At 44.4% G+C, this 57,671-nt stretch carries 52 protein-coding genes (2 of these 52 cut by a window edge); 15 read left to right on the forward strand and 37 right to left on the reverse strand.

Features of this window, described 5'->3' with window-relative positions:
- Positions 1-1,870, forward strand: partial view of an FAD-dependent 5-carboxymethylaminomethyl-2-thiouridine(34) oxidoreductase MnmC gene (gene mnmC, locus JC525_RS05990; protein ID WP_198815002.1) — the 3' portion only. It extends 350 nt beyond the left edge of the window; the window shows 1,870 of its 2,220 coding nt (coding positions 351-2,220); the start codon falls outside the window, past its left edge; the stop codon is at positions 1,868-1,870.
- 124 nt (positions 1,871-1,994) lie between these two features.
- On the opposite strand, the gene JC525_RS05995 is transcribed toward mnmC, so the two are convergent.
- From JC525_RS05995 to JC525_RS06010, 4 genes are all read right to left on the reverse strand, one after another.
- The gene (locus JC525_RS05995; protein ID WP_198815003.1) at positions 1,995-2,720 is read right to left on the reverse strand and encodes a FlgO family outer membrane protein; all 726 of its coding nucleotides are present in this window, start codon (positions 2,718-2,720) and stop codon (positions 1,995-1,997) included.
- Between the two features lie 9 nt (positions 2,721-2,729).
- Positions 2,730-3,494, reverse strand: a complete 765-nt coding sequence (locus JC525_RS06000; RefSeq protein ID WP_198815004.1) for a FlgO family outer membrane protein — start codon at positions 3,492-3,494, stop codon at positions 2,730-2,732.
- 4 nt (positions 3,495-3,498) lie between these two features.
- Entirely contained in the window at positions 3,499-4,155 is a 657-nt protein-coding gene (locus JC525_RS06005) for a FlgO family outer membrane protein (protein WP_442859525.1), read from the reverse strand.
- Positions 4,156-4,692: 537 nt separating this feature from the next.
- Positions 4,693-5,421 (reverse strand): hypothetical protein, encoded by a 729-nt coding sequence (locus JC525_RS06010; protein WP_332874077.1) that lies wholly within the window; start codon positions 5,419-5,421, stop codon positions 4,693-4,695.
- A gap of 136 nt (positions 5,422-5,557) precedes the next feature.
- On the opposite strand from JC525_RS06010, the gene JC525_RS06015 reads away from it, so the two are divergent.
- Positions 5,558-6,169 (forward strand): chalcone isomerase family protein, encoded by a 612-nt coding sequence (locus tag JC525_RS06015; RefSeq protein WP_198815006.1) that lies wholly within the window; start codon positions 5,558-5,560, stop codon positions 6,167-6,169.
- Between the two features lie 74 nt (positions 6,170-6,243).
- Here the strand turns inward: JC525_RS06015 and JC525_RS06020 are convergent, their stop codons facing one another.
- Positions 6,244-6,387 carry a hypothetical protein gene (locus tag JC525_RS06020; RefSeq protein WP_198815007.1) on the reverse strand — a complete coding sequence of 48 codons (144 nt, stop codon included), beginning with the start codon at positions 6,385-6,387 and terminating at the stop codon, positions 6,244-6,246.
- Between the two features lie 76 nt (positions 6,388-6,463).
- On the opposite strand from JC525_RS06020, the gene JC525_RS06025 reads away from it, so the two are divergent.
- A complete protein-coding gene (locus JC525_RS06025) occupies positions 6,464-7,957 on the forward strand; it encodes an ATP-binding cassette domain-containing protein (RefSeq protein WP_198815008.1) in 1,494 nt (497 codons plus the stop codon).
- Between the two features lie 308 nt (positions 7,958-8,265).
- On the opposite strand, the gene JC525_RS06030 is transcribed toward JC525_RS06025, so the two are convergent.
- The 3 genes from JC525_RS06030 to JC525_RS06040 form a co-directional block, all read right to left on the reverse strand.
- A complete protein-coding gene (locus JC525_RS06030; protein ID WP_198815009.1) occupies positions 8,266-8,949 on the reverse strand; it encodes a DUF1826 domain-containing protein in 684 nt (227 codons plus the stop codon).
- Position 8,950: 1 nt separating this feature from the next.
- Entirely contained in the window at positions 8,951-10,153 is a 1,203-nt protein-coding gene (gene zigA, locus JC525_RS06035) for a zinc metallochaperone GTPase ZigA (RefSeq protein WP_198815010.1), read from the reverse strand.
- An 81-nt stretch (positions 10,154-10,234) separates the two neighbouring features.
- Positions 10,235-11,191: a GlxA family transcriptional regulator gene (locus tag JC525_RS06040; protein WP_198815011.1), complete on the reverse strand. Its 957-nt coding sequence runs from the start codon at positions 11,189-11,191 to the stop codon at positions 10,235-10,237.
- A gap of 125 nt (positions 11,192-11,316) precedes the next feature.
- Here JC525_RS06040 and JC525_RS06045 point away from each other — a divergent pair, with 125 nt between their 5' ends.
- Entirely contained in the window at positions 11,317-11,841 is a 525-nt protein-coding gene (locus tag JC525_RS06045; RefSeq protein WP_198815012.1) for a cysteine hydrolase family protein, read from the forward strand.
- Positions 11,842-11,873: 32 nt separating this feature from the next.
- Here JC525_RS06045 and JC525_RS06050 read toward each other — a convergent pair whose 3' ends face one another.
- The 3 genes from JC525_RS06050 to JC525_RS06060 all read right to left on the reverse strand — a co-directional run bounded on the left by JC525_RS06050 (position 11,874) and on the right by JC525_RS06060 (position 18,025).
- Positions 11,874-12,431: an isochorismatase family protein gene (locus JC525_RS06050; RefSeq protein ID WP_198815013.1), complete on the reverse strand. Its 558-nt coding sequence runs from the start codon at positions 12,429-12,431 to the stop codon at positions 11,874-11,876.
- 108 nt (positions 12,432-12,539) lie between these two features.
- The gene (locus JC525_RS06055) at positions 12,540-13,847 is read right to left on the reverse strand and encodes a short-chain fatty acid transporter (protein WP_198815014.1); all 1,308 of its coding nucleotides are present in this window, start codon (positions 13,845-13,847) and stop codon (positions 12,540-12,542) included.
- Between the two features lie 71 nt (positions 13,848-13,918).
- Positions 13,919-18,025 carry a hybrid sensor histidine kinase/response regulator gene (locus tag JC525_RS06060; protein ID WP_198815094.1) on the reverse strand — a complete coding sequence of 1,369 codons (4,107 nt, stop codon included), beginning with the start codon at positions 18,023-18,025 and terminating at the stop codon, positions 13,919-13,921.
- 330 nt (positions 18,026-18,355) lie between these two features.
- On the opposite strand from JC525_RS06060, the gene JC525_RS06065 reads away from it, so the two are divergent.
- Complete coding sequence (locus tag JC525_RS06065) at positions 18,356-18,697, forward strand: carboxymuconolactone decarboxylase family protein (protein ID WP_120958912.1); 342 nt, start codon at positions 18,356-18,358, stop codon at positions 18,695-18,697.
- 211 nt (positions 18,698-18,908) lie between these two features.
- On the opposite strand, the gene JC525_RS06070 is transcribed toward JC525_RS06065, so the two are convergent.
- The 3 genes from JC525_RS06070 to JC525_RS06080 all read right to left on the reverse strand — a co-directional run bounded on the left by JC525_RS06070 (position 18,909) and on the right by JC525_RS06080 (position 21,079).
- The gene (locus JC525_RS06070; RefSeq protein WP_198815015.1) at positions 18,909-19,202 is read right to left on the reverse strand and encodes a YfcL family protein; all 294 of its coding nucleotides are present in this window, start codon (positions 19,200-19,202) and stop codon (positions 18,909-18,911) included.
- Between the two features lie 123 nt (positions 19,203-19,325).
- Positions 19,326-20,474: an ATP-NAD kinase family protein gene (locus JC525_RS06075; RefSeq protein ID WP_198815016.1), complete on the reverse strand. Its 1,149-nt coding sequence runs from the start codon at positions 20,472-20,474 to the stop codon at positions 19,326-19,328.
- On the reverse strand, positions 20,471-21,079 hold the full coding sequence (locus tag JC525_RS06080) for an elongation factor P hydroxylase (RefSeq protein ID WP_198815017.1): 609 nt from the start codon (positions 21,077-21,079) through the stop codon (positions 20,471-20,473). The genes JC525_RS06075 and JC525_RS06080 overlap by 4 nt, the downstream gene beginning before the upstream one ends.
- A gap of 151 nt (positions 21,080-21,230) precedes the next feature.
- Here JC525_RS06080 and JC525_RS06085 point away from each other — a divergent pair, with 151 nt between their 5' ends.
- From JC525_RS06085 to JC525_RS06095, 3 genes are read left to right on the forward strand one after another with little or no spacing between them, the layout of a single operon-like run.
- Complete coding sequence (locus JC525_RS06085) at positions 21,231-21,941, forward strand: FFLEELY motif protein (protein WP_198815018.1); 711 nt, start codon at positions 21,231-21,233, stop codon at positions 21,939-21,941.
- A gap of 47 nt (positions 21,942-21,988) precedes the next feature.
- Entirely contained in the window at positions 21,989-22,438 is a 450-nt protein-coding gene (locus tag JC525_RS06090; protein ID WP_198815019.1) for an acyl-CoA thioesterase, read from the forward strand.
- Positions 22,435-23,652: a retropepsin-like aspartic protease family protein gene (locus JC525_RS06095; RefSeq protein WP_198815020.1), complete on the forward strand. Its 1,218-nt coding sequence runs from the start codon at positions 22,435-22,437 to the stop codon at positions 23,650-23,652. Before JC525_RS06090 ends, JC525_RS06095 begins: the two co-directional genes overlap by 4 nt.
- A gap of 68 nt (positions 23,653-23,720) precedes the next feature.
- Here the strand turns inward: JC525_RS06095 and JC525_RS06100 are convergent, their stop codons facing one another.
- The 3 genes from JC525_RS06100 to JC525_RS06110 form a co-directional block, all read right to left on the reverse strand.
- Complete coding sequence (locus tag JC525_RS06100) at positions 23,721-24,074, reverse strand: HopJ type III effector protein (protein ID WP_198815021.1); 354 nt, start codon at positions 24,072-24,074, stop codon at positions 23,721-23,723.
- A 210-nt stretch (positions 24,075-24,284) separates the two neighbouring features.
- Positions 24,285-26,327 carry an NADPH-dependent 2,4-dienoyl-CoA reductase gene (locus JC525_RS06105; RefSeq protein WP_198815022.1) on the reverse strand — a complete coding sequence of 681 codons (2,043 nt, stop codon included), beginning with the start codon at positions 26,325-26,327 and terminating at the stop codon, positions 24,285-24,287.
- A 257-nt stretch (positions 26,328-26,584) separates the two neighbouring features.
- Positions 26,585-27,424 carry a crotonase/enoyl-CoA hydratase family protein gene (locus tag JC525_RS06110; RefSeq protein WP_198815023.1) on the reverse strand — a complete coding sequence of 280 codons (840 nt, stop codon included), beginning with the start codon at positions 27,422-27,424 and terminating at the stop codon, positions 26,585-26,587.
- A gap of 138 nt (positions 27,425-27,562) precedes the next feature.
- On the opposite strand from JC525_RS06110, the gene JC525_RS06115 reads away from it, so the two are divergent.
- The gene (locus JC525_RS06115) at positions 27,563-28,168 is read left to right on the forward strand and encodes a TetR/AcrR family transcriptional regulator (RefSeq protein WP_198815024.1); all 606 of its coding nucleotides are present in this window, start codon (positions 27,563-27,565) and stop codon (positions 28,166-28,168) included.
- Positions 28,169-28,301: 133 nt separating this feature from the next.
- Here the strand turns inward: JC525_RS06115 and JC525_RS06120 are convergent, their stop codons facing one another.
- Complete coding sequence (locus JC525_RS06120; protein ID WP_198815025.1) at positions 28,302-29,954, reverse strand: GMC family oxidoreductase; 1,653 nt, start codon at positions 29,952-29,954, stop codon at positions 28,302-28,304.
- 207 nt (positions 29,955-30,161) lie between these two features.
- On the opposite strand from JC525_RS06120, the gene JC525_RS06125 reads away from it, so the two are divergent.
- On the forward strand, positions 30,162-30,887 hold the full coding sequence (locus tag JC525_RS06125; protein WP_198815026.1) for a DUF1439 domain-containing protein: 726 nt from the start codon (positions 30,162-30,164) through the stop codon (positions 30,885-30,887).
- A 67-nt stretch (positions 30,888-30,954) separates the two neighbouring features.
- Here JC525_RS06125 and JC525_RS06130 read toward each other — a convergent pair whose 3' ends face one another.
- The 3 genes from JC525_RS06130 to JC525_RS06140 form a co-directional block, all read right to left on the reverse strand.
- Positions 30,955-32,394, reverse strand: coding sequence for a wax ester/triacylglycerol synthase domain-containing protein (locus tag JC525_RS06130; protein WP_198815027.1), 1,440 nt, complete (start codon positions 32,392-32,394; stop codon positions 30,955-30,957).
- 10 nt (positions 32,395-32,404) lie between these two features.
- The gene (locus JC525_RS06135; protein ID WP_198815028.1) at positions 32,405-33,070 is read right to left on the reverse strand and encodes a TetR/AcrR family transcriptional regulator; all 666 of its coding nucleotides are present in this window, start codon (positions 33,068-33,070) and stop codon (positions 32,405-32,407) included.
- A 73-nt stretch (positions 33,071-33,143) separates the two neighbouring features.
- Positions 33,144-34,352, reverse strand: a complete 1,209-nt coding sequence (locus JC525_RS06140; protein WP_198815029.1) for a DUF445 domain-containing protein — start codon at positions 34,350-34,352, stop codon at positions 33,144-33,146.
- Between the two features lie 440 nt (positions 34,353-34,792).
- Here JC525_RS06140 and JC525_RS06145 point away from each other — a divergent pair, with 440 nt between their 5' ends.
- Both JC525_RS06145 and JC525_RS06150 read left to right on the forward strand, forming a co-directional pair.
- Positions 34,793-36,253, forward strand: a complete 1,461-nt coding sequence (locus JC525_RS06145) for a DUF3336 domain-containing protein (protein WP_198815030.1) — start codon at positions 34,793-34,795, stop codon at positions 36,251-36,253.
- A gap of 73 nt (positions 36,254-36,326) precedes the next feature.
- A complete protein-coding gene (locus JC525_RS06150; RefSeq protein WP_198815031.1) occupies positions 36,327-37,763 on the forward strand; it encodes a hypothetical protein in 1,437 nt (478 codons plus the stop codon).
- Between the two features lie 74 nt (positions 37,764-37,837).
- On the opposite strand, the gene JC525_RS06155 is transcribed toward JC525_RS06150, so the two are convergent.
- From JC525_RS06155 to fadR, 4 genes are all read right to left on the reverse strand, one after another.
- A complete protein-coding gene (locus JC525_RS06155) occupies positions 37,838-38,614 on the reverse strand; it encodes a hypothetical protein (RefSeq protein ID WP_198815032.1) in 777 nt (258 codons plus the stop codon).
- A gap of 205 nt (positions 38,615-38,819) precedes the next feature.
- Positions 38,820-39,179 carry a phasin-related domain-containing protein gene (locus tag JC525_RS06160; RefSeq protein WP_198815033.1) on the reverse strand — a complete coding sequence of 120 codons (360 nt, stop codon included), beginning with the start codon at positions 39,177-39,179 and terminating at the stop codon, positions 38,820-38,822.
- Positions 39,180-39,348: 169 nt separating this feature from the next.
- Complete coding sequence (locus JC525_RS06165) at positions 39,349-41,526, reverse strand: S9 family peptidase (RefSeq protein ID WP_198815034.1); 2,178 nt, start codon at positions 41,524-41,526, stop codon at positions 39,349-39,351.
- A 470-nt stretch (positions 41,527-41,996) separates the two neighbouring features.
- Positions 41,997-42,707, reverse strand: a complete 711-nt coding sequence (gene fadR, locus JC525_RS06170; RefSeq protein ID WP_105929339.1) for a fatty acid metabolism transcriptional regulator FadR — start codon at positions 42,705-42,707, stop codon at positions 41,997-41,999.
- 430 nt (positions 42,708-43,137) lie between these two features.
- Between fadR and nhaB the strand changes: the two genes are divergently transcribed.
- The 3 genes from nhaB to JC525_RS06185 are packed head-to-tail and all read left to right on the forward strand — an operon-like array spanning position 43,138 to position 45,788.
- On the forward strand, positions 43,138-44,712 hold the full coding sequence (nhaB, locus tag JC525_RS06175; protein ID WP_198815035.1) for a sodium/proton antiporter NhaB: 1,575 nt from the start codon (positions 43,138-43,140) through the stop codon (positions 44,710-44,712).
- Between the two features lie 3 nt (positions 44,713-44,715).
- Positions 44,716-45,243: a disulfide bond formation protein DsbB gene (dsbB, locus tag JC525_RS06180; protein ID WP_105929337.1), complete on the forward strand. Its 528-nt coding sequence runs from the start codon at positions 44,716-44,718 to the stop codon at positions 45,241-45,243.
- Positions 45,240-45,788 (forward strand): GNAT family N-acetyltransferase, encoded by a 549-nt coding sequence (locus tag JC525_RS06185; RefSeq protein WP_198815036.1) that lies wholly within the window; start codon positions 45,240-45,242, stop codon positions 45,786-45,788. Before dsbB ends, JC525_RS06185 begins: the two co-directional genes overlap by 4 nt.
- Before the next feature lie 123 nt (positions 45,789-45,911).
- On the opposite strand, the gene JC525_RS06190 is transcribed toward JC525_RS06185, so the two are convergent.
- The 12 genes from JC525_RS06190 to JC525_RS06245 form a co-directional block, all read right to left on the reverse strand.
- Entirely contained in the window at positions 45,912-47,195 is a 1,284-nt protein-coding gene (locus tag JC525_RS06190; protein ID WP_198815037.1) for an alginate export family protein, read from the reverse strand.
- Positions 47,196-47,339: 144 nt separating this feature from the next.
- A complete protein-coding gene (locus tag JC525_RS06195; protein WP_198815038.1) occupies positions 47,340-47,834 on the reverse strand; it encodes a YcgN family cysteine cluster protein in 495 nt (164 codons plus the stop codon).
- A complete protein-coding gene (locus JC525_RS06200) occupies positions 47,831-48,499 on the reverse strand; it encodes a fumarylacetoacetate hydrolase family protein (protein WP_198815039.1) in 669 nt (222 codons plus the stop codon). The genes JC525_RS06195 and JC525_RS06200 overlap by 4 nt, the downstream gene beginning before the upstream one ends.
- Positions 48,499-49,581 (reverse strand): lytic murein transglycosylase, encoded by a 1,083-nt coding sequence (locus tag JC525_RS06205; RefSeq protein ID WP_198815040.1) that lies wholly within the window; start codon positions 49,579-49,581, stop codon positions 48,499-48,501. Before JC525_RS06205 ends, JC525_RS06200 begins: the two co-directional genes overlap by 1 nt.
- A 6-nt stretch (positions 49,582-49,587) precedes the next feature.
- Entirely contained in the window at positions 49,588-49,884 is a 297-nt protein-coding gene (locus tag JC525_RS06210) for a YcgL domain-containing protein (protein ID WP_198815041.1), read from the reverse strand.
- Positions 49,885-49,940: 56 nt separating this feature from the next.
- Positions 49,941-51,098, reverse strand: coding sequence for a ribonuclease D (gene rnd / locus JC525_RS06215; protein WP_198815042.1), 1,158 nt, complete (start codon positions 51,096-51,098; stop codon positions 49,941-49,943).
- 62 nt (positions 51,099-51,160) lie between these two features.
- The gene (gene fadD, locus JC525_RS06220) at positions 51,161-52,813 is read right to left on the reverse strand and encodes a long-chain-fatty-acid--CoA ligase FadD (protein ID WP_198815043.1); all 1,653 of its coding nucleotides are present in this window, start codon (positions 52,811-52,813) and stop codon (positions 51,161-51,163) included.
- A gap of 121 nt (positions 52,814-52,934) precedes the next feature.
- Positions 52,935-53,774 (reverse strand): alpha/beta fold hydrolase, encoded by an 840-nt coding sequence (locus tag JC525_RS06225; RefSeq protein WP_198815044.1) that lies wholly within the window; start codon positions 53,772-53,774, stop codon positions 52,935-52,937.
- Positions 53,775-53,868: 94 nt separating this feature from the next.
- Positions 53,869-54,561, reverse strand: a complete 693-nt coding sequence (locus JC525_RS06230) for a Slp family lipoprotein (RefSeq protein WP_198815045.1) — start codon at positions 54,559-54,561, stop codon at positions 53,869-53,871.
- Positions 54,562-54,980: 419 nt separating this feature from the next.
- Positions 54,981-55,274 (reverse strand): hypothetical protein, encoded by a 294-nt coding sequence (locus JC525_RS06235; RefSeq protein WP_105929327.1) that lies wholly within the window; start codon positions 55,272-55,274, stop codon positions 54,981-54,983.
- 77 nt (positions 55,275-55,351) lie between these two features.
- Complete coding sequence (gene tsaB, locus JC525_RS06240) at positions 55,352-56,068, reverse strand: tRNA (adenosine(37)-N6)-threonylcarbamoyltransferase complex dimerization subunit type 1 TsaB (RefSeq protein WP_198815046.1); 717 nt, start codon at positions 56,066-56,068, stop codon at positions 55,352-55,354.
- A 77-nt stretch (positions 56,069-56,145) separates the two neighbouring features.
- Positions 56,146-57,671, reverse strand: partial view of an ATP-dependent DNA helicase gene (locus JC525_RS06245; protein ID WP_198815047.1) — the 3' portion only. The gene runs 394 nt beyond the window's last position; the window shows 1,526 of its 1,920 coding nt (coding positions 395-1,920); its start codon lies beyond the right edge, outside the window; its stop codon occupies positions 56,146-56,148.

A 57,671-nucleotide genomic window follows, 5' to 3' on the forward strand; every position in this document is an offset into this window, starting at 1 on the left:
AAAAACCGAAGCTCAAGCATTATCTTTACTTTACCCTATGGGCCTTGATGGTTGTCATCGTCTTCATTTTGATAGCCATTCAACCACCCTCGACTTGTGGATTGGTGATGTTCACGAACTTTTACCTCAATGGCACTCCCCTGTAAATGGCTTGGTTGACGCATGGTTTTTAGATGGTTTCGCGCCTAGCAAAAACCCTGACATGTGGACCGATTCCCTGTTTAGTCAAATGGCCCGCCTGTCAAAAACCGGCACAACCTTTGGCACATTTACCGCGGCGGGCATCGTCAAACGCGGGCTTGCAGGTGTGGGTTTCACCATAAAAAAACGCAAAGGTTTTGGCCGCAAACGCGACATGCTGACCGGCGTTTTCAACACAGACAATGAGAATGTGCAGCATAAACTTCGCTTGCCTACTGGCCCTTATTACAGATACACAAGTAACGAATTAAATAAAACAAACAAGGTAGCCGTGGTAGGTTCGGGCCTTGCCGCAGCCACGGTATGCCTTTCTTTAGTTAAACGTGGTATCAATACCACACTATATTTTGATGGTGACACCCTTGCAAGCGGCGCTTCTGGCAACCCTCAAGGCGGTTTTTACCCACAGCTTCACAGCGAAGCAAGCATTGCCAGTCGTATTCAGGCCCACAGCTTTTTGTATGCTAGACAAGCCTACGACCAAACCATTGAAAATGCGAAAGCCAATGGCCTCACCGGTGTTGCCCATGATTTTTGTGGCGTTATTCAACTGAGTTTTAACGACAAAGTAGCAGAGCGTCAAAGTAAACTTGCTGCAGCCGACGTATGGCCAGATGCTTTGATAAGGCCCGTGAACAGTAAAGAGGTGAGCGATATCGCTAACCTTGACCTTCCCTATTCAGGCTTATACATTGGCTTGGCCGGATGGCTTTCTCCACCTCAGTTAGTAAACGCAATGATTGAAGAAGCATTGCAAAGCGGCAAACTCACGTTGAAACCCCACCATACCTATTTATCTCATAAAGCGATTGAGACAACGCCACAAAATGCAGAACGTGGAATTTCCGACGGCGCTCTCGATGCAGACAAGGCTACGGATGAGGCGGTTAGCGAGGCAGCAAAACAGCGGGTGCAGATTCGTTTCAACCTAGGTGAGCCTGGGGCATGTGTGAATGATGAAGTTGATAGCAACACTGCCAATAGCGGCTCACAACAAAACTATGAGGCACTCAGCACTGAGAGTGAAAAATTTGTTATTGCCGATCACCTTATCCTTGCCCTTGGCGCAGGTACGGTAAACGCTAGCGATTTTGACAGCCTGTCGCTTCGCCCTGTTCGCGGACAGGTTGAAGCGATTCCCACACAAATGCCAATTGCGCAGTTAAAAACGGTGTTGTGCCACAAAGGCTACATGACACCAGCACTTGAAGGTCGACATGCGCTGGGTTCTACTTACGTGAAGAACGACTTAAGTACCGATGTGCGAAGCGATGAAACTGACGCGAACCTTGCTACACATGAGCAGGCGTTGGCAAATACAAACATAATGCAAGTACTCGAGCATGACGGCGTGGCCAGAGCGGCAACGCGTCTAGGTTCGCCGGACCACCAGCCTGTTGTAGGTGCACTTCATGATTTTTATTCGCTGAAAGAAAGCTACGCTATGCTGGGCGTGGGCAAGCCACTAACCAGCGCGCCGGTATTGCCCGAAAGCGTAGTTAGCACCCTAACCTGCTTAGGCTCTCGAGGGTTAACAACAGCGCCATTAATGGCTGAAATGTTGGTGAGCAGTTTGTGTAAGGAGCCGCTACCTTTAAGCAACGACCTGCTTAATGCCGTGAACACAAGCCGCTTTATGACGCGCGAGGCAATTAGAGGTCAGGGATAAAGAGCGGAACGGACTAGTCAGCACTCTCTTATTGCCTAGTTGTATGAGTTTGGATGTTTAAAGGTTTTAAAACAAATATGAAAAGAATTCGCTTTCGAAGACAGAGCACGATGGCAATAAATGGCTAGTTTACGCTAGCCATTTTATTTAAATCCATCACGATAAAAGCGGGAATGTATACGTTGGCGCTTGCCACCACTTGTTTATTTTCCAGCGAAACAATGCGCGCGTTTACCCGCACGCCTCTGTCATCCTCGATGATGGTGCCTGTTACAACATGATCCATTTCAACCTGTTTAGCTAGAGCAGCACCATCTCGAGTGAGTACGAAATCGCCAACTGGCGTTACTGTGATGCCACCTGCAAGTTTGAAATCGACAACTGCTAACCCAAAATCTTGCAGCTCGGTAATAAGGTACTCTGAAAGCTGATTGCCCAGTACGGTGCTATCACTCAACGATTGGTTAAGCCTAACAAAGCTCGCCACACCAACCATATCTTGCTGGGTAAGGCGCGTTGCGTTATCCATTAACTCCATCGCTAGCTGCGAAGCGTAATCATTTAAACGCTTATGAGTTTGCGCTGGTGCATAGCCGTGGTGTAACGGGTCTTTATAGCCCGGCTCTACCTCTACATGCTGCTGATATTGCCTGTCTCGTGAGTCGGGTGTGTAAACTAACCCTGAACGGTTAGGCACGGGGACAGGTTCGGCGTCATGTGTAATTTCACCGTCTTCACCTAACCAAAACGAGCCTATAGATTCTGTACTGGTGCACCCTGTCATAGATGCACCTAGTATAACGCCAACTGCAAGCCAGGCACTTGGGATTAACTTCTTTACAAACACCATAGTGAACTCCTAGCCCCGACTTAGTTTAACGCCATCGCGCATGCCATTTCGCTGGCTACCGTCACTTGGAATAAGTGCATCTACCACGTAGAACGGCACTAGCATTTGTGCCGTTGCCACGACGGCGCGTGACTCCATGCCCAAAATACGCGCATTAACTAATACGCCACCTTGGTGTTTCGTCATGGTTCCGGTTAGTACGTATTCAATAGGCAGGCTGCTGCTCAATTCTAAATAATCGCGGCTTAACACAAAGTCGCCGTCGTCAGTAATGCGAATATACTCGGTTGCTTTGAAGTCGATAACAGGCACCCGGAATTTATGCAGTTCATGAACGAACGATTCCGCCATTTGGCGTCCAAGCAAATCCGTTTTTTGCAAATCAGTGTCTAGCAGTGCGAAATGGGTTACCCCAATTGGCGTTTTGTTGCTCACGTATTCCATATTGGCAATTAAATCTTGCGTCATGTTTTTCACATAGTCGCCAATATGCTTGGTTAGAGGTCGGCCTTTGTACGCGCCCTGTACACTTGAGTATAACGGTGGCTGGCCGATAGCGCCGTAAGCATCCATACCCTGCGCCTGAGCGTCACTGATGTTATCGACAGGCTTAGCGGGCGCGCGGTCGGCGGCAGTAATATCAATCACATTCATGGCCGGGCGCTGAGGTGTTTGTTCGGCTACCTCTTCTTCCCCCATCATCATAGAACACCCACTTACGCTAAGCAGAGAAACATAAAGCGTAAGCGCCGCGTATTGATTTTGTTTTTTCATGGGGTTACCTCGTACCTTCGGTTCTGTATAGCTTGCCGTTTCGGGTTGTTACTTGTTCTTCTCGCCAAAACAGTTCGGCTGGAAAAAAGCGCGTGGCCGCAGCAACAATATTTTTATTTCTAGCGTTAATTATTCGAGCGTTAACCACGGCGCCAGATTCTTGGTAGACCATGGTGCCGGTAATATAAAAATCGACGCGCTCAACATTAGAAAGCTGGTCGATATCGCGCGTTAACACTCTGTCGCTTTCGTCACTAACAATTATATCGTTCGAAAGTTTGAATTCTTGAGTAGGAAAGCCTCTTTTCGTGGCCTCAGTAATCATTCCCTGCTCTAGCTGATGGCCCAGCAACATTAATGGGTTTTGATGGTCGGCGCTGTATTTCATGGTATCGGCAGGTACAAAGCCGACTACCGCATAGCGAGATTGACGTGCTGGATTCATATCAGCAAAAAGCTCGTTGGCTAACAGGTAAGTGTGATACTCAACATTGCCTAGGGCAGATACATCACTGGTATCGGTTTGAGCAAACTGACTTTTTGGCTCATCCAGCGTTGAACAGCCCGCCAGCAAACCAACGCACAGTGTCGCATATGACAGAACTATTGCTAATCTGCGAATGCTTTCTGTCAAAAAAACGCGAGAGTCATTATTTATCATACTATTCATTGATATGTCCGCTTAAAAACGTCAAATTGTCACCGCTTAAAACCTTAAAGGCCGATGTTAACCGTTGCGCAGCCTGAAAGGCTGACATTTTTAATAATCATTTTGGGTGTTGGCTTGCAATAATCACACCAAGCAATGGTGATGTTCAGATATAGGCTGGCTCAACAAGGGTTTATCTGCGTTCTTCAACGTTTATCCCTGTTTCAATGGATTGCGGTAGGTCACACAGAACGCTAACCCACACAACATGTGCGGGGGAAATTGATTAAATATAGGAAAAGACGGTAACGTGTTGCCGCCTTTGCCGACTAAAATGCCGTTTTGATATCACAGTTCTCCCCTTCGGGTGTGTTTGAATCTCAGATTGAGAGGTCCTATCTTTATCATTCTAATTTGATTCGAATAGTACTTTATGGATTTTTCATAAACAGTATTTGAGTTTGAGATTACACTAAACTTTCAATCCCGAGTTTTATTGCAACGTGAATGAAGGTGCTACGTAAATGTGGTTAGAACAAAATGTACCTTTCAATCAAGACCTAGCGCTTTTTGAACGTTAATGGGGCTAACGCCTAATTGTTCAGCTTTTATCGTATCAATGGAGTCGAACTGTATTTTACAGCCAGCCTTTATCATACTGAGCCAAGCACTGCGCAATGCATCCGGTCGCTTGCCAGTCCACAACGATTCGGTCTTTTTGATGTAAGCGACCACAGGTTCAATATAACCATCGCTGTAAAGTTGGCGCACTAAATCAAAGTCTGGGCCAAAGGCGCTTAACAGCGCAGAATCAATATCACTTATCGAATTATGCAGTACATTAAATGCCTCTTGGTTTTTGCCTTCCCGGTAGGCTATCCATGCTCTTGCGATATCTACGTAGTGATTTTCACTACCAAAGCCATCGTAAACGTCGCCCGCAATTTGTTGTTCGGTGCTCATTTTATTTGCATAGTCGAATGCACGTTCTATCTTCGATTCCGCTATTTCAATGGGCTCAAACTGCGCGCTATATTTTATATGCCGGCTTAAGTTATTAAGCACTTGATAGGGATTACTATTGTTCGACAAACTGCGTTGATAATCTTGCAATGTATCATTAAGCAATCGACGATTTCTTGATTCGAGATACGTAAAACGCTGCTCGATATACGTTAGGTACTCGGCATCATCACAGCCTTGCAGGTAATTTGCATGACTTTGTTTACTTAAGGTAACTATAAGGGGAACATAAAGAAGAAAGCGTATAAACTTCACGTGTGTCTCTATTTTTTGTTTTCTATCTTAGTACTGAGAAAGTATAGAAGTTGATCGTAAGGAGTCGTTAACTGTAATTAACCATATCAGTACTACCCTTGTTACCTGTTTAAATAGCTTTTTCAGAGGAACAGTTTTGTCGAAAGTAATTTTGAGCCGCGTTTTAAGTTTTTTAGTCATGTCTTGTTTTTCTTTGTCGGTATTTGCGGTTGATGAATCGTCATATACCCACAACGACTTGACTGAAAACACTGTAATGAATAATACCGATGCCCTGTCGTTGAGCGGTACAACAATTAAAAAACGCTTTTTCTTTAAGGTCTACAGACTGAGCCACTTTATGGAAAAGCCTAAAGGTGATTTCTCTACTAGAGATTCGCTTATCACGTTCATCTTGAATGCAAATACACAACAGCGCATCGAACTAGAGTTCCTGAGGGATGTAACCCGAAATCAAATAGAAGAAGCCCTGATGCAAGGCATTGAGCAAAATAACGCCAATTCTGATTTAAGTCAGATTAAACAAGATATTGAAAGACTATCGTCTGGCTTTCAGGATGAAGTAAAAAAACATTCCACGCTAACGCTATCACGACTGTCTAAAGAGAAGCTTAAAGTATTTTTCAACAACACCTTAGTCGTGGAGACTGAAAGTAAAGCGTTAGCTGATGCCTTGTGGTCCATATGGTTTGGCGAAGACCCGATTGTGGACACTGAAGACCTAGTACAAAATATTTTGATACATTGAGGCGCGAAACTAATGCAATCAAGGTTGATATAGACTATGCATTTGCTGTTTAAACGAGCTACCTAAGTGTTGAACTAGCGACTGAGCTTAGCAATATAGGATTGCTGCGCTTTAGTCTGCGGGGGTGTAAGTAGCACTATCTTACCCACGTGCTTTTTCTCAGAGAATTCTTTTTGCGCTGTCACGATTTCAGTCAATGGGTAGGTTTTAGTCGACATAGGGGTTGATTTCACCATTGACACACAAACAGAAAACTTCACAATGGAGCCACTTCATATTCACACACGATATTAAATGCTGCACCTTTCTGAATTTCAAATAAAGCTTTCTAATCAATATATTACCCCCGCATTTTCGCTATCACTCTGTACTGAAAGCGCACCGTCGCACTTCCTTATTGCAGGTAGAAACAGTAGCGGGAAATCGCTCTTAATTTCCGCCCTTGCCGGTAACGGAAAAGTAGAAAGCGGTAGTCGTGAATGTAGTTCGGTTGTTGCAGAGGTATCGATTTTAAAACAGCAAGCGTTAATTGAAGAAGAAAAGCAAAAAGACAGTGCAGATATTTTAGACGTAATAGCTGAGCCAACGCAGGTTCACGAACTATTCTTACGGACTAATGAGGATTATCAAAATCATCCTTATTACAACGAACTAGCTGCTGCTTTAAGAATTGAGCATTTGCTTGATAATGCGTTTCTTTCACTTTCAACCGGTGAAACCCGCAAGGTTATTATCATGCTGGCATGGTTAAGCGATGCCACTATTATTTTGCTTGATGAACCCTTCGAAGGACTCGATGTTGAAGCTATTAGCGCATTCAGTCGTTTTCTTGTTTCTCAGCAACAGGCCTCATTGGTGCTTACCGCCAACAAACTCGCAGATATTCCTAAAAACATGCAAGCCCAGTTGATTGTTATGGATGAGTTGGGCATTACATGGAAATCTGAAGACAAACTTAACTATGACGACTTGCGCTCCGAATTAAGCACGTGGTTTGCGCTAGGCTCTGATGATATCGATGTACCTGCAGCGCTTAACGCTAAAGACAAACACGACGATGCCCCAAACCGTAGCGACCAATGCCCTAATGAGCAGAACAGTGAGTTAGATTCACTTCCTCACACCTTGATTCAGCTTAAAGACGGGTTTGTGCGTTTCGATGAGCGTACCGTTTTTGAAAAGCTTTACTTTACGCTTAACAAAAATGAGCATTGGCAGATCACTGGCCCTAATGGGTCAGGCAAAACCTGTTTGCTTCAAATGTTCACCGGCGACAACTCCCATTGCTATACCAACGACCTAACCATGTTTGGCATAAAACGAGGGACTGGAGAAAGCATATGGGACATTAAGAAGCACATTGGGATCATGTCGAATTCACTACACATGCAGTACAAAGTGAATGCAAGTGTTGAACACGTGATCATTTCAGGCTTTCACGACAGTATTGGCCTTTACACCCGCCCAACGCTAGCAGAGCGCACGGTGGCAGAACAGTGGCTTGAAGTACTGGGCTTGAAACAGAAAAAGAACACGCCGTTTCAATCGCTGTCGTTCGGTGACCAGCGATTAGTGCTCATAGCACGCTCTATGGTTAAGCACCCCGCCGTGCTTATTTTGGATGAACCTTGCAATGGCTTAGACGACTTTAACCGCCAAAAAGTGCTGAAGCTTATCGATATACTGGCCAATGCTGGCACCAGCACACTCTTGTATGTCAATCACAATCAAGAAGAGCGTATACCAAGCATTCACAACACGTTAAATATGAAAGACTATAACGTTTAATAGTTAATGTTAGAAAATTTGGTCTTTCAGGTGGTGTCTTTACTATTAGCACCGACGGTGTGCCTTTTAGAAAACTATCCTTAAAGTCAGAAGCACGAGAACGTTAATTAAAGCTGAGTAGCGAGACGAAATACCGAAAAAGAGAGTACAGGAAAAGAGCACGAAAGAAGAAAGTACCGAAATAAAAAAACGCTATCACAAGGGAAAACTCATGGAAATAGTGATAGCGCCAAAGTGACTGCGGGGAGATATGATTAGCGCTTACAAGCGACTCTTGACCCTTAAACCTCGCATTGCAATTCCGAAGTTTACATTGGGTCTAGAGTAAGCAGCACGCGTTTAGAATTGGGCTGCACTTTGCAAGAACGGTGCACTGCGGCAAACTCTTCATGGCCCTGCCACGACTTACCTTTGAGTAAACCTACATCAAACGCGTTCATTTGCCTAACGCTGCTCACTTGATAGTGCTGGCCCAACCTATTCTTAGTAAGCCCTTGCGTATTCCCGTCGTTAAGACGGGTCATTGGGCGTGTACCCACACTTTCTTTCGGCAGCCACTCTGTACCTTCGCCCAAATAGGTATTCACCAACCGAACAGGAATATTGTCGACGTGAAAGCTCGGGCACATTGCCGATGATAGTGGCACCAGCCTTACGCCGACACTGTCGCAATCAAATAGCGTGGTGAGCATGTCAGACAGCAAATAAATATCGTCAATAGCAGCCTGCTTTCCAGCGCTATTTCTTCCATCAGGTAAAAGCTTTACGATTTCCTTTTTCAGTGATGTTAAAGAGAAAACACCGCGAATACCCAATCCTAATGATTTAAAAACGTCGTCATAGTATTGCGAGATTAGAGGCTCTTCGGGCCGGGTCCATACAGCAACACTAATACCTTTTTCAAAGATATCGCCCAATACCATAGCATCTGCACTTGAACGCCAAGAGCTGCTATACTCAGAGACAAAATTATGGTCTTGTACCGCCTGCATACTAGTGCTCCCACGCAGGAAACGGATCAGGCATCTCAGCCCAAACATGATGACCTTGGATTAGCTGCTCGTCAGTTAACAAGCAGTCATCTAAACGATTAATAATGTCTTCCTTGTTTAGCCCTTGCCCTATAAAAACAAGCTCTTGACGCATATCACCAAATGGCTCCATCCATTGTTCTTCAATCGCTTTGAGATATTCAGGGTCTTCAGGCCACTGCTCTTTAGGAACGGCTTTCCAAAATAGTCCGGCGGCCCCGTACCTCGCCATACCGCCAGCTTGGCTCCAACTACCAGCTAATTGGGGCCGTGTTGCCAGCCAAAAAAAGCCTTTTGAACGAATTAATTTACCTGCTATGTCCTTGCTATGAATAAAATCATAAAACTTTTGCGGATCAAACGGACGTCGCGCTTCGTACGAAAAGCTGCTTATACCAAACTCGTCAGTCTCTGGTACGTGCTCGCCACGCATTTCTTTCAGCCAACCGGGCGACTGCTGAGCACGCTCGAAACTAAATCGCCCTGTGTTCAGCACTTTGTCGAGGGGCACTTTTCCATGCTCGATAGGAACTTGAATAGCCTCGGTATTAAGGGTTTGAAGAATACCTTTAAGGCGCGCCAATTCTTGTTCAGACACTAAGTCCGTTTTACTTATTAGTAAAATATCAGCAAACTCCACCTGCTCGACTAACAAGTCTGCCACACTTCGCTCGTCTTCCTCCCCCAGGCTCTCACCTACTTCATTAAGAAACTTGGCCTCGTCATAGTCTTTTAGAAAATTCAATGCATCAACAACTGTGACCATGGTATCGAGGCGTGATATTTCCGACAAGCTTTTACCGTCTTCATCGGCAAACGTGAAGGTCTCAGCTACAGGCAAAGGCTCCGAAATACCTGTAGACTCTATTACCAGATAATCGTATTTACCTTCATGCGCTAAACGCTCTATTTCTTCAAGCAAATCTTCTCGCAACGTGCAGCAAATACAGCCATTGCTCATTTCAACCAGCTTTTCTTCGGCTCGATTAAAGCTAATTTCATTTTTCACCGTAGCAGCATCGATATTGATTTCACTCATATCGTTAACAATAACGGCTACTCTTAATCCATCACGATTATTTAGAATATGGTTTAGAACCGTGGTCTTACCGGCGCCTAGAAAGCCCGATAGTACGGTAACGGGAAGCTGAGTTTGAATAGACATAACGACTCGCTAAGGTTCATTTTAAATCTCTAATTTAGCAAATGTTATAACATAACATTTAAAATGAAAATAACGATATGATTAATTTATTGCAAAACGCTTGCGGTATTCCACCGGACTAAGCCCATACTCTTTACGGAATATCTTCCTAAACGCATTGACGTTTTGATAGCCCACGTTGAATGCAATATCAGCAATGCTACGCGTTGATACTTCAATTTGCTGACAAGCATGATGAAGTCTCAGCTTCTGCAGATAGTCGATGACTGACATACCTAACGCTTGCGTAAATCTTCGCTGTAAGGTTCGCTGACTAACGAAAGTGTGGCTGGCTAAATCGCTAAGAGAAATTGGCTGACTGTAATGATTTGCCAAGTAATTTTGCGCTTTAACAACGAGAGCATCGCCATGATCTTTTTTAGGTGAAAACTGGTGATAAAAGCCTTGCTCCCTGTAACCTGTATCCACCACCATCTCTTTAGAAAGACTCAAGGCAATGGTGGGTGAACTTAAGGTCGATATGATTTCAAACACAAGATCAATCCACGCCATCCTCCCGCCAGCTGTTATTACACCCTCCCCGTTTACCACGATAGCCTTAGCATCTAGTTTTGCTGTGGGAAAGGCTGTCATGAAGTGATCGGCAATTCGCCAGTGTGTAGTACACACTTTGTTATCTAAAAAGCCCCCTTTGCCAAGAATAAATGCACCTACGCAAGCAGATGCGAGCAATGCACCTTGGGACTGCATGACTTCCATATAGTTGATAAGTGATGTGAAGTCATGCTCAAAAAATGTTTCACTCATGCTTGGCGGCAAGATGACGACATCAACCAGTGCATTTGAATTCAACTGTTCCGCTTTGTAAATACTCGCGCTAAATGCCACATCAGCGTTGATTTGCTCACACATCGTATTTGCTAACTCTAACATCTCAACGATGCCGTAAAGCGCAGATTGGCTTGCGGTTGGATAGTTTATTACTGCTATTTTTATTTCTTTCATTGTTTCATTGTCGCTCTGTGAACGCTGTCGCATTTGGCGCGCTTTTTGTCATTATCGTCACTCTCTATTACACGTGAAAATCTGCAAAATAGTCAATATCGAGTAAGCACAACTTAAACCGTGCTAGAGACTATTTCTTGGAAAAAGAGGGTAAGACCGTGGTTAAACAAGCACTTATTGTTATAGATATTCAAAACGATTACTTTCCTGAAGGGAAGTATCCTTTACACAAACCAGAGCTTGCGATGCAAGAAACACTTAAAGCGATGGCTATTGCAAAGGAAAAGAACATTCCGATTATTCACATACAGCACCTTGTGCCTGTTGAGGCCGGAGAAGGGTTGTTTTTCTATGAAGGATCTCATGGCGCTGAAATTCATAAAGAGGTGATAGCCGCAGCCCCGGATGCGCCCATCATCACAAAGCAACACGCCGATTGTTTTGAGAACACCAATTTAGAAGAAATCTTACAGTCATTGGGCGTGGATGAAATTCTTCTTGCAGGTATGATGACGCACAACTGCGTAACTCACACAGCATTATCACCAGCTGCTGCCAAGTATTCCCCCAAAGTCATTGAACCTTGCACCTGCACGCGTGACGCCATTGGTCATCTATTGGCGCTGGATTCTATGCAAGTGCGCGGTATTGACATTGTATCGATAGAAACCGCATTCGCTTAGCTCCGACTTGTTTCGCTCATCACGTTGTTCGACTACTTGATGAGCGCTAACACTTCTCGGAATTTTGGATGTTGGCATGATTTTAAAAGTCCAAAAAGTGTCATCTCTAAACTGCTGATACGTGCGCCCTGCTCACGCATATTTTGGATGGCGAGCACAGCATTTGAAGACTCTCTTGAAGAAATGCAGTCATGTATTACTTCCACAGCGAAATCATTTTCTAATAAGCCCACTACCGTTTGATAAACACATACGTGCGCTTCAATTCCAACAACCAGCCAACGGCTTAATCCTCTTTTGCCAATGTACGCCAATATTTCAGAGGAAAACTGGTCAGTGCCCGCCATACCATTAAAAGCAAACTTCTTAAAGTGAGGGTCGCTTACAACATGAGTTTCAATTTCAGGGATCGTTCCACCTAAGCCATCAGGATTTTGCTCAAGCACGACTACGGGAATATCAAGCAACTTACAACATTGTATTAGCTTTGCGGTTTTGCATATCATTGCTTCGCTATCGCTGACTCTTCGAGCCAAAGTGCCCTGAATATCTACGATCAACAACCCTACTTTTTCTTCGTTTAAATGCATATTTCACACTAGTTAACTGTTCGTTGTGCCGTAATATTCAAACTTATTCACTGTATTTGACGGCGCCGAATTACTTTTTATTTCATTCAGTATCTAGAGTAGATGTTCTCAAACAAACCGCAAAACCAGCGAAATTATAACGCCAGTGACGATAAGCTGAACTAAACAAAAGCCCATAATATCCTTAGCTTTCAGGCCCGCTATGGCAAGTACGGGTAGCGCCCAAAACGGCTGAATCAAGTTGGTCCACGCATCGCCCCATGCCACTGCCATGGCCACTCTATTTATTTCGGCACCGAGTTCAGCGGCAGCAGGCAAGATTACTGGGGCTTGCACTGCCCACTGACCTCCCCCCGAAGGCACAAATATATTAACAATGCCTGCACTGATAAAACTCCACACAGGTAGCGACTCGGCAGATGCAAAACTAATTAGCCACTGCGACATTGTTTGCGCTAATCCTGATTGCACCATAACCGCCATGATCCCGGCATAAAATGGGAACTGTATAACAATGCCACTACCGCCCTGGACAGCTTGCTGCAAGCTGTGCAGCACGTTTCGTGAGGTACCGTGAAGTACAATGGCAAGAAAAAGAAATAGCGTATTAACAGCATTGAGATTCAGTCCGCCGCCTTCGATGAAATAATTCGTAAGGTAGGCTAGCCCAGCAAAGCCTACAAGTAATCCAAGCACTTTGCTGTTTTCAAGTTTGTCCACGGGCCGCTCGTTTGTTGCTGGAGGTAGAGCATCGTCTTGCAGCTTTGCGCTATCGACAATAACGCTTTCAGAATCAGGCGGTAACATTAACCGATTAACAAGCGGAATAATCACGAACATGATTGCTAATAACAGTAAGTTGAAGCTGCTAAAAATAGTCTCACTAGTACTAATTACGCCAATTTGTGCTTCGGAAAAGTGACCTGGCGTTGCAATGGTTAACGGCACAGAGCCCGCTAAACCGCCATGCCATACAATAAAACCCGAGTAAGCACTTGCCACTAACAACCGATAATCTACTGAAACATGTCTAGCCAGGGCCTTGGCAAAAAGCGCCCCTACTACCAGCCCAAAGCCCCAGTTTATCCAACTTGCAATAAGCGATACTAAAGTAACCAACACGATGGCGCTTCCAGTGCTTTTTGCAAGGCCAGCTAGCCGTTCAAGCATCCCTTTAACAAGAGGCGTACAGGCCAACATAAATCCGGTCACTAATACCAACAGCATTTGCATTGAAAACGTAAGCAGCCCCCAAAATCCATCTCCCCACTGCTGAACAGTAGTGAATAAAGATTGATTTTGGATAGATGAGGCAAACGCGAAAGTAAAAAGCGTCAGCAAAAGAACAAATATATAAGGGTCTGGAAGATAACGTTCGACAAGTTTTACAAAAGGTTTTGATGCACGGCTTAACATTATCACCCTCACTACATGTTAAAAACTTGTTGCATGTTACCGTATTTTTAACTGTAAGGGAGTATCAAATCCTATTTTGAAAGCCAATTTTTTAAAGTAAATATGACCTCTTCATGCTCAATAGGTTTCGCCAAAAAGTCATCCATCCCAGCTTTCATGCACATTTCCTTGTCACTTTGCATGGCGTTTGCTGTCATCGCAATAATGGGTATCGTTTTGTAACGTTCACCGGCTGCTCCTTGACGAATTAGCGTAGTGGCTTCAAACCCGTCCATTTCTGGCATCTGACAATCCATAAAAATAATTTTGTAGGCTTCGTTGTCGTGCTTTGATTGAGTGAGTAGCGCTATGGCTTCAGCACCATTTTTAGCTACATCTACATGATAGCCTTCGCTTTCAATTACAGAAGTAGCAACTAATTGATTAATTTCGTTATCTTCCACTAGCAATATGTTGGCTTCATCTGTCACAGATAGGTCGGATGCCGCTCTATTTTTATTAATAAGCGGTGCTTCAGGCTCATACTGATCGGCAGTATTTTCAACAGGCCTGGTATTACAATGGCTAGATGTTTCCTTGTTGAAATTCGTTTTCTGTAGCACAGAGAGCAGATCTGATGTTGTCAGCGGTTTAGGATAACTTGCTTCGATTTCAACTTCGCTGATGTCCCTCGTTGGGTCGACATCTGCCATTAACGTCATTAAAACGATACTGGAGTGCTTGGTACTGTTAATTTTCCGGAGGGTTTGACAGAAATGCTGTACAGAGGTTACTTCGGTAGATTTACCTACAAATACAACGTCAATCGAGGGAGCAGAAAGCTTGTGTTGAGCATCATCATTGCGGGAAAGTTCCGCGATTGCTTCGTCTACCGTCGAGGCACATAAGACACGAACATTCCAACGCTCAAGCTGCGCTTGCATCGCTTTACGAGTAGAGGCGTTACTGTCAACAATTAAACAACGCATATCACTTTTGGCGAGAGTGGGTGTGTCTATTTCGCTATGTTTATCATAACCAACTTGGCAGGTTACGCTGAAACGGCTCCCCTTGCCTACTTCGGTGTCAACACTGATATCTCCCCCTAATAATTGGCAGAGTTTTTTGGTAATACTAAGACCTAACCCCGTACCGCCATATCGCCTTGTAGTCGAAGCGTCAACCTGAGTGAATAGGTCAAACAAGTGAGGGATTTTTTCATCTGGAATACCGATCCCCGTATCTTCTACTGTTATGCACAATACCGCAGATTCATTACCGCCGGCAATCAATTCTGCCTTTAAGAGTATTTCGCCTTTTTCAGTAAATTTAACCGCATTACTGAGCAGGTTTGTCACTATTTGCTGAATTCGGTTGGGGTCGGATTTAATCGTCGCAACATTCACTTTTGACAGGTCAACAACCAATGCTACCCCTTTCTCTTGCGCGATATATGCCAGCGAACGTGCAATGTTTTCTATTACCTCTCGCACATCAAATTCGACACATTCAATGTCGAGTTTATCCGCTTCTATTTTTGAAAAATCCAAAATATCATTGATAAGTGCTAGCAGCGAATTAGCGCTTGTACTGGCGATATTCAGACGTTGAGTTTGCTCAGATGTCAGGTGACTTCTTTTGAGCAAGCCCAACATACCAATAACACCATTCATAGGCGTTCGAATCTCATGACTCATGTTGGCTAAAAATTCTGATTTTAATTTTGTAGCCTCCTCTGCTTTTTGCAACGCCAGTTTCAAATCTACTGCCTGCGCCTCGAGGGAGGCGGTTTTCTCTGAGACCTGTTGTTCGAGTGCTTGAACAAAACGCTTTTGTTTTGTAATTTCACTTTGTTGCAATCGGGTTCTTAAATATACGGATAAGACAAGGATGCCTAGAAGAAAAGCCCCGTAAAAACTGTAAGCCCACCATGTTTTCCATGGCGCGGCAGCTACGTGCAAATTTACCAATAGCACTTCTTTGCCCCAATCACCATCGGGCCTCATCGCCTTCACTAAAAATGTATATGTGCCACCATTTAAGTTAGTAAAAGAAACATTATTGTGATCGCCGATATCAATCCACTGCTCATCATAACCTTCCAATTTATAGGCAAAACGAGCGCGCTTGGAAGCAGAAAAGTCTAAATGCGCGAATTCTAAAGAAAAGAAATCGTCTTCATAAGAAAGGTAAATATCCCGAACGTAAGACAGAGGCTTGTTAAAACTCTTCGCCTCACCCATTTTACTAAACCCAGTAAGAACAATTTGAGAGTCGACAAATTCGTTTTGCAGGTTTGAATAACTGAAATATTCAACCCCACGTTGGCTGCTGGTAAAAAAGGTATTTTGCGATGCATTGATGAGGCTATTTGAATAAAAGTTTTTACCCGCGAGAGCCGTGTCACTATTGTAATTTAACGCCTGTTGAGTAACGGGATTGAACAGAAAAATACCTTTATTGGTGGTAAGCCATAACTGATTGTCTTCTCCGTCAGCAATGGCCCTAATTAAATTTGATGGAAGCCCCTTACTCTCATCAAACCATTCAAATGTTTGAGTGTTGGGCACGTAGCGGTTAAGACCCATTTGGGTAGCGACCCATATTTGCCCATTTTTCGTTTCATGAATATCTTCTACTATATTGCCTAATAAACCATTTTGCTGACTTTTGGCGCTGTTAAACGAGATAAACCGTTCTTTTTCAGAAGCCCATAGGTTGATCCCCCCCCCTGTTCCCACCCACATATTGCCTTTGCTGTCTTTATATATAACGTGTGTTTCCGGGTGTGAAAGTCCGTCTTTAGCCGTAAGGTGACGAAACGCATCGGCTTTTTCGTCATAAACAAATACACCGTGCTTATAGGTTCCAATCCAAACCCTGCCTTTGTCATCCAAAGCGAGAGACCGGAATTCTGTGAACTGACGATAGTTACTATCCGTTCGTGGGTAGGTGATGTGCTTTATCTCGTCACTTTTTCGATCAACACGGGCGATATAATCATCTTGCGCAACCCATAAAACCCCCTTCCCGTCACTCACTATAATCGGTCGCTCTATGACACCCTGACCTTCGTAGCCCTCAACCCCCTCAAATACCGAGGTATACGCTTCTTCTAACGTCTGTGTATTCACATCCCACTTGTAGATATCGGCATTAGCCGTAACAATCAAAATATCGCCATTTTCATCACGGTGTATACCGTTTGGCGCTGCTAGCGAGTCGCTATTAATTTGCTTGATGTTTCGCCTAGGAACCAATTTAAAGATGCCGTGGACTTCACTGGTTATCCATTTTGTTTTGGTATGATCTTCAAAAATAATGCGAAGACCGTTGTTATAACCAAAGTCAACTTGTTCTACGGTATTCCCCTTACCCGTATGTCGGTAAAGGCCTTGGGTCGTTACAAACCATATCGCACCGTCATGATCTTCAATCATTGAGTTAACCTGCCCAAGGCTTTTGCCGTCGAGGTTTTTCTGAGGAATAAAAGCACCTGATTCAGCAATAAACAAAAAGGGGCCTTCTTGGGTTGCAACGTAGAATTGGCCAGATGACGTTTTAAGCAGGCTTCGAATTTCGTTTGCCCCTGTTGCGGTTTGGTTTAGGGGATCTGGAAAAAAATGCTGGGCGGTTAAGGAATGCTTATCAAGCAAGTTCAAACCGAAACTTGTTGCAACCCACATTGTGTGTTCATCGTTATCAATCATGTCCCAAATGCGATTGTGAGAAAGACTCTTTTCGTCATTAGGAATATGTTTAACCCGTTCAAACTCTCCATCGCCTAAATATCTATTTAAGCCTTCATCGTAGGAACCAAACCAAAGTTGCCCTGCTTCGTCGTTAAAAAGTGACTGAATTCGGTTTGAAGACAAAGAAGTAGAGTCAGTGCTATCGTTTAAATAACGAAAAAACTCACCTGTGGTTGGCACATATCTATTAAGACCTCCGCCCCAAGTGCCAATCCATATGTCACCATTAGCATCTAGCATTAAATTTCCGGCGTCATTGTGGGATAAACTTTGACTGTAATTATTATCCGCCTCAAATAGCGTTATTTTTCTCCCGTCGTAACGCATTACCCCATTTTCGGCAGTCCCAAACCAAAGAAACCCTTGCCGGTCTTGAATGATGGAATAAATTTCAGATGAAACGAAGCCGTCTTCAGCGGTCAGCAGCTCTACAGAATATTCATTCATGAGTGTATCAGAGCCAGAGGGCGCGGCGCTTGCAAAGCTGGTAAGGGTGTAAATGGCCGCTGTAAAAAAGCAGACTAATGAAGACAGGTAACGCGCCATTCCACGCCTTGAGATAATTTTCAAAATAATAAAAAGGTGACTAGATTAAACTCGACAAACCTTAGAGTATATCTTTACCCTTATCTATTCTACCAAAGACGTATTTCCCAATAAAAAGAACAAAGCTTTGACTTGTATCATAGTGAACCAAAAAACACGCTTTAACATAACGCTATGAGAAGCGTTTATTACTTGTTTTCAAATAAGCGACAAACAGCAGGAGCATTTAGAATGACCAAATCATATAAAGAAATTACAGAAAGCTTAAATCCTTACTTAGGCGAAGTTAAGAAGGGTGTCCCAGAGGTAATGAAAGGCTTTTCAGACATGGCTAAAGCCGCAACCGCTGACGGCGCGTTAGATAAAAAAACGAAAGAGCTCATTGCTCTCGCCATTGGTATTGCCACACGTTGTGACGGTTGTATAGGTTTTCACGCTAAAGCGTTAGTCAATTTAGGGGCGACCCGTGAAGAAATTGAAGAAGTGTGCGGAATGTCAGTTTACATGGGCGGAGGCCCATCTTTTATGTACGCAGCAGATGCACTGCGTGCGTTCGATGAATTCAGCGAATAATTCGCTGTAAAGTACAGGGTCGAAAACGTCTTCGACCCTGTATTCACTCTTTTAACAAGCGTACTTGTTACAGCGAGTTCATGCTTTGAACACTTACCACGCCAAGTAATTAAGGATAATGGATTATAAAACTGTAACGGATTGTAAAGGACAAATGATTGAGAAGAAGAGAAATAAGCAAGCGATGGAGAAAAGCAAAGGAAAGCCGCATTTACATAGCGACTAACCTTTCCCAAAGCGCCTTTACTTGTTTGGCGTCTTCGCTCTCTAGTTCATTGTTGGCAAACGCTTCATTTAAGCTTTCCACCATTTTGTCATTGAGCATGCCTATGGTGGCATCTTCTCGCATTTCCAGTTGACGAGATTCTACTGCGAAATGCCCTTGCAGATAGCTTGCAACAAACAATTCGTCGTCGCTACCGTGATTAACTACGTCGTCGAGGCTTGCCTCTATCTCTGCAATCGCTTTAACGACATGTTCTGGTGCTGCAGCAGGTGGTAACACTCTATACTCCTTTTTCGATATTTAGATATCAGTTCTTAATGTTCAGCTTTCTATTTTCTTAAATTTAAAATGAAACGGGCTGGCATAAAAGACATCGCGTCGTCTGTTCTCTTGTTGTTGATTTTAAACAGCCTGGCAAAGTACTTTATCTTTATAGCCTGTAATTACCGTAAACGCGCCCGCTAATTCAGCATCGAGGGCAGCATCGCTTGAATCTAGACGAAGCGGCTTGCCGTTTAATGCCTGTAGTTTTTGCTTAGTGGCGACAACAAGCATGTTTTGTTTGCCAATTTGACGAATAAACGCGGGGCTTAACTGTTGATTACCACGGCCCAAGATATGCCCTTGACCGCCAATAACCGTTAAAATGACTTTTGTCGGCTTATCTTGGGTTAGCGCAACAAGTTCGTTTGCAGTAACGTCACTTGCCACTAGTTCACCCTGCTTAACGACGTCAACGCCTAACAAAGTATTGTCTAGGCCAAGGAACTCCATAACCGAGCCCACGGTCGAGCCAGAACCCATAACAAAATAGGTGTCAGGATCATCGTCCATAATCTCGCTTATATAAGCGGCAATGTCGTCTAACACTAGCGCCTCGTCTTCTTTACCGCCCATTTTTACTGCTTGAACGTAAGTCAACTCGGCCGGTACCCGCATTTCACCGTAATGCTTAGCAATCACTTTTCCTTCGCGAAAGGCGTTTTCGTCGATATCACGAACTTCGGCGTCCATCTCGCTCACTAGCTCACCAGCGACCATTTGGCTTACTACCTGCCCTGCCGCTGACGGCGATACGCAGTAAACGCCTGAATGAATTTTGCAGCCCGCTGGCACGCCTAACACAGGTACCTGCGTACCAACTACGCTGCAGATATTTCGCGCAGTGCCGTCGCCACCTGCGAACAGCAGCAGGTCAACGTTAGCTTCTACCATGGCTTGTGCAGCGCGCTCTGAATCTTCACCTTCGGTTTGCTCGGCATTAGGTGTGTAGATAACCTCATAAGGAATACCTAGAGATTCACAAACTGTTTCGCCCATTTCGCCCGACGCTGTCACTACGGTAAATTGCCCCGATAATGCTTCAAGAATGCTAAGTGCTTTAGCCATCTTTTCGTTGGCCTTTTGCTCTGCCCCCATGGCAAGTGCCTTTTCACGAATTTCAGCGCCGTCACTGCCTTTAAGTGCAAGAGCCCCGCCTATTCCAGCAAAAGGGTTTACAAGAACACCAAGCTTAAAAATGGCTGGGCGGTCAGAATCGTTATTTATCATGCTGCATCTGCTCCAGGGGCGTCATCATGCGTCTTTTTGCAAAAAGTATTTTTTAAGGCGTTGATAAATCGTTCAGCTCTAGACGGAAAGCCATCGGCTTTATAAAGTGCTAGCTGTGCTGCAACATTTTTAGTAAAACCTTCTCTGTCAGGCTCCGCGCCGTTCAAATTGTCTGTACTGACCTGAAATCTTCTGCCGGCAGCTTCGGTAAACGCCCATTCGATAGCTTGGGGCTTAATTTCTACTTTTTCAAAATCTGCCTGCTGTGTTTCATTACGTCCATCAGGGCAATACCAATATCCGTAATCTTCTAAAAGCCTGCGCTTTTCACCTGCAATACACCAATGGGCAATTTCATGTAGCGCACTTGAGAAGAAACCGTGAGCAAAGACAATTTGATGGTAGCTTTTATCCACACCAGCAGGAATGTAAATGGGCTCATCATCGCCTAAAACCAAGCGTGTATTGAAATCTTCAAACGTGCTATTAAATAGTGATATTAACGTGGGAACATCTTTGTCGTTTTCGAGGCTCGGAGGCTGCACGTTAGCGACCTCCTTTTCAACGGCATTTTCCAATGATGACTGACTACTCTGACTTTTCATTACGTTAATTAAAATCTAAATAAGCGAGCTAAACTAATGGCGGCAGAGTATACCAGTAAAACTTTGTTTTCTCACTTGAAAGGCAAGCTTGCTTAGGTCAATCTAGGTTTACAAAAAAAGAGTCATATCAACGTTACGAGGAGTTTGTCATTTGGCCCAAGAGACAATTAAACATATTCATCGGGTAAATGCCCTTCGTGACTTGGCTAATCAATTGGGTGTAATGCCCATTATTCATCAGCTACAGCAGTGGCAATGCGCGCGTTTACTGGTCTCTCATGATGATCTTGCCCAGCAAAAACGCTACCAAAAAGCCATGGCGTTTTTTGTTGAAGAGCTATATGGCCCTAAAGATTTCAGCCAGCGTGATGCTGATTTAGTACGCGTCATTCCAAAACTTGCAAAAGTACTGCCCGATAAAGCCATGAACGCCATGGACGATGCGCTATCGTTAAATGCATTGTCGTTTGATTTAGATATGGCGATGGCTCAGTATCTACAAGCTCACTTTCCTGACGAGTCCATTAACCGCGATAACTATGCGCTCGCCTATCGACACGTTGGCAGAATCGAAGATCGCACACATCAAATCGATATAATCTCACACTTGGGCGATCAACTTGCTGACGTCATAAAAATTCGTGGTATAGGTATGCTAATTTCTCTATCGCGGCGACCCGCAAAGCTTGCGGGGGTTCTTGCCCTACACGAGTTTTTACAGCGTGGTTTCGATGCGTTTAAAGCCTTAGGTGATGTACAAAGCTTTATTCAGCCGGTGTTGGTACGTGAAAAGGCGATAATGCAGACGTTATTGAGTGACGATTTGGCGTTACCTGAAGATAACCCGTTACCTGTTGTGTGAAGCGAAGTAGTAGTTGATATAAAACAGATTGGAAGAAAGGAAAAAATTTGAGCAACCCAACGCTTAATTGGATGTTTGACAGTCCTTATGTTCAAAAATGGCATATTGATGAAACGCACATAGACCACTATCAGCATGTGAATAATGTGGCATACCTGTCTCAGCTCGAAAGCTTAGCATGGGCTCATTCAAATGCCCTTGGCTTACAATTTGCCGATTATCAGGCGCTAAACAGAGGCATGGTGATAAAACGTCACGAGCTCAACTATCATCTGCCAACTCATCTCGGTGATACATTAGAATGCGCAACTTGGATAGTGCAATGCGACAACAAACTGACTCTAAAGCGTCAATTTCAGTTTATCTGCCCAAAGCGAAACAAAACCGTATTCGATGCCATAACTACATTTGTATGCGTTAGCCTTGATACAGGCGCCCCTAAACGAATGCCTGAGCAATTTATGGATGCCTATGGTCAGGCGTGTTTACAACAATGAAGACATGGCTCGCAGTGCTTCTTACGCTGTTTCTATGTGTGTCGTTAGGCTTCAATGTTTACCTATGGATTAGCGTAAAGCAGCACAACGACAGTGCTTATAAGCTAGAGGCAAGCTATGAGCATCGTTTACAACATGAGGCAGCGCAAGAACGTGGGACTCAAGTAAAGAGTAATGTAGAGCCCTTCAGCGAAAGACGCACCTCCACCTCCTCTTCAAAGGCTGACAGGGCTCACATCCCGTCAAATGAACGTGGAGACCTGCGCTCACCTTCGCGACAAATTAACCAAAATGATATAGCGGCGCTGACTACCCTGCTCAATGATGGAAAGTACGCGTTACTCGCCACTGAGCTAACCAATTTTTTAAAACATGAGCCGCTCAACGAATCGCTGCTATTACTAGAAGGTGAGCTGATTGAGATGACGAAGCCTCTTCCCACGGCTCTTGTGCATTATTACGATTTAGCTGAGTTGCCTCTTTCACTTGAAACGCTCTCGTTTATCGACAGCAAAATTGCCACTTTATATCAGCAGGCGCAAACGCAGTTAAGTCAAGACGAACAGTGGGAACTAGTTGCTAGGTTAAATGAGCCCTTGTATCAGCGAATACCCGACGCTAAACACTACACCCTCAATTTGGCTGAAGCGTACGCTTACCAGCAAAAGCTTACGCTAATGGAAGATGTACTCGCCGCTCTGCCGTTAAACGACAGAGACGCCAATATGATTCGCGATAAAGCCTATGAAATGCGCGATATGGCCAGCGCAAACACCGCACCAAGCCACAGCGAAATTGAACCCACAAGCTCGGACGCGGCTCGGTATCAAACACGCGTAGCCCTTGAACGCATTGGCGACCAATATCGTCTTGAGGCAAAGGCGCTTAACCAAAAAGCCAACATGATTTTAGATACGGGTGCCAGTACTACTGCAATATCGTCGCGATTATTTGCTCGCTTGGGCCGTATGCGAAACCTCACGTTCATTGGTAACTTCAACATTAGAACCGCGTCAGGAACCATTGAAGCCCCTCTGGTACAAATACCCCGATTTTACTTTGCTGGCTACGAGTTCAACGATGTCTCTGCCATCGTGCTGCCCGAAGACGCTCTACCCGATGCCGACGGATTGTTGGGAATGAACGTTCTAGGTCAGTTTGACTTTGCAATAATGCCCCAGTCTAGTGAGTTGATTTTGACGGAACGTGACTAACCTATTTCAAAAGGATGTCACGATTTCACAACACTTTACCTGTTCAACTGTCATAAAGATTTGCTGTCTTATAGTTCGACTAAAGGAAACGTTTCAAACGCCACGCCTTCATGCCCTGTTTTCATAAAGTTGCGGATATTGGCGTGGTCGTCACCTTTGGGGTTATTGAGTACATCTTCACGATAAAAGCGCCCAAACAAAGCCAGTGTTTGTGCCTGATCTAGCTTTAAGTGCTGACCAAGTGCGAGCAGCTTGCATGAGCCGTTGTTCTGGTTTGCTTCGTTTGTTACCTCACCATTGGTGAACGCGGTGGGCGTGAAAGCGAACGCGCTATCAACGAGCGCGATAACATCGTTAAACTCGATAGTCTCTGGTGAATTGCTAACGGCTTGAACTAAGTCTTGGGTGTTGCTGAACGTCATATTTATCTCATTGAAAAAAGGAAACGATAATAGCAGGTCTAGGTGACATCAACAGGCCGAAACAGGTTTGGTTTCGGTATTTTCATAAAAAATTACAGCCTTCGGCGGCTGGAAAAATAAACCCCTCTGAAAAAAGAAGGGTTTATCATCAATCCGAAGCAACTCTTAATGAGGCACTTACAATTTTAACCGCGTTTTTGCACTAGGTCGTTAAACCGCAGCACACACCCGTGTACCTTGGTCGATGGCGCGTTTAGCATCTAGCTCCAACGCTTCATCGGCACCACCAATAAGGTGATAAGGCATTTTCAAGCCTTCAACGATATCACGCATGGGCTCTTGGCCTGCACAGATGATGATGTTATCTACCGGCAATACTTGGCTATTGCCTTCCACAGTAATGTGTAGCCCTTCATCATCAATTTTGTCATAGCTTACGCCAGGGATCATACTCACCCCTTTAGCTAGCAAGCCTGCCCTGTGCGCCCACCCCGTCGTTTTGCCTAATCCAGCGCCGACCTTTGATGATTTGCGTTGCAACAGAAAAATCTCTCTTGGCGATGGCTCTGGCTGCGGCTTGACGCCTTCAATACCCGCGCGAGCCGAGAAGGTCATATCAATGCCCCACTCTTTCATAAATGCAGGTATGTTTTGGCTTGGCGTTTCCTTACCATGAGACAAGTATTCAGCAGTATCAAATCCAATACCGCCAGCACCGATAATGGCCACTTTATTACCAACAGGCTTTTTCTCTTTTAACACTTCGATGTAAGTGAGCACTTTCTCATGCTCAATACCTTCAATCGCTGGCGTGCGTGGTTTGATACCCGTTGCTACCATCACTTCGTCAAACCCTTCATCGTTTAAGGTCGCGGCGTCAACATAGGTATTCAATTTAAGGGTAATGTTTTTGTGAAGCTCAATCTGGCGCTTGAAATAGCGCAGCGTCTCGTAGAACTCTTCTTTGCCAGGGATTTGTTTGGCGATATTGAATTGACCGCCAATTTCGCTAGATGCATCGTAAATCACAACATCGTGTCCACGCTGAGCAGTGGTTACTGCCGCGGCTAATCCTGCTGGGCCTGCGCCCACTACCGCAACACGCTTTTTCGTGTCAGCAGGTTTGACGTTAATTTCCAGCTCGTGACACGCGCGGGGGTTTACCAAACAGCTGGTCATTTTACCGTTAAATACGTGGTCAAGGCAGGCTTGGTTGCAGCCAATACACGTATTTATTTCATCGGCTTTGTTTTGCTGCGCTTTGCGCACGAAGTCAGGGTCGGCCAAGAACGGACGGGCCATAGACACCATATCAGCATCACCACGAGACAACACTTCTTCAGCCACTTCGGGGGTGTTGATACGGTTCGATGTGATTACCGGAATCGAAAGTGCTTCGCGGAATTTAGCCGTTACCCACGTAAATGCCGCACGCGGTACTTTAGTGGCAATGGTTGGGATACGTGCTTCGTGCCAGCCAATACCGGTATTAATGATAGTGGCACCCGCTTTTTCGATTTCTTTGCCAAGCTGTACGACTTCTTCATAAGTAGAGCCACCTTCAACGAGGTCGAGCATCGACAAACGATAGATGATGATAAAGTTCTTACCTACCGCCTCGCGCACGCGGCGTACTACTTCAATCGGCAGACGGATGCGGTTTTCGTATTCACCGCCCCATTCATCGTCCCGGAGGTTTGTGCGTTTAGCAATAAACTGATTAAGGAAATAGCCCTCAGATCCCATAATCTCAACGCCATCGTAACCCGCGCGCTGGGCTTGGGTTGCGGCAGTGATGAAATCTTGAATTTGCTTTTCAATCTCGTCAGCTTCTAGCGCTTTTGGTTTAAACGGATTAATTGGCGCTTGAACCGCAGAGGGTGCCACAAGCTTTGGGCTATACGCATAGCGACCAGTATGCAGAATTTGCATACAGATTTTGCCGCCTGCAATGTGCACTGCGTCTGTTACTTCTTTGTGATTTTTTACCGCTTCGTCTGTATCTAAACGAAAGGTTGACGGATGCGTCGCACCTTCTTCATTTGGCCCAATACCGCCTGTGACAATAAGACCTACACCACCTCTGGCACGCTCACCATAAAATGCCGCCATGCGTTTGTGGCCGTCGGGTAATTCTTCTAAGCCCGTGTGCATAGAGCCCATGAGTACACGGTTTTTGAGGGTGGTAAAACCTAAATCAAGGGGACGAAATAAATGAGGGTAAACGGGATGATCGGTAACGGTCTGATTCATGATACATTCCTGAAAGTCGTTTTGGCTTGGTAAAGGCCGTTAAATAGCCTGTTTAAATATTGTTATATAACGCGTTTCTGCTTTTAAAACGCTTTTTTGCTTCAGTATTTAAGTTGCAACTTAATTTTGTAATAAAAGTCTTGTAGCGCACCGATTTACAGTAGCCTCCACCTGCTCTTATCTTTAAAAGACCAATATTGGTCTTTGAGCTTCAAGTGATAATAGCTTGCAAGATGAGCGCGCTTTTATACATAAACTTACGAATTCATTTTTTTAATCGCTGGGTGCAGCGGCGGATACTCCGGCAGCGTTTTTGTTTTCTGTGCTTCCATGGCTTTGAACACGTCTTCCATTTGGAACATTCCCGCCTGCCATGTGGCCATATAAGTCAAGCTTTCTGCCACCGTATGCTCTGCCGCGTAATTAATCATAGTCTTGGTGCCTGAAACTGCTAGCGGCGAATTCATTGCAATCTGCTGAGCTATTTTCATTACTGCTTCTAGCATTAACGCTTGATCATCGAATACCTGATTCACAAAGCCGAGCTGCTGCGCTTCTGCTGCACCAAAGTTGCGCCCGGTGTAAGCCAGCTCTTTCACGACACCAATAGGAATAAGCTTGGGTAGTCGTTGAAGGGTACCCACGTCAGCCGTCATACCTAATTGGGTTTCTTTAATGGTGAAAAAGGCATCTTGGGTGCAATAGCGCATATCGCATGCACTTAGTAAATCTACAGCTCCACCAATCGCCCCGCCCTGAACAGCGCCAATAACTGGCATACGTGCCTGCTCAATGGCGGTAAAGCTATCTTGTAGCAGCATCACCATTCGGCGCATGCGTTCAGCTCTGCGCGACGGGTCGCCCTTAAAGTCTTCTTTCATGTTCAAGAACACGGATAAATCCATACCGGCAGAGAAATGCTTACCCGTAGATGAGATAACAATAACGCGGGCATTGGCTTCATCATCTATTTCACGAATAGCCGCCGGCAGCTCTGTCCAGAATTCAGGGATCATACTGTTCATTGCATCAGGGCGATTAAGTACGACGTGAGCAATATGGCCTTCTTGTTTTACTTCTAATGTAGAGTACTTCATGGTTTGCGCTGTCTCCTTGGGCTGTTCCTGTTAACAAATTTGAAAACTAGACAGCGTCAAGATAAAAGGCTATGTTGACACTGTCAAGATAAAACGTTATCTATTCGTCCCAATTGCAACAACGGAAATATTTGATATATGGCTAATGCAGTACAAAGCTATCATCATGGCGATTTACGCAGTGCCCTTATAGAGGCAGCTACTGCGCGGTTGTCTGAGCATGGCGTTGATAGCCTTTCGCTGAGAAAACTGGCTGAAGATGCCGGTGTCTCTCGTACTGCGCCCTATCATCACTTTAAAGACAAAAGCGCGCTGCTAAGCGCTATTGCGGCCAAAGGGTTTAGCGACTGGCATACCGCAGCTAAACGTATATTTGATCAAGAAAATAAAACACCACAGGTGCGTTTTCGCGAATTTGTGCACGAATACATTGGCTACGCTGCCGACAACCCAGAGATGTATGAATTAATGTTTGGTCGTACTATCTGGCAGAATCAAGCGGCGACAAGCGACCTTAAAGAAGTGGCGTTTCCGTGTTTTCAGTTTCAGGTGACCATGACGCGCTATTGGCAAGAAAAAGGCTTACTGCCAAATAATCAAGATGCCCTTCGTTTGGCTCAGGTCACGTGGGGCACGTTACATGGCATTGCAAGGTTACTGATTGACGGTATCTATGCTGACAGTAGCCATATAAAAGAAATGTGCGACTGTGCAGCGGACTTATTTATGCAAAAGCAGCCCTAATCAGGCTTTAAACTAGCCGTTCTTAAAAGCGTGCGTGTTTTGTCTGTAAAAAAGTTGAAGGACATAAACCGAGTTAGATTTTATTAGAGCGGCATAGCGAGACAGCGCCTTGCGCGTTGCCTTTTACCTCTAATTACGCAGATTCCGCTCTAATTAAAGAAACTGGCTGCCCTTCGTGGGTCGCTTTAATAAACTCTGCAGCACGTTCGGCAATCATGACGGTGGGTGCATTGGTATTGCCGCCAATCAAGCTGGGCATCACCGAGGCATCTACCACTCTGAGGCCAGCTATACCTCTTACCCGCAATTGTGTATCCACCACCGCCATTTCATCGTCGTCACTGCCCATTTTACACGTACCGACAGGGTGATAGATGGTCTCAGCACGCTCCCGTAAAAACTCTAAAATTTCTTCATCGCTTTGGGCTTCTTCTCCTGGATACAATTCACTGCCTTGAAACTTGTCGAAGTCTGGTGCAGATAGTAGCTTTCGGGCAATACGCACGCCTTCAATCATGACCTTCTGATCTTCTTCCGCAGACAAATAATTCGGGTCGATCAGTGCCTGATCAGCAGGGTGATTACTTTGAAGCGATATAGTGCCCCGGCTTTTCGGATATAAGCAGCATACGTGAAGGCCATATCCGTAACCAAAAGCTAGCTGTCTTCCATGGTCGTTCAAAATTGCGGGTAAGAAATGGAACTGAATGTCGGGGCCTTGTGTGGCTAAACTAGAGCTCACAAACCCGCCCGCCTCTGCAACGTTTGATGAAAGAATGCCACTTCGTTTGAACGCATAGTCAACGCTAGCCTTCATGTAAGAAGGTAGCGCACCAAAGGCTACCGCGTACCCCTCCCGTGCTTTGCACGTATGCTGTACTATTGCATCCAGGTGATCTTGCAAGTTTTGACCAACACCCGGCAAGTCTTGCTGGACGAATATACCTTTTTCTTCAAGTTCAGCGCGTGGTCCAATGCCAGATAACATAAGCAGTTGTGGCGAGTTAATAGCGCCGCCACATAAAATTACTTCACTTTTTGCGAAGTAACGATTCACCGCGCCTTTTTCACGCACTTGAACGCCGATGGCCCGGCCTTCTTTAAGCAGCACTTTCTCTGCCGCAACTTTCGTGAGCACCGTCAAATTATTACGATGCTTAGCTTGAGAAAGGTAACCTTTAGCGGTAGAACAGCGTTGCCCGTTAATTTGGGTAACGTGATAAAAACCAAGCCCTTCCCGCTCGTCGCGATTAAAATCGTCGAGCTGTTTGTAACCGGCGAATGACGCTGCATTTACAAATGCGTCTGAAAGCACACTTGTATGACGCAGTTTGCTTACGTTTAACGGCCCGCCTGTACCGTGGTATTCGTCAGCGCCTTCTTCAAAGTTCTCAGAGCGTTTAAAATACGGCAACACATCGTCGAACGACCAGCCTTCGGCACCTTCTTCGTTCGCCCAGCGATCATAATCTTCTTTTTGGCCCCGAATGTAACACATCGCATTAACTGAGCTACTTCCGCCTAAGGTTTTACCCCGAGGCCAAAACAACTCTCTGTCATACATTTCTTTTTGAGGTGCCGTATGATAACCCCAGCCTATTCCTTCAAAGCGGCTGAGTACAGAAAGTCCAAAAGGAATATGGATTAACGGATTAGTATCTTTAGAGCCGGCTTCTAACAGCAAAATATCGAGCGCAGGATTTTCTGACAAGCGCGTGGCAAGAACAGCACCAGCAGAGCCTCCACCTACAATAATATAATCGTACTTGTTGGGTACTTCGCTCATTTCGCTAGCTCCTTAAGCCAAATCGAATAATGTTAACAAAACGTTGTGGTACGACCAGATTAGCAAACAATACTTCATCAATAAAAGAATTAAATTGTAAGATTTAAAAAATCTAATAATCCTGATAACTTAGTTTATCTATCATCGAAAAACGCTAGCCTGCTGTCAGCCACTGCATAATCATTAGCAATACCATGAGTGTGAATTTTGCCAAATAACCTATCGTTAAAAGACAAATGCAAAGTGTATTTTGCTCAGTGGCTTGTAAAACTGGGGAAACTGACACACGACAATTTTTCCAAGTCTGAACTGCACGGTCTGATAGCCAATAGTTTTCCCTACACATTTACGTTTGAAATCCCCATTGGCATAGGAACCGTCAGCGTCCTTGAAGGTAACCTGATTCTGGATAGTGAACATAACCGTATTGGCCTGCAATGTTTAGCAGCGTTGAAAATTGACGTGGCAGCCACAACCATCTATCGCGCCCACGTAGTTTTCACTCTCTCAGCTACCCCCCACTACGACAAAAACATGAGTACGCTTTATCTAATAGACTTGAAAACCGATGGCGTTAAATTAGTTAATGACAATTATGCCCTAATAAAGGATACCCAATTTTTGTTGGCTCGTTTTTTTCCAAAAAGCGTAAATAGCTTGTTCGGAGCGCCACTGAAAACCGCTTTTTCGTTGTTTAGCGCGGGCACATCAGACATCGCAGCCGACTATCTGAGGCTTTATCTATCAGGCTCGAAGCAAGCGATATTGGACTACCACACGCCACAAATTGACAGCGCAATTAAAAACCAGATTACTCAAGAACATCTAAGCCACAACATGCGAAGCGATCACTGGCGAGAGGTTCTTTTTTCCAAGCTTGGTCAAAGTGTGCGGGTTGAAGAGAACGTGCTTCGTTTCTACCTAAGCAAATAACTTCTTCTTTGTTTCAGCCTACTGTTCTCAATACTTCACAATTCAAAAAAAGCTCCCCACCACACCATTAATGGTCTGAAACAATCGAGACCGGCACCATATCTACCTGCTCGCCGATGTCTTCAATATTTAGCCTTGGGTCATCCACGCTCGCTTCTAACATATCAAACGCTTCTTCCACGTATCTTGCTAGCGGCTGCAACGATTCTATATTTTTATTACAGCATACTAAGCCGACGTTTGCTGTGCCCGCGTAAGTCATTAGCGTAATGTTTACTCCGCCGCCCGGTGTCATCGTAGAAATGGGATAGCAAGCTAAGAGTTCAGCATCTTTCAAGTAGCGGGTATCTTTAGGTCCAGGTACATTCGAAATTAAAATATTAGCAATTGGCTTTACTACGCTTGATAGATTTAGCCATTCAAATACTAATGCCAGCGATTGAATAACAATGGTGTAGCCGCTAAAAGCTGCAGGTCGGGCATGCTGAGCGGCGTGTTTTACAATACGATGATTGACCACAATTTGGCGCAGTCGAAGATAGGGGTCTGTTTCACCGTGGGCAAGTTGAACCGGTACAATGGCAATTTTATTACCCGTGGTTTTCTCACCGGGTTTGCGCAAATTAATCGGCATATTGGTGAACAATGCTTTTTTAAACACCTGTCCGTGATCCTGCAGCAGTTTGTGAACGCCAATGTCAATCGCGCACAATAGCACTTCATTAGCGGTCGAACGAGTGCGCCTTGCGAGCGCCTTTACCCGCTTAAAGTCTAAGTCCATGGTCGCCACCGCTCTCCCTGCCTTTACCTGCCCTGTGAGGACGGTTTTAGTTCCTGTAAAAGGCACTGGCATATAGTGGGGGTTAACCCTTAGAATCTTCATAAAAATACGAAGAAATATAACCAGTAAATCAAAAGTCGTTTTGAGTGCGTAACCGACGCCAACAAGGCGTTTATAAAAACTGATGGGCTCATGCCGCCTGTGCCTAAGCCGTTTGACCGCCCACACCGGTGTAAACTTTGTCTCATGGGAGTGCGATACATAGCCAGCTTGAAACCAACGTACTAGGGTCGCTCCGTCTCCATACATGTGATGAACCCGCGCATATATCGCGAACGTATCACTGCTTTCGTCAAATATAAAATGGTATTGCCACAAAGGTTTATCGGGATCTAAACGTGAGGAATGTAGTCTCGCTACAAAGCCATCTAGTGCTTCTCTGTTTTTCACATCAGCAACGCGATGAATCTGTACGTGATAATCCATATTAAGTTTTTTAACGGGTGCAAACCCCACCGGATAACCCAACACAGTTTTTACTGCACAGTTAAATGGAGAGGTAGCACGAGCAAAGCTTCTTATCTCTTGGAACAATTGCGGGACATATTCAGCGCTTATCGCTCCGTTGGGGATGGCAAGCAGCTGCAAACAAGCGACATGTTTTGGATTTTCATCTGACTCTGTTATCCAAAATGACTTATCTAAAAAACTGAGCGTTTTTGCCATTGTTATCCCTTTAAGCGAAGTCGAATTGGGGTTGGTTTGCAGCACTTCTCATGAAATCGTGAGAGTTTAGCAGCTGCGATAGTTGTTTCTTTTGTTCATCTGAGAGCGCCAGCCTTGGTAGTACACTCACCATCATTAGCGACAAAGCATGATAGCGCTGCATGGCACTGTCCATATGACTGTTTAACTCATCGAATTGGCACGACTGAGTTATGATCAATGAGATTAAGTCTACCAGTAACGATCTATCTGATTTCGTCGCGATGAGGGTTTCTTGCTGGGCTAACGCGTCAAAAAGAAACGCCAACTGTTTGTTCAAGTTTGTCAGTATGTGCTGGCGGGGGCGAACAATAGTAGGGTATTTTTCAGCTAAATCTGCCGGACTGCGATAAAAAAAACGAAAAACGTGAATGCTATCAACGAGTAAAAATAGGTAGTACATGATTTCTTCAGGATGAAGTGTATCGAGCTTGTCTCTATTCAATACTTTATGCATTTGTTGCTCATGCATTTTCATTAATGCATTTACGATACTGTCTTTACCTTTAAAATGATAATAGAGGTTTCCTGGACTGATATCTAATTCTAAAGCGATGTCTACACTGGTCACTGTGTTTTCACCGTGTTCATTGAACAACGTTAGCGCAGTAAGTAATATTTTTTGCGCGGTCTTCATAATTGAGTCCAATCCTTTTACATAAAATATGGAAGGTCAAGATTGCTGTATAAAACACACGGCATAAACTGCACTACATAAAAATAAGATAAAGCTGTCCAACGCCTGCCACCATACCTAAGATAGCGCCGGTCACGATGAGTTTCCACTCGTCTTGTTGATAAGCTGGCCGTAACACCCCTTCAAATTCTTCAACGCTTAACGCCTGCATTCGCTCGCTTAAGTCATGGCCCACCTGCAAAGCATTATTGGCGTAATCAAACGCATAAAGCAGATATTTATCTGAATTATCAAATATTTGACGTACCGCCAACGCTTTCATTTGATGATAATTTTCTGAACCGACACCCAATGCAAAATAGGGTTGAGCAATAGCAACGTAGCGCTCAATAGCGTCATTAACATGAAGCTCAATGAGTTCTAGCAACTGCGCTGAGCCTGATCCATGCAGAATAACGTGGGTGATATTTTTAGGCGTGATAAGCTTTTTTTCGATGATACTCGAGTAAACTTCTGACACTTCTTTCTGGCGCTTTAGAAACATGCCCTGAATAGTAAAGGGCCCCAGTTTTATCGGTCGTTTTGGTTCAAATATAATCTTAATAGCAATCCAGTTTGTCGCATAACCGACCAAGAGCCCGCCCAATGGCAATATCCACCAAGCCTGATAAAAATACCAAAGCAACATGGTTGGTAATCCGAATAAGAAACCGAAATAGAAGCCTGAACGCACGATAAAGGGAAACTCTTTACTGCCCGCCGTCAGAAATATTTCGTTGACTAATTCTGGCGCATTGACGAGTTGCTCAACAACCAGTTCCTTGATATCCAAAATCTCAGAGACATTATGCTGGAAGTCATCCACCATTTTGTGAACCACATTGGGAATGTCATTTTCTATTCGCTGATAGACAAGGTTCTTGCCTTGTACGGGAAGCGCAGCCCACAGCTGTGGCGCAGATTCAGCCATGACATCGTTTACTACTTTGCGAATAACTTGGCTTAAACGCCTTTCAATGGCCTTTGTGAGTTCATCGGCATCAAGCCTCTGAGCTAGCTCTTCAACACTAAGGAGCTTCCCAAGAACTAATTCAACTTCAATCTCCGCCATTTGACGGCGCTTTGCAGGAATAAGGCCTTGCCACCCAAAGATAGGTTTTACGCCCACAAATTCGATAGGATAAAACATCATCTTTACCGCCAGATAGTTGGTAAGCCAGCCAACTATAGCGCTAATTAAAGGAATTGATAGCAAACTCAGGGTTTCAAGGTTCCATTCCATACTGCAAGTAAGAGTTCCAATTTATTATTCTCATCATCAGGCTACTGAGTGCTTATGAAATGGTCAATGTAAAAAGTAAAATTACTTCGAATTGTTGATTGAAAACAAGTCAGTGAAACATTACAAATCAGGCTAATTAATGCGTTCTCACGGTAAAGTGGCTTTAGTAATTTAAGCATTAGGTAGTGAATTCTAAATAAAACGCATAGACTGAAAACTCAGGGTATTTTTCGTCCTGAATTCACTTTTATACGTTATGTTTAAGGGTATGGTGGCATTAACTCTGGCGATGTAACGAGTACAGACCAACTACCGAACACTGACGAATTTAAATGGACGTTCGCTATTCAAAAGCGTTAGGGCATTACATTGCTGTCATTTTTAAATCACAGCGGTTAACAAAGTATAACCTTGCTAGTTCAACATTGTAGGTACTTGTCATGGCAGTATTCGATTTGCGATTAAAAAAACTAGAACATGATATCGAGCATGCGAGAAATTATGATGAATATGAAGGCGCATGCTTAGCGCACGATGCGCTGTCGGGTGCTGACGAGTGGAAAGCAGAAGACGAAAGTGAAGACTACGATTACAAGCTAATTCGCAAACGTGTTCAACGCCTGCAATTAGCCAGAGGCAAAGGCGATCTGCACGCTTTAATGTCTATACTTCACGAAGGCCTTCACGGTAATTTGGGTAACATCGCCAATCCAATATTGCTTACCCATTGCAAAATCGGCACTAAATATCTCGTCGAGCAATTCATTGATGAGGTGACGCTGGCGCTGGAGCAAATTTTTTACGCCGATGAACAGCAGGTAGACTTTTACGAAAAACTTTCTTTCTTTGAAGAAACCGCGCATGCCTTCGGCCGTAGCTGTTTGATGCTCTCTGGTGGAGCAGGTTTAGGCTTTTTCCATGCGGGCGTTGTAAAATCGCTTAATGAGAAGAGCCTATTGCCCACGGTCGTTTCCGGATCAAGCGCAGGGTCAATTATTGCGGCCATGTTGGGAACACGAACTCACGACCAACTGCGTGAATCACTGAGCGCCGAGTTTATCTACGAAACGTTCAAACATTGGCGCAGCTTTGCTGGTCTAGGAAGAAAAGGGCTTTTCGACAGTTCGGTATTAGAGAACGCCTTAATTGAGCTTTTCGACCTTACCACCTTTGAAGAAGCATTTAAGAAAACCGGGAGACACATTACAGTAACCGTTTCTCCCGCCGATCTTCACCAGCACTCACGGTTGTTAAATGCCAAAACGTCGCCCAATGCCATCATTACCCAAGCAGTAAGGGCATCGTGTGCTGTACCGGTTATTTTTAGCCCCGTTCAGCTACGCGCTAAAACGCCGGCTGGTGACATTGTACCGTATATTCCAAATCGACGCTTCGCGGACGGTTCACTTATGGCAGACCTTCCCTTTGAACGACTTGCAAGGCTATACGGCGTTAACCACAGTATTGTCAGTCAAACAAATCCTTTAGCCGTACCTTTCATCTCGGCGAACCGTATAGATCCCAATTCAGTTTGGGATATGTCGGCACGCCACATTGGCCAGCTTGCCAAAACAAACAGTATTTTTGCTATCGATATTATTGAGCGTTTGACAGGAAATAAAAACGCAAAGCTGGCTATTCATAAAGTACGTTCTATCATTGATCAGCAATATGTGGGCAATATCAATATTTTACCCAAGCGTCAGATCAGAAACTTGTCGCACGTATTTTCTAACCCAACGCTCGAAAGTATCGCCCAATTGATAACTAGCGGTGAACGGGCATCATGGCCTCAACTCCATGTTATTAAAAGAAATACCAAAATTAGTGAAAAATTACGGTATCATTTGGGTCAATTGAAGAAACGAGAGGCAGTAGAGTTAGGTCATGTCGTAAGGTAACGCGTGAGCTGAACTGCACAGCCTATATTAGCGTAAAACAGATAGCTGCTATTCGCAGCTTTAAAGGACAACGGTGAGCGCACAAAGCCAAAACCCCGACAGCATTTACACACAGCAAGTAAAACAACTCATCAATATGATATCCCCTCAGGAAACTGGCTATGGCTCAGTTTTTGAGGATGCTCGTCATTACTTTTCCCTTACGCCTTCGCTTGAAAACCATATTGCAGATTTAAAAGTTGAACTCAAAAAAATAGAAGGCAATAAGAAAAAAGAAATTCTGGCTGAACAACTCGCTAAGCAGATAAGAAATAGTACAGAAAAATTAGAGGAAGAGCGCCTCGGCAGGCTAGAACGACTTGATGCTGTTTGTACCAAAATTATCGAGCTGAGCGAAGGTGAAAACTGGCAAGAGACCCAGCAGCAAAGTGCTAAATTACTCGGCACGCTTATGTTACTCACACCTGGAGCAGAGGGGAATTTCGCACGGGTCCACATGCGGTTCAAACCCCTCTATAAAGCAGTATTAACATTGCGATTAGTCGATCGCCTGCTAGAGCACGATACCATAGCGCATAAATACCTTTCCAAATATCGCGAGGCTGCATCGCGTTTTCGCGGAAATCGCTATTGGCAGGAGAAATGGAAAGTTGAGCTTGGGCGGCCGCTTATCGCGGCGGCACTGCTTCAAGATATTGGTTTACAGAGCCCTGCATCGCTGACCATCTTAAAAGGCGAAAATGGCGACTTGGATGAGTTTCGTTTACTCGACGATTCGCAGAGAAGGGATCTACTTAAGCTTAACTATCACTTCACCCTCAAATATTTGAGCGACGGTTTGGGTATCCCGAACTATATCGGGGATATCAAAGAAGAACGAGACAGATTTATATTGGTTCATAAAGAAGCGCAAGACTTTATGCTCAATCTTGTCAAAGACGCTTTTGTTTCCAAAACTGGGCTGGGCGAAATTGTCAAAATTCCTCAAATATACGTTTCGATTGTACTTTCCACTAAGTCAGATTACTCGCGCCTTAGCTTACCAAAAGGTTATTTGCTGATAGAACAGTTAGCCAAAAAGAACGGGCTAAATAAACAACTGTCACAGGATTTCATTGAATTGGTAGGGTACTTTCCACAAGGCTTTGGCATTACTTTCATACCGGTGAATGAAAATGGTCAGGAAAAGGACCAGTACGAATATGCCATTGTGATCGGTCTCAACCCGGCGAATCCAGCTGAGCCGCTGTGTAAGATTGTTACACGAAACCAGAAGTTTATAACCAATGGCGCCCATGAAATTATTTCTAAAAGCCAAAACCTCTATTTTCCTGCCAATAGAAAAAAGCTGATGCGAGTGGGCAAGGAAAAATTGAATCAAATTATGAGTCAACTCTCCAACAATTTCAGACCTGACGAAATTGAAAATTTAGTGCCTAGTTTCTGGGAGCCCTATGACTACTTTGGATTTAAAAAGCATCAAAATCTGTGGGCCAAATTAAATAAATAAGAAAGAAAAGAAGTAAATAGGATAAGCCAAAAAGCTTACCCTATTTGCGTTATTACTAGCGACGAATAGCACGACTAATCGTTTTTCTTTGTCTCGGAAGACGCCCCGCTATTGATAGCATTGCCGTCTTTTGCGACCGCAGGTTTAGTCGCGTTGCTAGCACTACTCGACGTAACCTTAGAAGGCACTGTTTTCGTCGCTGCTGCGGTTTTTCTCGCTGATGTTTTGGCCGCCGCGCCTTTACTGACCGTCGAGCCTACCGGTTTCTTACTTGACGCAGTAGCGCCGGCAGACGCTGATTTTGTTGTAGAGGCCGTCGTTTTGCGTGCGCGAGTCGGCTTTGATGCTGTGCTGGCTTTTGAAGACGTATTTTTTGTACTAGCTGGTGCTTTCGTTGTCTCTTTGGCTTTTACCTGTTTCGCTGCTTCCTTTGCTGCCAACAAGGCCACCTGCTCCACCAGTAAATCAACCTTCGCATTCAACGCCTCTATCTGATGTTCTTTTTGCTGGCGTTTTTGCCCACCAGAAAATACAGAAAAAAGCGGGGTGGAACTTACAAACTTCTGTGCAGCGTCAACCAGTGCAAATGGGTTTAAGGTTTGCCTTAGTTCGCTCTCAACTTCAAGCCCTTTTGCCTGCATAGCATTTATGTTTTCTTGAGTCTCATCAATTTTTTGACTTACCATGCCTGCTGCTTGGTCGAGCTTGGCAGATATCAGGTCAGTACCTGCATACAACCAGCCAAACAGTGGTGATGATTTGAAAGGAGACGTTGCTGTACCGTTAGCCGCAGTCGAGCCCTTGTCTACGGTAGTCGGTGACGTTGTGTTAGGAATAGTTTTGGTGCTCATAATGCCTCCGTAGTGGAGATTCAGTAAGCGTGACAGCAATGGTAACGCACTTATGAAATCAATAAATTTTCAATCTGGCCATTCTACTTTACGCCCTGTAAAAACAGTGCTGCCACTCAATTGCACTAAGCCAATAGCGCTAATACGTGTGCTAAAAGCTTTTATGCGTTATGGGCACCCTCGGGTGCCCAAAAGGAGCAAAGAGTTACTTGTTCGCAGCTAACTTCGCAACCGCTTCAGTTAACGCGTCAATTTTAGCTGAAAGTTCTTCAATACGTTGGTCAGCTGGCTCTGAGTCAAGGCCTAGCTTCTTGCGTACATCTGCTACACGGTTTTCAACATCATTAGTCGTAGACTTTACTTTGCTTTTCGCGTCTTCTTCTAATGTCTCGCCTTTAGTTACAAGCTCTTCAAACATTTTGCTTGCTTCTTCGCTTAACTTCTCGTAGCGCCCCTGTGCTTCTTCAACACTTTTACCATAAGCGCCAAGGCCCGCTAACCAAATTTTACGCGCCATTTCTTCGGCATCGTTAATTTTGCCTTTGATTGTGTTTGTAGTCGTCATGTTGAGCTCCTATTAATGCTAAATAAAAGTGTGTTTTAACACCATGACTTAACTTTACGCTTAACATTTAGAATCCGCATACTAAAAACACAAAAAATCAAAAAGCCCGAAAAGTGGTGACTTATTCGGGCTTAAAGACAAAAGCTAGATTCAAAAAATTAGCATCTCATTAGAGAGTTACACCTGCGAGATGCAAAACAAAGGCATATTCTAGGGCAGTCGACTCAAAACGCTTAAAGCGCCCCGATGCACCACCATGCCCTGCTTCCATATCGGTTTTAAACAATAGTAAATTGTCATCCGTTTTATACTCTCTAAGCTTTGCAACCCACTTCATAGGCTCGAAGTATTGCACTTGAGAATCGTGGAGCCCGGTTGTTACCAGCATGTTAGGGTAGTCTTTCTTCTCGACTTGGTCGTAGGGTGAGTACGATAGCATATACTCAAATTCCTCTTTATTGGCTGGATTACCCCACTCTGAATATTCACCAGTTGTCAGAGGTATTGAAGCATCGCTCATGGTGGTCACCACATCAACAAAAGGCACGTGTGCACTAACGCCACGATAAAGCTCAGGCGCCATATTAACTACGGCCCCCATCAACAGGCCACCTGCACTGCCTCCCATCGCAAATACTCTGTCTTTATCGGCATATTGCGAAGCAATGAGCCCTTTAGTCACGTCAATAAAGTCGGTAAAAGTATTGATTTTTTGATGCATTTTACCGTCTTCATACCATTCTCGCCCCAGCATTTGCCCGCCGCGAATGTGTGCAATGGCAACCACAAAACCTCTATCTATTAAAGACAACCAACTGCTTCTGAATGTGGGGTCAATCGTCGCACCATAAGACCCATAAGCGTATTGATAAAGCGGGTTTGTTCCATCTTTTTTAAACTTGTCTTTTCTATACACCAGTGACACCGGTACCTCGGTTCCATCGCGAGCCTCAATCGACACGCGTTCCGATTTGTAAGCAGATGAATCAAACGTCTCAGATACACGGGTTTGCTTCATTACTTCACTGTCGAGAGTATCTAAATTGATATCGACAATAGAGGCTGGGGTTGTTAGTGAGCTGTAATAAATTCTAAGTGTGTTCGTGTCCATCTCAGGGTTCGCATAAAAATACGCACCATAAATGGGATCTTGTGTTGGAATAACTTTTTCTTCGTTTGTCGTCAGATTGTGCACCACCATGCGAAGCATGCCGTTTTCTTTCTCTTTTACTACTAGGTGATTTTTCATTACCTCAATACTTTGCAGAAAAACATCTGGACGGTGAGCAATGACATCTTTCCATTTTGACACATCACCGGTGGCATTAAGCGGCGCCTTCATAACTTTAAAGTTCTTTGCGTCGATATTCGTCAACACGTAGTAGCCGTCTTCAGCTTTGGCAACGCTATACTCTTGCCCATTTTTTAGCGGTAAAAATACCTGTGCAGGTGCTGTGGGGTTGTTCGCATCTACTATGGTAACCCCTGTCTTATCCGTATTTTGGTGGTGTATATAAATAACACTATCGTCTTTGCTTTTACTGATCGACGTATAAAACGTAGGGTCGCTTTCTTCATAAACCAGCACATCGTCATTTTGTGGTGTACCTAACTCATGGCGAAAAACCTGATAGCCTAACAGGGTTTGTGGGTCTTTTTTGACGTAAAAAAGATGCGTGTTATCGTTCGCCCACACTACGTTTCCTGATGTTCCCTCTAAAACGTCGTTAAGCATTACATCACGCTTTATATCTTTCACATAAATAGTGTAAATACGACGACTAAGTGTATCTTCTGAATACGCCATCAAAGCGTTGTTTTCGCTTACTGCATAAGAACCTATGCTGAAATAATCATGTTCTTTAGACATGACATTAGCGTCTAACAAAACTTGGGGATTGGCATCGAGCGTCGGCTTTCTTAAATACACAGGATATTCGTTCTCTCCCGAATAGCTTGTGTAATACCAGTAGCCATTATCCAGAACAGGTACGGTAGAGTCATCTTTCTCGATACGAGACACTAACTCTTCATAAAGCGCTTCGCGGTTGCTTTTTAGTGGCGCGAGCACCGTCTCCAGGTAATTGTTTTCTAACTCTAGGTGAGCCAAAATTGCATCGTCGGTGCGAGAGTCGTCTCGCATCCAGTAATAGTCATCAGTACGCGTAACTCCATGAGCTTCCATTTTGTGAGGCACTTTCTTCGCTACAGGCGCAGGCGTTTCTGTTTTAAGCAGAGCTTGTGTTACTTTACTTTCTGGCATGTTTTCAGCGGGTTCATTTTTATTTTCTAAACTACAGCCCGATAAAAGACTGCCAGCTGCAATAGCTATCCATAAATATTTCATCTGTCTTCCTAAATGTTCGCTTCTATATCGAAGTCACGCTCGCAATATGCTGATGTAATAAGGTACACAACCATGTAAAACACCAGCGCGTATTAAAGAGAGCGAAACGGTACACACACTATTTTTGAGTATACATACCCAAGACATTAACGCTACCAATACTCAATACCTGCTCTTCCTCTAAAAGACGGGAAAATGTAACAAAATGTGTTGAAACTTCATGTTATGGGCGATTAAAGACTGAGGTACGCTTTTGCGTCTAAACCATGCTTGCGCGACCAACACAATATAGTTGTAAAACTAAGGAATAAAAAAACGCCGCATGCTTTGCAAAGCGATGCGGCGTATTTTTTTGCGTATACTAAATACCGTACTTCTTCTACTCACACCTGGTTAAGCGAAAGAAGGTTAGCGATATTATTTGTTCAGTTGTTCGTGTCCACATCTGAACTTATGGAAAAGCAAAACCGTTAGTCGACCAAGTCTTTTGGCATTTCATCTCGAATGGCAGACCACACTTTTCCACTTTCAATTCCATAGTTTCTTACCACTACAGGTACTTTTTCGTACGAGCCATTCTCCGCAACATTTAGCAGATCCGCGTAGTACTTGTTGGCAACATCTCTCGCTTGCTGATGAGAGAAAAAGTAACCACCAATACGCGAGTATAAACCGCGGAAACCATTCATCATAAGCACGAACACGTTGTTGTTCGACGCTAACGCCAAGTCGTGGGTCATTTGGTAATCAAATTGAGCAAATGCCAGCCCTTCTTGCTCAACGTCTTTATAGCGAGCAATGATTGCGGCAGACTCTTGAGGGTTGTTTCGGATAGCGCCCCGAATAAATACCGCACTCAAGTTTGTTCGCGCTGCCAGCAAGTTGTCGACAAGTTCAGGGATACCTTCTTGGTCTAAACGAGCAAGCGTTTCTAATATGTTTAATCCGCAAGTTTCCCAAAAGTTGTTCACTTTTGTGGGCTTACCATGCTGAATGGTTAACCATCCATCTCGCGCCAAACGCTGAAGCACTTCGCGCAATGTGGTTCGCGTTACACCAATCAACTCAGAAAGCTCTCTTTCTGCAGGCAAAATGGTGCCAGGTGGAAATCTTCCACTCCATATAGATTCAACAATGTATTCTTCGGCGAATCCGGCTGGACTCTGTGCCTTATAAATCATAACTAATCGCCTGCACGTTCTTGTTATTTTGTAACTGATTGTACCAGATGCCCTTTTATTATCACAATGAATTATGCCTGGTCTACTAAAGCTTTTAACAACTCTTTAAAATTAAAGTGTTATTTCAAAGGAACCAGCCATCCATTTGTACACAAATTGCTCGAAATACGAAAGGTTTTAAACTGCCACGGTGAAAATCATAAAAAATGTGATAAATATTCAGCAACTTTCACATGGTGGGGTCTGTGATTTGCTTTCTCAAGACGTTAATATCATGTACGCTTAATTTCCGACTATAATGACAGCAGCAAAACCATGGTTGAGCGAAATTCATCGCGCTACACCAGCAGTTTATGTATGCAATAACCGGAACTACACAGTGTAAAGATACGCAAAAATGCGTGCTTTGTTGTAAAAGGAACAGGAACCCATGCAAACCTCAATGATCGCGGCGATCTATAAGAACTTCCTGGGACATGCGCCCGACTGGTATAAAAAAACCATCATTGCCTTTCTCATTGTTAATCCCTTCATCTTTATGGTGGACCCATATATTGCTGGCTGGACACTTGTTATTCAGTTTATTTTTACACTGGCAATGGCGCTTAAGTGTTATCCACTGCAGCCAGGCGGACTTCTTCTTATAGAAGCCATGTTTATTGGCATGACCTCACCTGGTCATATGATGCATGAAATAGAAGTTAACTTGGAAGTACTGCTACTGCTTGTATTCATGGTGGCAGGTATTTACTTCATGAAAGATCTGTTGATGTTCCTTTTCACCAAGCTTGTCATTAAAGTGAAAAATAAACTTATTCTTTCACTGGCATTTATCTTCGCTTCAGCGTTTCTGTCAGCCTTTTTGGATGCCTTAACGGTGGTCGCGGTGATCATTAGTGTTGGCTTAGGTTTTTATTCTATCTACCACAAGGTTGCCTCCGGCAAAGAGTTTCACTCTGAACATGATCACACCAGCGATGATGAATTAGGAAGCCATGACCTAGAGGATTTCAGAGCATTCTTGCGAAACCTTATGATGCACTCGGCGGTAGGTACTGCGCTAGGTGGCGTTATGACCATGGTTGGTGAACCTCAAAACTTAATCATCGCAGATAAAGCCGGCTGGGACTTCGTTGAATTCTTTATCAGAATGGCGCCCGTATCTTTACCTGTTTTTATCTTTGGTTTACTAACTACTGTAGTATTGGAAAAAACCGGCATGTTCTCCTACGGCGCAAAGTTACCCTCTGCCGTAAGACAAATCTTAGTCGACTACAACGACCATATGGACAAGGGTCGCAGCAAGCGTGAAACTGCAAAACTAGTGGTTCAAGCGCTAATTGGTATTTGGTTAATAGTAGGTCTTGCTACGCACATGGCATCAGTAGGCCTAATTGGATTGTCGGTTATCGTTTTAGCGACTTCAATGAGTGGTGTTATTGAAGAACACGCATTGGGTAAAGCCTTTGAAGAGGCACTGCCCTTTACCGCATTGCTTTGTGTTTTCTTTGGCGTGGTTGCGGTAATTATCGATCAGGGCCTATTCCAACCTGTTATCCACTGGGTATTATCATTCGAAGGCGAAACACAAATGGTGATGTTCTATCTTGCCAATGGTGTACTTTCGATGGTGAGCGACAACGTGTTTGTAGGTTCAGTCTATATAACCGAAGTTACAGCTGCTCTAGAAGCAGGGCAAATCACGCGTGACCAGTACGACATGCTTGCAGTAGCAATCAATACAGGAACAAACTTGCCCAGTGTTGCTACACCAAATGGTCAGGCTGCTTTCTTATTCTTGCTAACTTCAGCAATTGCCCCGCTACTTCGTTTATCATACGGTCGAATGGTAATGATGGCTTTGCCTTATACTATTGTACTTACGATAGTGGGCTTGTTGGCGACTTATTTGGGACTGGCTGATGCTACACAGGTTTTATATGACATGCACCTGATTGAGCATCACTCGGCAACTGGAGCTGGCGCGCCAGCATCAGGTCACTAATGTATGCGTAGTATGATTCACGGCATAAGCCAGTGGGCAGAGCACAAGTCATCGTGGCTTGTGCTTTTCGCTACATCATTAGCTCTAGAAGTTGCAGCCTTGTATTTCCAGTATGGTATGGGCTTAAAGCCCTGCATTATGTGTATTTACCAGCGAACGGCAATGTATGGCATAGTGCTTTCTGCATTAATCGTTCTTATAAAAAACAACGGCTTCACTCGCATGTTAGGCTTTGCCGGTTGGGCAGTGTCGGCTGGGTGGGGCTTCTTGATTGCCAAAGAACACGTGGGCATTCTTAACGCGGCTAATCCTTTTTTTGCTAGCTGTGAAATAGTACCTAACTTTCCGTCTTGGCTGCAGTTGCATGAATGGCTACCAGCAGTATTTGCAGCAGAGGGGGATTGCTTAGAAGATTCATGGCAGTTTTTGTCGATGGGTATGGCTGAATGGATGCAAATCATTTTTGCTGCCTATTTTGTTGTATTCGCACTCGTTTTCGCATGTCGGTTGTTGGATAAAAAACCCTTTTGATCGACTTATCCATTCTACCTTCTCGCCTGCCCTCTATTCACACAGAGCAAGGCCCAGTCTCAATTCAGCGCATAGCAGAAAAACATTGCCATGCGCTTTGTGAGGCTGGCCAGCAATCCATTCATCATGTAAAGCCGTGGTTTGGTTCTGCGGTGTGCCCTGTCACCCCTGCGCTTGCTAAACATTGTATTGCTAATATGGAGAGTGCTCGGGAAGCTGGCTATGGACTTACCTATTTGCTTATTCACGAAGATAAATGCTTGGGTATGGGGATAATCAACCATATCCACCACACTCACCTTACGGCAAACCTTGGATACTGGTTAAGACCTGACGCTTGCGGTAAAGGGTTAGCAACAGCAATCTGTGAAGCGTTAAAAAAGCTCGCTTTTTCGCAGATGAATTTACATCGTTTAGAATGCTTTGTAGAGCCAAACAACAAGGCAAGCATTCGTGTGGCTGAGCGTATCGGCGGCATTAAAGAAGGATTATGCCGCAAACGTGTATTCGGAAGAGACGCACTACTTTACGCGCTTACTTCATGATTCGCCTTCTATCGTAAGCTATTACTCACTACTCTCAACTCAAATCCCTTAAGACCCATGGAGCGCTAAAGATATACCGCTCAAGATAAGAGAGTAAATCCGTGCTCTGGCCTGGATGGGTAATTAAAACGAATACATAAGCCCAGTGTAAGCATACAGAGAGTCATCGGGGTAAGCGCCAGCTTCTAACGCGCTGCCTTTCGCAAGATATGCGCCCCCTATTTCAACACGCAGCGGTTTAAGCGCTTGGTAGCGCCAACGAAATTCTACCTGATGGCCCAAGAAATCATCTTCTCCCTTGGCCACTTTATGAAGCCATAGTCCCTTATAGCCAATCATAACCGAGTGCGCTCCGCTAAGTTTTGACACTCCTCTAAGCCCAGGCGCCAGAATATTGCTACGTGGGAATGTCTGATACACGTCTGTAGGGCCGAAATCAAATCTTCGGAGACCGTAAAGCGAGTCGAACCCGCGTATTGTTGCATCGTCAGTATTGTTGTCGCCGCTTGCAGCATCGATCTCAGCTCTTAAAAACGTGCTTGCGCTTATCTGTTTGCCAATGTGACTGTGCACCATCCATGCTGTGACATCTTTATCTTCTAAATCAGATGCCGATGCAGACTGTCTCGCCTGACCTGTTTGACCTATCGCTTCGATATTGTATTTCCAGTCCTTGAAGAAGGTTTGCGAATAATCCACTGATAGAGTGAAAAGGTCGCGATTTTTCGTTGCAAGCGCTTCCGAGTCTGATTCTTTTAACCAGTAACTATGTATTTTCCAGGCATCATCTTGTGATTCAGCGTAAACCCCGAAAAATTTTCGATTGCTAAAGCTCTTATCAAAAGCGCGCTTATTATCGTCAAGTGACGGGGCATCTAATGGAAATCGAGAAACCGGAAATAGGTAAAAACCACGTACACGCCATCCTGACCAGCGCCCGTCGACTAGCGCACCTTCAAAGCTATTGGTAGCGTTCCTAAAACGGGTTCGCCCCATTAACCTGCGACTACCGTGATCGAGGGTTACACGTCCCACGGTAACGCTATCTAGATACTCGTTAATACCTTTGTAAGTAATGTAGAATTGAACAGGTTCAAGGGTATTTACTTGAGCAGACTTGAGCGTAGGATCATTATCATCAAGAAAAGCTCTAGAATCTTCGATTTCAGCGACGGCGTGCCAGTTTTGATAAACGGCTTCGCCTTTTAGCCTGATACGGGTTGAGAGGCGCTCATTTGTTTTTTCACGCGCATCTTCATTAGTAGGAAAAATAGGATTGTTCAGGGTTTCGTAACGCATTCTCACTGAACCGCTGTAATTGAAGTCTAGACTTTCAGCTTTTAAAGGCATTACTAGACATGCAATAACGACCAACAATCCTAACGCGCTAGCGCTCGACTTCTCCATCTTCAAGCCTTTTGTAAACTAGTTAAGAAAAACAATTGGGAAGTATAAACTAAGCGCATAAGTATCACTTGTGCTCTTTAGTCTATGATTACATGTGGCGAGGTTGGTATATTAGATCATGCGTTACAATTCTGTCGCCTCAACTCAATCTAAATCTTCGAGAGGCCAAATAGCGATGTAATCCTCAAAGTTGCTCAGATCGACGTCTGTTTCAAACACGGTTTTATTGCGTACCGACATTCCTTTTGCGTGCATCACGTGCTTCTTACCTTTGTTAAGCAACGGGTGCCATGACGGTAAGCCCCTACCCTCATAAAGTCTTCGATAGGCGCAGCTGTTTGGCATGAAGAAAATGTCTTTAAGGTTTTCTTTAGTGAGTTTAACGCAATCGGGCACAAGTTCCGTTCGTCTCTCATATTGCGTACACTCACACTTTTTCGTATTTAAATATGAGCAAACTATGTTGGTGTAGTGTATTTTCTCATTATCTTTGATGTGATCGGTGACTTCGTATTCTTCAACAGCGTCATCATCGATAAACTTTTGGAGGCAGCATTTGCCACAACCATCACACAGCGATTCCCATTCCCTTTGAGACATTTCCTCTAAAGACTTAGTTTCCCAAAATGCAGCTGTCATTCTGCGACTACCTCTGTGTGCACGGTTAGGTGATTTTCTAGCGATGCGATGACGGTATCAGAAGGCGTTAGCTTGCCGACACCTTTTGGCGTTCCGGTTAAAATCACATCGCCGCTATCTAGCGTAAATACAGAAGACATGTGCGCAATAAGCGGAACAATTTTGTAAAGCATCAATTCTGTATGACCGCTTTGTCTAATCTCATCATTGATCGTTAGACTAAAATGCAGGTCATCAAGATCCTCAACTACGTTCAACGGCACAAAACCAGATAGCGGCGCGCTGTTATCAAACGATTTAGCTCTTTCCCAGGGTTGACCTTGCTTTTTCAAGTCAGCTTGGATTTCGCGAAGAGTAAGATCTAACCCTAAACCGACGCCCCAAATGGCGGCCTTTACTTCTTCTTCGCTGGCGTTTTTCAATGAAGACTTAAGCAAAACCGCCACTTCAAGTTCGTTATGACACTCACCTTTATCGGTAGGAACCGTAATTTTATCGCGCATGTTACACATTGCGGCTTTAGGCTTCATGAAAAGCAACGGCATTTCAGACACTGAAGAATTCATTTCTTGAATATGATCAAGGTAATTGCGACCAACGCAAACCACTTTATTTACCGGTAATAATATTTCATTACCGCGTACATCAATATGATGATAGGGCATTAATATCCTCGCTTTATTCGTTCTGAAAGATAGCCTACTGAAATGCCAAAGTATGACGAGCGGTTCCATTTCATTAGCGTATGAAAATTGTCGTACACCAGATATATCCGCCCTTCTTCACCATCAGGCATAATAAGCGACGCGTTAACATCAACATTGGGAAGCGTACTTCCATCAAACCGGGTTACTCCATTTGTTTTCCAGAATGACAACGGTTTCATGCTAGCTTTATCTAAGCCCGAAACTGGCACAGTACCTGAAAGTTTGACTTGCCTTCCCCACGTGCCCTTACTGCTCCATCCTTCAGACGACAGATAGTTTGCAATAGAAGCAAAGACATCGGCTTCAGTGCCCCAGATATCTTTCTTGCCATCGCCGTTATAATCCACAGCGTAATTCAAGAAAGAAATAGGCATAAACTGTGTCTGTCCCATCGCGCCAGCCCAGGAACCTTTAAGGGCATCAACGCTGATATGCCCTTCACTTAATATTTGTAATGCAGCAAAAAAGTTGTCTTTAAATAGTTTTTCTCGGCGCCCTTCGTACGCTAAGGAAGCCAACGCAGAAAGCACACTGTAATTGCCTTGAATTTTTCCAAAGTTGGACTCGTTTCCCCACAGGGCAACAATGAATCTAGCTTGGACCCCGTATTCTTTGGCTATTTTCTCGAGTAACGTTCTATGTTCATCATACTTTGCCACCGCTTGCTTAACTTTCCAATCCGGCACCCGCGTGGCTAAGTAATCATCTAGCGTTATCTTTTTCTCTGGCTGGTTTTTATCAGATTTTACTACGGTAGGTCTAAACGTGATGGTGGCGAAGGCCTCATCCAGCTTATCAAGGTCCATTCCCTTATCTACCGCTTCTGTTTTTAAGGAGGCTACGTAATTAGCAAAACCCTCTTCGGTTAGCGAGTCGTTTGTGGCCGCTTGTGCGATATTGTGAAGCAAAAACGTCAAAGCAAATACGAAAACGGTTAAAAGCACTGAAACGTTACTCTGTCTAAAAGCCGCCTTTAGGGCTTCGCGGATGTCTCTTATCGCCAGTCTGCCCAACCAAAAATTTACTGCATTGAATAACATGGTAATTTAAAACTTTTTATCCGGTGTTTTTGAAAGGCCGAGAGACTCACGATGTGTCTCTAGGAGGTTTTCTTCTTTTGGCGGCACCTGAAGGTAGAACCCTTTTTCGTTAAGCTCATCAATTAACTTTAGTTTGTCGACCATACCTAAACGTTCGTGCTTATCTAATGCAAGAATAGTCACTAGCTCTGGACGACCAAACATTTGCATCAATGGCTCAGGCACATCTTCAAAATTGTCTTTCTTCGGCACGTATAAATACATGCCTTCTTTTTTTCGTGTTTTATATACAGCGCATAACATAAGTTTTTTTCTCTTCGTATCGGGCTAGTTGCTTTTACCCGTCTTAGGACTTGGCGCTACTGCGATGGAGCATCGCCTAGAAGACGTGTCACATGAGGACGAAACAGAGGCTCTCGCCACGTAGAAAGGACATCAGGCTTTAAGCCCTGAACCCGCGTTTCGTCGACCGAAAACCAGTACCACTTAAGTAGTTGATTCAACTGTTTTTTAGACGCGATTACGTCAGCATTAACCCCATTATCTTTGGCAATGTGCTCACTGATATCTTTCAATTCTGCAAGCGTCTTTTTATATTTCGCAACATCAATAAGTCGCAACACAATGGGCAGTCTCAGCTTTTCAGGCGTTTGTGCATACTTCGCCCTGGCCTCTTCAATTAACGTAATAATGATGTCACCATAGCGCCTCACCGACTGATGATTCACGCCGTTAATCCGTGACAGTGCAGATTTGTTGTCTATTAGACGCTGGGCTGCCTCAAATAAATGCCCTTCTTTAAAAACAAAATTGAGCGCCAAGTCTTTCTTTCTCGCCATATTCAATCGCCATGCAGCCAAAGCTTGAAGCACAGTGAGCTGTTCGCTGTTCAAACGCCAGTTATTTTTAATACTCAAATAGGCAAAGTCTTCTGGCATTTGTGCGCGCTTTTTCTCGACTAACAAATCTATCTCTTGATAAATCCAGTGCACTTTGCCTGCTTCCTGTATTTTGCTGGCTAGCTGTTGATAGCACGGCAGAAGATACAGAACATCATTGGCGGCATAGCTAAGCTGAGCCTCTCGAAGGGGTCTAGCTAACCAGTCAGTGCGTGATTCTCCCTTGTCTAAGCTAATATCGCAAAGCAGTTCCACTAACTTGGCATAGCCTAATGACGGCCCCATATCCAGCATACTTCCCGCTAACTGCGTGTCAAATACAGGCGTGGGGACAGTACCAAATGCGGTAAGAAAAGCTTCCATGTCTTCTGAACATGAGTGCAGCACCTTTACCACTGCTGTATTTTCCATAAGCGAAATAAAAGGCTGCATATTATCAATAGCAAGCGGATCGATGAGCACGAGCTGGTGCCCGTCATAAAGCTGAATTAGGCCTAAATGAGGGGTAAGTGTTCTTGTTCTTACAAACTCGGTATCCAAAGCTACAGCCTCTTGGCGCTGCGCAGCTATGCACACCTTGTCTAATTGTTCAAATGTCGTAATTAATTGATATTGCATATTTTTGCACAGTAATAAAAAAGCCGGCTAACGCCGGCTTTCACAAAACTATTTCAATAGAATTAGTCTCGAAGCTCCCGACGCAGAATTTTACCTACATTGGTTTTCGGTAAGTCGTCTTTGAAAACAACTTGCTTAGGCACTTTATAACCCGTTAAGTGGTTACGGCAGTGCGCGATAACGTCTTTTTCAGTCAACGCGTCGTTGTTCTTAACTACAAACAATTTAACAACTTCGCCACTGACTTCATGGGGAACCCCCACCGCTGCCGCTTCAACAATATTTTCATGCATTGCGGCAACTTCTTCGATTTCGTTAGGAAACACGTTAAAGCCTGATACCAGGATCATATCCTTTTTACGGTCAACAATATAGAAGTAACCTTCATCATCTACCGTTGCAATATCACCTGTCGCCAGCCATCCATCTTTAAGAATGTCTTCTGTCGCTTCTGGGCGGTTCAAATACCCCTTCATGACCTGAGGGCCTTTCACCCACAATTCACCGGGCTCACCCTTTTCAACGGGATTTCCATCATCGTCAAGTAGTTTAATGTCTGTCGAAGGAACAGGCATACCGATGGCGCCTTTATAAGCTTCAATCTGCGGTGGATTTACTGCAACTACAGGTGAACATTCCGTAAGACCGTAACCTTCCAGTAGTACCGTGCCGGTTACTTTTTCCCACTTTTCAGCAACAGGGCGCTGAACGGCCATACCGCCACCTAGACCAAACTTGAACTTGCTAAAGTCTAGTTCGTCGAACCCAGGGGTATTTAGCAGGCCGTTAAAGAGCGTGTTTACGCCAGGTAAGATAGTGAAGGGGTACTTGCTTAATTCGTTAACGAAAGCAGGCATATCCCTCGGATTGGTAATGAGCAAGTTGCGGCAACCGTACTTAACGAACATAAGGCAGTTCGCCAGAAGCGCAAAAATATGGTAAAGCGGAAGTGCGGTTACTACAAAATCTTCACCTTCTTCAATCACCGTCTCTAGAATACCTGAGACCTGCTCAAGGTTAGCCACCATATTGCGGTGTGTGAGCATTGCTCCTTTTGATACCCCTGTAGTTCCACCTGTATATTGAAGAAACGCTAAATCGCCACTATCAATTTCAGGGCGCTTATATTCCAGCGACTGACCTTTTTTAACCGCTGACATAAAAGACGTAGTTTCAGGAAGAGTGAACGAGGGCACCATTTTCTTAACGTATTTGACTACTGCGTTAACTATCCAACGCTTTGGCGCGGGCAGCATATCACCCAAGGCGGTTAGAAAAACTTCTTGAAGATTAGTCTCTGCAATGACCTCTTCAAGAGTACACGCAAAGTTCTCGACGATTACGATGGCTTTAGCATTGGCATCATTAAGCTGATGCTTCAATTCACGAGCGGTATAAAGGGGGTTAACGTTAACCACTACCATTCCCGCGCGCAAAATACCGAACATGGCGATAGGATATTGAAGAAGGTTTGGCATCATGATTGCCACTGCGTCACCGCGCTTCAATCCGCTTGCCTGCAAATAAGCAGCAAATTGAGCGGACAAGGTGTCTAACTCTTCAAACGTAATTGAATGCCCCATATTAATGAAGGCTTCTCTATTTTTAAACTTTTTTACTGACTGCTCGAAGATGTCTACTACTGATGCGTAACGATCGGCATCAATCTCTGCGGAAACGCGAGGGTCGTAATGCTTAAGCCAGGTTTTTTCCACCAAAACCTCCTTTACTTTATTCTTATACTATTTGGTGAACGCATGGGGAGCCACGTTCACGTAACTGGTCTGATAACTTGCGAATAGTATAGGAAGTGTAAAAAAAAATAAACGATACAATTTACAATTGCTCAACAAAATGACGTATTAATACCCCTATATCGTCAGTATTTTCCATATGAATATGGTGACCGCCCACAAATTGTTCGAACTGCGCATTTAAAAACCAGCCTTTTCGTTTTGAAAACACTCCGTCCAGTTTTTTGAAGCTGTTAGACGCACCGATGAAAAGCACAGGACATTCGATGGCACGCATCAGTGATTCTGCCTGTTTCTCTGTAAGTCTAAGGGTAGATTTCGTGCGAAGTTTGGGATCACTAGACCAAAAACCATGCCCGCCTGCATCCTGAGTGAGGTTTCTCGCTAGAATTGAGCGCGCATGTTCTTCGGGTATATCCGAGATTTTGCACCTTGCGGCCACCGCGTCGTCCAAGTCTACTAAACGAAGTTTATTGCGCGACTTGGCGTGACGGCTAATGATAGCTTCGCGCATTTGTGATGGTGTAGTGTCTTCAGATTCAGTAAGTGGTCCGCAGGCATCAATACTTATCACCGCTGATACTTTTTCAGGAAACAGCGCAGCAAACATACTTGCCAAAATGCCCCCCAAAGAGTGACCTAGCAAAATCACGTCGTCCCAGGCTTGAGTCTCTATTAATGCATACAAATCCTGAAGGTAGTCAGCTTGATTATAATGGGCACCTGCCGCTCGATGACCCGAGCGACCGTGACCGGCAAGGTCGATAGCAACGAAACGGTGGGTTTGAAGATAAGGTGCCAATAACCTTAAACTTTCTGCATTGTCTAAAAAACCGTGCAACCCGATGACAACTTTACCGCCCCCTTGATTATCTAATGCCGCTAAAGTGAGGTTTCCAATATTAAATTCTGTTTCAATCATAGTGCCTTCCCCGGCAAGCTATTGCCGCCCAAATCCATATTAGCCAGAAAAAAATAGAAAAGGCGGCAATATTGTGCCGCCCTTATTACGTATGCTACTGTTGTTGCTGAATCGTCTGATTGTTCGAACGCGTTCCCCTGCTCTGGGACTTAGCGCTTACTTTCTTTGTACTTGGCATCGCAGAGCGGCTCGGCGCGTTGCTATATCGTATGATACGTGTGTGGTTAAAACCGGGATGTCCCCACCCCATATTGCGCCATCCAAACGGGTGATAAAATGGTCCTACCCCACCCCAAAATGGGGAATACCAACCTGTAAAACTATTAAAGCCGAAAGTATCCATGTGATAAACATCACGGTCGCGCCACATGTGGTAATCGTCGGCAATAATTGTGGGATAAATATAGGGTTGCTCACCCACCATACCCATCGTAGGTGCGGTAATAGTACCTAGAAAGGTTGCTGAACGACCTTCTTCAAATACAATGGGATCGACAAATCCGTCAATCTGAACCTTAAATCGGCCCGACGTTTCCCCACTCGTGCCGGGCTTGCCATAATGGTTTAACGGAAAATGCGCAAGTTCGATAAAGGTTTTGTCTGGTTTATTTTCTACCCCGACAATTAAACCACCCCAACGCGCTTTCTGACCTTGCGCATTGGCACCTGAAGTTACCGCCTTTGAGTAGCTGACTAGTTGCGTGCCTTCTGGCACCTCAATGCTATCAGGTACGATGGAACAGCCGGTAAACAAGAAGACTGTGAGTAAAACTAAATAACGAGACATTTAAGCGCTCCTTTGAACCCCAGAAAAAGTGCCGTATTAATATTGCACTTAATCAAAGCAAACCCTGAATTTCAAGATAAAAAGCGGTGTATTTTCTTTAGCTGGCCTACAAGTTGTTTTTCGTATCTCTTTAACTTGAAAAGAAAAAGCACACGCTATCAAACTAAACATTAGCATTAATACGAAGCGACAACCACTGCCGTTCAATTACAATTATGCTAACGCAAGATAGACTATGTTTTAGAGGTGTCTTCCATCTATTCGTTCAATTAGTACGTGAGAATTAAACAAAATGTAAGCTTTGCGTAAGTGGTTTGTTTAACTACAGCGCGTCACTACATGTAAAAAAGTTGAGGTAAAACGAATACGTTAACAAAGGCCCGTAACGTCTATTACAAGGCCATTTAAAATACTGAGTTTTAGGCGTAAATATCAACGCCAAACATTGCTTGAATTGACTCTCGCTGCGCTTGCTTTTCGAAACTGGTGTAAGAGGCGATAGCGTTTTGAGAATAATTATTGCCGTCTTCGCGAATAAACTGCTGATATGCTTTTGCGTTATCTGTGCCCTGTTTATCAGGCGCAACAACAATCGCCCTGGCAGACGATTCGCTTTGCCCTTTGCTTTGTTGCTCAGGGTCTTTGTTGATTTTAGCTACCCGCCCCTGAGAAGGCTCCGAAGACGGTAAAGCAAAATTATTGTTAATAATCATATAAGATTATTTGAGGCAAAATTTATACCAAATCAGAGGTGCTTGCAGCACAGCATTGCTGCAAGCCATTTCCCTGATTACTCTCTTCCTGGCAGCTTTTTCCAGGTAACTTTGTCTCGTAGATAAACAGGCTCTACATTAACCGCATCAAATACATCGCCAACTTCGTGCGCTTTTAATGCTAGATTAAGCATAAACTCTGCGTTAGGAAGGGAAACATCCTCGCTATTTTCAGGACTGACGTTTGAGCGCCAAACATTAAGCTTTTCATATGCAGCCCATCCGGTGCCAGCGGTTACCATTTTTTTACTAACCTCTTGGCCCATTGAATCAAGCTGTTCCAAAGCCATTTCAGGCGGACAAACCTGCTCATCGATGATCCGATTTAGGCCATCGGGGGTGTGATGATACACGGCAAAGTAAACTTCATCCATGCGCGCATCTGAGGCTACCGCAATGAGTGCACTATCATCTTTGATTTTGGCTGATGCTTCGACCGCCATAGCTTCAAGCGTGCTTACGCCTGCGACCTTAAGCCCCGTACCAAGCGCTAAACCTTGTATCATGCCAGTAGCTATACGAACGCCGGTAAAACTACCGGGGCCCCGACCGAACGCGAGTAAATCTAAGTCATTTAACGTGATATTCGCTTCTTTTAATACCTCGTCAACCATGGGAAGCAAACGCTGACTGTGCTGCTGTGGGCATATTTCAAAACGGGTAGTACGTATTCCGTTGTGCTGTAATGCTACCGAACAGGCTTCGGTTGCCGTATCTATCGCTAAAATGTTCATGTATGTCTCTTGTGTTGTATAACCTAAAATCGACCTCTGCTTCTAATTTCCAAGAAGCCGATGTTTAGGGCTTTAACTTAGGCTTCATCAATGCCGGCTAAAAATTTTTCTACTTCATCTAAGCTTCTTGTACGCTTCATATCTGGCAAGCTTCCGACAAAGGTTTTAGCGTACGGTTTTGTGACTAAGCGATTATCACAAATAACCAATACGCCTTTATCTGTAGGGTCTCGAATTAATCGTCCTGCACCCTGCTTCAGGGTAATTACAGCCTGTGGGATCTGAATTACACCAAAAGGATTGGCCCCACGTTTTTTCACATCCTCCATGCGCGCTTGCAGTAGCGGGTCATCGGGCGAAGCGAAAGGCAGCTTGTCAATCATAACGCAGACAAGGTCGTTTCCTCTCACATCGACCCCTTCCCAAAATGCCCCCGTCCCCATAAGCACCGCTTTTTCATCGGCTAAATACGCATCGAGCAATGCTTGTTTGGTTGTTGTCCCCTGCACGAGCAATGGATTATCTATCTCATCTTCTAGCTTTTGGGCTATTTCTCTTAGCATGGCGTGACTGGTGAATAATAAAAAGCACCGCCCTCGGCTTGCTTTGATTAAACGTTTAGCCGTTTCCAGCAAGGTCTCACGCATGGCATAGCTATTGGGCTCGGGCAAATAACGTGGAACACACAGCATGGCCTGTTCGGGATAGTTAAACGGGCTATCTAAACCTAATGTTTCTGCATCTTCCAGCCCCATTCGTCGCTGAAAGTGTTCAAATCCGCCGTTAACCATTAACGTTGCTGAGGTAAAAATCCATCCGCGAGGCGGTGATGATACGAATCGCCTGAATTTCGCAGCAATAGATAACGGCGTCAGATGCATGATCAAATGACGTTGGGTCGTTTCATACCACAAGCTGACATTTTCTTGCTTATTATCGCTGAGAGCGTCAAGTTGCTCTCTTGCCGCCACTACTCGCTCATACATATTATCTAAGTCTTTATCCCGACCAATATGCAGTTTACACACCTCGTGCAAAACACCGAGGGCTTCAGCAAGCTTGCCCACCTGCATGCGCACATCGTCACGGTCTAATGCCTCTGCCCAGTTTCCTCGCTCTGCGGTATCAGGGAACAGAAGGCGTAAATCAGATGCGATCATTCTGCACTTGTCGGCCGCTTTATCTAGCTGCCCCGCATCTTTTAACACTGTTCTAAATAGTAGGGTTATATCTTTAGCTATGTCGTGAATCTGTCGCGTCGAGAGCGACTCGCCGAAATAATCACTGGCAATATCAGGAATCTGATGAGCCTCATCAAAGATAATTGCATCGGCTTCAGGAATAAGTTCGCCAAACCCCGTATCTTTAAGCGCCATATCGGCAAAAAACAGGTGGTGATTCACCACGATAATATCGGCATCTAATGCCTTTCTACGTGCTTTAACTAAGTAGCAATCTTCATAGTCTGGACAATCACGCCCCAAGCAGTTATCTACCGTAGAGGTCACTAATGGCAGCACGCGCGCATCCTCTGGAAGCGTCTTCAACTCGCCCATGTCACCCGTTTTCGTTGTAGTCGACCAACGCTTCACTTCTGATAGCT

This window comes from Alteromonas sp. IB21, assembly GCF_016405965.1.
GTDB lineage: Bacteria > Pseudomonadota > Gammaproteobacteria > Enterobacterales > Alteromonadaceae > Alteromonas.

Bases quoted from the DNA above. Each gene is read 5' to 3' on its own strand.
- JC525_RS06190 (WP_198815037.1), bottom strand. From the start codon at position 47,195: ATGGAGAAGTCGAGCGCTAGCGCGTTAGGATTGTTGGTCGTTATTGCA.
- JC525_RS06040 (WP_198815011.1), bottom strand. From the start codon at position 11,191: ATGCGACAGCGTTCACAGAGCGACAATGAAACAATGAAAGAAATAAAA.
- JC525_RS06225 (WP_198815044.1), bottom strand. From the start codon at position 53,774: ATGATTGAAACAGAATTTAATATTGGAAACCTCACTTTAGCGGCATTA.
- JC525_RS06210 (WP_198815041.1), bottom strand. From the start codon at position 49,884: ATGTTATGCGCTGTATATAAAACACGAAAAAAAGAAGGCATGTATTTA.
- JC525_RS06155 (WP_198815032.1), bottom strand. From the start codon at position 38,614: ATGAGCACCAAAACTATTCCTAACACAACGTCACCGACTACCGTAGAC.
- JC525_RS06120 (WP_198815025.1), bottom strand. From the start codon at position 29,954: ATGAGCGAAGTACCCAACAAGTACGATTATATTATTGTAGGTGGAGGC.
- JC525_RS06080 (WP_198815017.1), bottom strand. From the start codon at position 21,079: ATGAAAAGTCAGAGTAGTCAGTCATCATTGGAAAATGCCGTTGAAAAG.
- fadR (WP_105929339.1), bottom strand. From the start codon at position 42,707: ATGATTTATAAGGCACAGAGTCCAGCCGGATTCGCCGAAGAATACATT.
- JC525_RS06030 (WP_198815009.1), bottom strand. From the start codon at position 8,949: ATGCAGGCGGTACAAGACCATAATTTTGTCTCTGAGTATAGCAGCTCT.
- JC525_RS06105 (WP_198815022.1), bottom strand. From the start codon at position 26,327: ATGAATCAGACCGTTACCGATCATCCCGTTTACCCTCATTTATTTCGT.
- JC525_RS06020 (WP_198815007.1), bottom strand. From the start codon at position 6,387: ATGTCGACTAAAACCTACCCATTGACTGAAATCGTGACAGCGCAAAAA.
- JC525_RS06145 (WP_198815030.1), top strand. From the start codon at position 34,793: ATGGCAGTATTCGATTTGCGATTAAAAAAACTAGAACATGATATCGAG.
- JC525_RS06000 (WP_198815004.1), bottom strand. From the start codon at position 3,494: ATGAAAAAACAAAATCAATACGCGGCGCTTACGCTTTATGTTTCTCTG.
- rnd (WP_198815042.1), bottom strand. From the start codon at position 51,098: ATGCAATATCAATTAATTACGACATTTGAACAATTAGACAAGGTGTGC.
- tsaB (WP_198815046.1), bottom strand. From the start codon at position 56,068: ATGAACATTTTAGCGATAGATACGGCAACCGAAGCCTGTTCGGTAGCA.
- JC525_RS06100 (WP_198815021.1), bottom strand. From the start codon at position 24,074: ATGACGTTCAGCAACACCCAAGACTTAGTTCAAGCCGTTAGCAATTCA.
- JC525_RS06055 (WP_198815014.1), bottom strand. From the start codon at position 13,847: ATGTTAAGCCGTGCATCAAAACCTTTTGTAAAACTTGTCGAACGTTAT.
- JC525_RS06050 (WP_198815013.1), bottom strand. From the start codon at position 12,431: ATGCATTTAAACGAAGAAAAAGTAGGGTTGTTGATCGTAGATATTCAG.
- JC525_RS06095 (WP_198815020.1), top strand. From the start codon at position 22,435: ATGAAGACATGGCTCGCAGTGCTTCTTACGCTGTTTCTATGTGTGTCG.
- dsbB (WP_105929337.1), top strand. From the start codon at position 44,716: ATGCGTAGTATGATTCACGGCATAAGCCAGTGGGCAGAGCACAAGTCA.
- JC525_RS06200 (WP_198815039.1), bottom strand. From the start codon at position 48,499: ATGCCCTATCATCATATTGATGTACGCGGTAATGAAATATTATTACCG.
- JC525_RS06135 (WP_198815028.1), bottom strand. From the start codon at position 33,070: ATGAAGACCGCGCAAAAAATATTACTTACTGCGCTAACGTTGTTCAAT.
- JC525_RS05995 (WP_198815003.1), bottom strand. From the start codon at position 2,720: ATGGTGTTTGTAAAGAAGTTAATCCCAAGTGCCTGGCTTGCAGTTGGC.
- JC525_RS06025 (WP_198815008.1), top strand. From the start codon at position 6,464: ATGCTGCACCTTTCTGAATTTCAAATAAAGCTTTCTAATCAATATATT.
- JC525_RS06165 (WP_198815034.1), bottom strand. From the start codon at position 41,526: ATGAAATATTTATGGATAGCTATTGCAGCTGGCAGTCTTTTATCGGGC.
- JC525_RS06005 (WP_442859525.1), bottom strand. From the start codon at position 4,155: ATGATAAATAATGACTCTCGCGTTTTTTTGACAGAAAGCATTCGCAGA.
- JC525_RS06065 (WP_120958912.1), top strand. From the start codon at position 18,356: ATGACCAAATCATATAAAGAAATTACAGAAAGCTTAAATCCTTACTTA.
- zigA (WP_198815010.1), bottom strand. From the start codon at position 10,153: ATGTCTATTCAAACTCAGCTTCCCGTTACCGTACTATCGGGCTTTCTA.
- JC525_RS06160 (WP_198815033.1), bottom strand. From the start codon at position 39,179: ATGACGACTACAAACACAATCAAAGGCAAAATTAACGATGCCGAAGAA.
- JC525_RS06115 (WP_198815024.1), top strand. From the start codon at position 27,563: ATGGCTAATGCAGTACAAAGCTATCATCATGGCGATTTACGCAGTGCC.
- JC525_RS06230 (WP_198815045.1), bottom strand. From the start codon at position 54,561: ATGTCTCGTTATTTAGTTTTACTCACAGTCTTCTTGTTTACCGGCTGT.
- JC525_RS06130 (WP_198815027.1), bottom strand. From the start codon at position 32,394: ATGGCAAAAACGCTCAGTTTTTTAGATAAGTCATTTTGGATAACAGAG.
- JC525_RS06075 (WP_198815016.1), bottom strand. From the start codon at position 20,474: ATGATAAATAACGATTCTGACCGCCCAGCCATTTTTAAGCTTGGTGTT.
- nhaB (WP_198815035.1), top strand. From the start codon at position 43,138: ATGCAAACCTCAATGATCGCGGCGATCTATAAGAACTTCCTGGGACAT.
- JC525_RS06205 (WP_198815040.1), bottom strand. From the start codon at position 49,581: ATGTTATTCAATGCAGTAAATTTTTGGTTGGGCAGACTGGCGATAAGA.
- JC525_RS06140 (WP_198815029.1), bottom strand. From the start codon at position 34,352: ATGGAATGGAACCTTGAAACCCTGAGTTTGCTATCAATTCCTTTAATT.
- JC525_RS06060 (WP_198815094.1), bottom strand. From the start codon at position 18,025: ATGAATGAATATTCTGTAGAGCTGCTGACCGCTGAAGACGGCTTCGTT.
- JC525_RS06195 (WP_198815038.1), bottom strand. From the start codon at position 47,834: ATGACAGCTGCATTTTGGGAAACTAAGTCTTTAGAGGAAATGTCTCAA.
- JC525_RS06110 (WP_198815023.1), bottom strand. From the start codon at position 27,424: ATGAAGTACTCTACATTAGAAGTAAAACAAGAAGGCCATATTGCTCAC.
- JC525_RS06235 (WP_105929327.1), bottom strand. From the start codon at position 55,274: ATGATTATTAACAATAATTTTGCTTTACCGTCTTCGGAGCCTTCTCAG.